Source organism: Streptomyces sp. 7N604, from assembly GCF_052245475.1.
In the GTDB taxonomy this organism is placed as follows: domain Bacteria; phylum Actinomycetota; class Actinomycetes; order Streptomycetales; family Streptomycetaceae; genus Streptomyces.
The window spans coordinates 1-57,024 of the sequence record NZ_JBQQBX010000031.1 but is presented as its reverse complement, the minus strand read 5'-3'; the positions used below and the strand labels follow the sequence as shown (position 1 = coordinate 57,024).

Sequence of the window (57,024 nt, the reverse complement as noted above, 5' to 3'; positions counted from 1 at the left end):
TCTCAACTTCGGTGTCGGGGACCTTGTTTTGCTCGTATGCGAGTTGGGCAAGCATCTTGGTGTCGATGGCTTGAGGTTCGGCCGGGGCCCTTCCGTTGTCAACCCAGAATGCCGGCTTGTTGCACGACCTCGATTTTGGATCATCCTTCATTTCCGGGTTCACGACACCTATCCACCACCTCCCCTTGCCCTGCTTGCTTACGTTGAAGTCCTTGTAGGGCTTTCCGTTCTTGTAGCGATCTTTCGTCTTGCTGTAGTCAGGGGCGTCAAGCCCCGCGATCTTTGCGTTCGACTCGGCTATCGACCATTGAGCTTCAGTGACCGACTTGAAGTCTTTCGCGGTCCAGTACGGTTCGTACCAGCAAGGCGGCGGAGACCAATTGGTGTCGACTGGGGCGATGGGGCCACTAGAAGAGGGCTTGCCGCCTTTGACCTTGAACGCAACTCGGGAGCTCAGCGTTGGGCCACTGGCGTCACCTGAGGGTTTGCCTGCTCCAGCATCAGCTGCCGGCTCCTCAAAGGCGACAGCTGCGTGCGCCGACACAAGAGTCGCGTATGCGGCAAGTGAGGCCACAAGGAAGGAACGGAACTTCACGCCCTGCACTCCTTGGCGCCGACCGTGACCGAGACGTCCGAGACTTTCCAGACGCCCTTCGGATCCTTGCGCAGCCCCAGGTTGTAGAGGACAAAATTACGCTCATCCTTGGGGTCGGTCTTCTCAACCTTGCCGGATTCCGTGTTCTTACTGTAAAGCTTGCTTTGGTCGCGGCAGGTCACAAGACCAGCCGAGCCCTTCTCAAAGACGGCCACTTTCCCATTGAAATAGCGATCGGTACCAGTCGGAGCCAGGCCACCTTCGATGTTCAATTTGATTTGCTTAATGGCGTACGACAGCCCCTCGTCACCGGAGTAGAACGAGTACGCGGGGTCCTTGAGGTCGTGGTTTACGCTGGCGCGCTTCAGCCCGCGAAAGTACTGCTCGGTGTCGGCGAAGACGGCATCCGCTGCAGGCTTTCCAGTTTTGTTCCACTCAAAGTCCATGCGCAGGTCCTCGGGCAACTCCGTATTTGGTCGCGCGCCATCCGCAGTCGGAGATGCGCTCGGAGTGCTGGATGTATCAGAGCTTTCGGCTCCAGCGATCTTGTCGTCCTTTGGCTTGTCCTCGCCACCGCTGCAGGCGGCCAGCATCATGGCGGCCGCAACGGCGCAGGCCGCAGCGGTGATGGGCAGGCTTCGGGCAGACACGGGGTTCCCCCTCCAGTACGCGAGACACGAAGCGTTCACGCTACTGCAGCGGCCTGTCAGTTCAGCAAAGAGGTCAGCACAGTCCGTAGTCGTCTCTGGTCAGTTGGGCTCGCTGATCTGTCCAAACGGCACGTAGCAGCGGACAACCTCGGCGGTTCGCAGGCATTATGGGCAAACAGGAAAGCCCCGGCGCGCTCGGGATGAGCGCACCGGGGCTCCGGCGGGTTGACGGGGCGGGCGGGCGGCGGGCGCGGGCTGCCCCCCGCGCAGCCCGCGCCCCTGGTCCCCCGCCCCTCCCCCTACTCCGTCGCGATCGCGTTCAGGACGTTCATCCGGCCCGCCCTGAACGCCGGGACCAGGGCCGCGATCAGGCCCACCAGGGCCGAGCCCACGAAGACCGTGGTGATCGTCGGCCACGGGATGTCCAGGACTCCCAGGCCCTCCAGGGCCAGCAGCTTCTGTGCGGCCGAGCCCCAGCCCATGCCCAGGCCGAGGCCCAGCAGTGCGCCGAACAGGGCGATGACCACGGACTCCAGGCGGATCATCCGCCGCAGCTGACGGCGGGAGAGGCCGATGGCCCGCATCAGGCCGATCTCCCGGGTGCGCTCGACCACCGACAGGGCCAGGGTGTTCACGACGCCCAGCACCGCCACGATGATCGCCAGCGCCAGCAGCCCGTAGACCATGTTGAGCAGCTGCCCGACCTGGTCCTTCAGGTTCTGCTTGAAGTCGGTCTGGTCCCGCACCGTGTACTGCGGGTAGTCCTTCATGGAGTCCTTGAGGGCGGCGTAGGCGGCCTTCTCCTTGCCCTCCTCCGCCTTCGCGAACATGATCATGTTCAGCGGCATCCGGTCGGCCGGCACGTACCGCTCGGCGGTCGTGATGTTGGTGTACATCGCGCCCTTGTCGACCGAGGTGTCGTCCGAGGTAATGGCCGCGACCTTCAGCCGGGCCGTTTCACCGTGCTTGAAGGCCACCGTCATCTCGTCGCCGACCTGGACGCCGTGGTCCTTGGCGAAGGCGTCGCCGACCGACATGGCGTCCTTGCCGTACGCGGCGGACAGCTCGCCCGAGGTCGTCTCCCGCCGCAGGTCCTGCGCGTACGTGGGGTCGGCCGCGGACAGTTCGGTGTCCAGGGACTTCCCGTCCGGTGCGGTCAGCTTCGCCTCGACGCCCTTGTAGTTGGTGATGTGCGCGATGCCCTGGGCCGACTCGAGGGCCTTGGCGGCCTGCGGCTGGATCAGCTGGCCGGTGTCGGACTGGACGATGAAGTCCGCGCCGACCGACTTGTCGAGCTGGTCGGTCGCGGAGGCCACCATCGAGGAGCCGACGACCGACAGGCACGCGACCAGCGCGAGGCCGATCATCAGGGCCGCGCCCGTGGCGCCCGTACGCCGCGGGTTGCGCAGCGCGTTGCGCTCGGCCATCCGCCCGACCGGGCCGAACACCCGCAGCACGACCGCGCTGAGCACGCGCACCACGAAGCCCGCGAGCACCGGGCCGATGAGGACGAAGCCGATGAGGGTGAGGAGCACGCCGAGGCCGAGGAACACCGATCCGTCGCCCGCCTTGTCGGCGTTCGCCGCGAGGTAGAGCCCCGCGCCGCCCGCGCCCGTGAGTACGAGGCCCACGGCGGCCCGTATCCAGCCGGACTTGCCGTCCGCCGGGGTCCCGGAGTCGCGCAGCGCGGCCATCGGGGAGACCTTGCCGGCCCGTCGCGCGGGCAGGTACGCGGCGAGGACGGTGACGACGACGCCGAGCACCAGGCCCACGACCGGGGTCGTCCACCGCACCGTCAGGTCGGCGGTGGAGAGCTCCATGCCCATGGTGCTCATGAGCTCCATCAGGCCGACGGCGAGGCCGACTCCGGCGCCGACACCGATCACCGAGCCGAAGAGCCCGAGCAGCAGCGCCTCGGTCAGCACCGAGCGGTTGACCTGCTTGCGGCCGGCCCCGATGGCGCGCATCAGGCCGATCTCGCGGGTGCGCTGGGCGACCAGCATCGAGAAGGTGTTGATGATGAGGAAGATGCCGACGAGGACGGCGATTCCGGCGAAGCCGAGCATCGCGTACTTCATGACGTCCAGGAAGTCGCCCACGTCCTCGCGGTTGGCGTCGGCGGCCTCCTTCTGCGTCTGCAGCTGGTACGTGCCGCCGCCGAGCCCGGCCGCGAGGTTCTTCTTCAGCTGCTCGTCGCTGACGCCCTGGTCCGCGGTGACGGCGATGCTGGTGAACGCATCGCGGGCGCCGAGCAGTTGCTTCTGCGCGGTCGCGGTGTCGAAGTGGACCACCGCGGCACCGGGGTTGGTGACCTTGAAGGCGGCGATACCGGAGATCTTCGCCCTGAAGTCGCCGGTCACGGCGATGGTGCGCAGCTCGTCGCCGAGCTTCAGGCCGTGCTTTTCGGCGGTGTCGGCGTCGACCATGACCTCGGTGGGCCCGCGCGGGGCGTGGCCTTGGGCGATCTCCATCGAACGGAGCTCGTTGCTGGTCCAGTTGCCCGCGATCGTCGGGGCTCCGGTGGTGGAGCCCATGTTCTTGTTGTCCGCGTTGACGACGGTGACACTCATGCTGGTGACGGCGCCCTCGGCGGACTTCACGCCGTCGGCCTTCCGCACCTCGGCGACCGTCGAGGCCGGCAGCGACTCGGGCCTGCCGTTCTGCGGCCTCTCGTCGCCTCCCTTGGCGCTCTTCGGGCTGACGGTGACGTCGGCCGAGGTGGCGGCGAAGAGCTTGTCGAAGGTGGTGTTCATGGTGTCGGAGAAGACGAGCGTGCCGCACACGAACGCCACCGACAGCAGGACGGCGATGGCCGACAGCGCCATCCGCCCCTTGTGCGCGAAGAAGTTGCGCATCGACGTCCTGAAGACGGTCACGACACCCTCCCGCGGGCGTCGAAGTCCTCGGGGGTCCGGCTCGCGGCGCCAGCCGCCGGTGTCGCAGTGCCCCCAGGCGAAGAAAGATGCAGCATGCGGTCGAGGACCTGCTCGGCCGTGGGGCTGTACATCTCGTCGACGATCCGGCCGTCGGCGAGGTACAGCACACGGTCCGCGTACGAGGCGGCGACCGGGTCGTGGGTGACCATCACGATGGTCTGGCCGAGCTCGTCGACGGAGCGCCGCAGGAAGCCGAGGACCTCCGCGCCCGCGCGCGAGTCGAGGTTTCCGGTCGGCTCGTCGCCGAAGATGATCTCGGGGCGGGAGGCGAGCGCGCGGGCCACGGCCACGCGCTGCTGCTGACCGCCGGACAGCTCGGTCGGGCGGTGCTTGAGGCGGTCCGCCAGGCCGACCGTCTCCACGACCCGGCCGAGCCAGGCGCGGTCGGGCTTGCGGCCCGCGATGTCCATCGGCAGCGTGATGTTCTCGATCGCGCTGAGCGTCGGCAGCAGGTTGAAGGCCTGGAAGATGAAGCCGATACGGTCCCGGCGCAGCTGAGTGAGCTTCTTGTCCCTGAGCCTGGTGATCTCGGTCTCGTCGACGAAGATCTGACCCGAGGTCACGGTGTCGAGACCGGCCAGGCAGTGCATCAGCGTCGACTTGCCGGAGCCCGAAGGGCCCATGATCGCGGTGAACTGGCCCCGGGCGATGTCCACATCGACGTGGTCGAGGGCGACGACGCGCGTCTCGCCGGACCCGTACGCCTTGACGACCTGTCGCGCCCGCGCGGCGACGGCCGTACGCCCTCCACTGCCCCCGGCCCTGGGAATGGTCACAGCCGTAGTCACGGTAAGTCTCCTATGTCGTATACATGAAGGAAGTCGGATCCTGCTTCGGTACGGGTCCGAGTCTGCTGCTGGGATGCGGTACGGCGCGCTGGTGCCCAGCGCCGTATTCAGCGGGGGGTAAGCCCCACCCCCCGGTTCCCGCGGGCCCCTCCAGGGGCCGTACGAGAAGGCTAGGGTCCGCACGTCATCCCGCTCCTCCTCCAGCGGGACGAACCACGACTGCCCAGAAGTACGGAACTCCCCCTAAGGGAGTCCGCCTTGTGGCCGAGCTCGTGCCGGGGTCGAGACTGCACCCTCCCCCGACGAGAGGATCAAGCGCAGCCGTCTCACCGGCCGGGATGCGTGGTTCCGTACCCTGAGGCCGGCATGGAAGGGTGCGTAGTACATGGACTTGTGGAGGGGGGCACGATGAGCGGCACCGCGAGACGTACCGGCCGGGACGCCGCCGCGCCCGGGACGGGCCGTGCGCCCGCCGCCCGCCGCGGCCCCGTGGCCGCGGCCCTCATGCTCGCCATGGCCCTGGCCGCCCTCGACGGCACCATCGTCTCGACCGCCGTTCCGCAGATCGTCGGTGACCTCGGCGGCTTCTCCGTCTTCTCCTGGCTCTTCTCCGGCTATCTGCTCGCCGTGACCGTCACCCTCCCCGTCTACGGCAAGCTCTCCGACACCTTCGGCCGCAAGCCGGTCCTCATCTGCGGGATCGCTCTCTTCCTGCTCGGCTCCCTGCTGTGCGCGGGGGCCTGGAGCATGGCGAGCCTGATCGCCTTCCGCGTCGTCCAGGGCCTGGGCGGCGGTGCGATCCAGGGCACGGTCCAGACGGTCGCCGCCGACCTCTATCCCCTGAAGGAACGGCCGAAGATCCAGTCCAAGCTCTCCACGGTCTGGGCGGTGTCGGCGGTGGCGGGTCCGGCGATCGGCGGGCTCCTCACCGCCTACGCCCACTGGCGCTGGATCTTCCTCATCAACCTGCCCGTCGGGGCGGTCGCCGTCTGGCTGATCGCCCGTAACCTCCGCGAGCCGGCGGCCCACAGCAGCCGCCTCCCCCGGGTCGACTGGGCCGGAGCCCTGGCCGTCTTCGTCTGCGGCGGGCTGCTGCTCACCGCCCTGGTCCAGGGCGGGGTGGCCTGGCCCTGGCTCTCCGCGCCCTCGCTCGGCCTGTTCGCCGCCAGCGCGCTGTGCGCCGCCGCGACCGTCGTCATCGAGCGCCGGGCGGCCGAGCCGGTCATCCCCGGCTGGGTCTGGAAGCGCCGTACGATCGCCGCCGTCAACCTCGCACTCGGGGCGCTCGGCCTGCTGATGGTCGCGCCGACCGTCTTCCTGCCCACCTACGCGCAGTCGGTCCTGGGCCTCGGCCCCACCGCCGCCGGGTTCGTCCTCTCCGTCATGACCCTCAGCTGGCCCGTCTCGGCAGCGCTGAGCAGCCACGTCTACAACCGGATCGGCTTCCGGCGGACCGCGCTCACCGGCATCGGCCTCGCGGCGCTGATCCTCCTCGCCTTCCCGCTGCTGCCCTTCCCCGGCGAACCCTGGCAGCCCGCCCTGATCATGCTGCTGCTCGGGGCGGCGCTCGGCCTCTTCCAACTGCCCCTGATCGTCGGCGTCCAGTCGACCGTGCCGTGGGCGGAGCGCGGTACGGCCACGGCATCCGTCCTCTTCAACCGGCAGATCGGGCAGAGCGTGGGCGCGGCGCTCTTCGGCGCCGTCGCGAACGCCACTCTCGCCGGGCGCCTGGCGGACGCGCCCGCCGCGATACGGCCGGGTCTGCCGGGCGACCTCGACTCGGTCTCGCAGGCCCTGGAGCACCCCGGTGCGCTCACGGACGCGGCGGCGGACTATCTGCGGCGGGCGGTCGCCACGGCCGTGGACCACGTGTACATCGGCGCGGCGGTCGCGGCCGCACTCGCGTTCCTGGTCTTGTTGCTGCTGGCCCCGCGCCGCTTCCCGGTCCTGCCGGACGGAGAAACGGACTGAGCCGCGCTCCCCTCCCTTTGAGGCGGGCGCGGCCCAAGTGCGGTGCGGATCCGGTCAGTCCTCCGCGCTCGGTGCCGGGCCCGGCACCGGCTGCGCGTCCCCGAGGTCCGCGACGCCCTCCACGTTCCCCATATCCCCCGCATCCCCCGCGTCCGCTTCCCCGAGCCCGAGCCCGATCCCGGCCCCGGCCCCGGCCGACAGCGCCGTCAGGCTCCCGCGTACGTGCTCCAGGTGCCTGCGGACCTCTTCCCTCCGCTCCGCGTGCTCCCGCAGCACCCGCTCCGTCTCCCCCGCGACCCGCTCCTCCCACGCGTGCGCCCGCGCCAGCAGCTCCGCGGCCTGCGCGTCCGCGGCCTGCCTGCCGTAGCGCGCCGCCTGCTCCGTCTCCGCGTACTCCCGCTGCGCCTGCGCGAGACCGCTCTCCGCGCGCTCCACGAGCTCCTCGACCCGCGCGTCGAACCCGGCCTCCTGCTCGGCCTGCTCCCGACCGGCCTCCTCCCAGCGGGCGGCGTGCTCCTTCTCGGTCGGTGAGGAGCTCCGCGGTCCGCTGCCGCATGTCCTTCAGCGCCGCCACCGCCTCGGTCCGCCACGCCTTGGCGTCCTGCCGGGCCGTCAGCCGTACGTCGTCGGCCACGCGCTGCGCCGCCACCCGGCGCTGCTCGGCCCACGCCTCCGCCTCGCCCCGCACCTCGGCCGCGTAGCCGCGCGCGGCGTCCCGTACGGCCCGGGCGAACTCGTCCGCCTGGCCCCGGAGATCGTGGGCCGCGGCCTCGGCGGCGTCCCGCAGGTCCACGGCCTCGGCCTCGGCCGTGGCCAGCAGCTCCTGCGCCCGCGGGCCCAGGGCCTCGTACGTCTGCGGAGGCAGCGCCACGACCTGGTCGCGCAGTTGCCGCGCCTTCTCCTCCATCTCCTCGACGACGAGGGTGAGCCGCGCCGCGCGCTCCCACGTCTCGTCACGGGATGCCGCAAGCCCGCCGACGATGCGGTCGACCTGCTCGGGCCGGTAACCGCGGTCGCGGCCGCGTACCGCAGCGAAACCGTACGGTGACACAGACGCACTCATCCTGAAGCCCCTTTTATCCGTCATGGTGGTCATGCAACGCTCTGCGGCGCACATCTTTCTGGATCAGAGCGAATCCCCCATAACGCGACACTCCGCGCGGTCCGGCGTGCAGAGGTCGTGCAGGGGTGCAAACCCGGCGGAAAATGCGCGGGCCACGCCCGTACGCTGGTCGGTATGACCACAACGGGGGCAACGGTGGCAAACACGGAAGCCGGGGCGCGGGGCGCGCCAGCGGGGGCGTGGTGGTGGGCACGGCGGCGGAGCATGGTGCTCGACGTCCTTCTCGCCGCCGCATCCATGGCGGAGTGCGCGACCGAGGGCATCCCCTTCGCGCGCGAGGCGCAGGTCCCGGTGGCGGCCGGTGTCGTGCTGGGAGTGGTGGCCGGAGGGACGCTGATCCTGCGGCGGCGCTGGCCGATAGCCGTCGTCCTCGTCTCGATCGCGGTCACCCCGGCCGAGATGGGCTTCCTCCTCGGCATCGTCGGCCTCTACTCGCTCGCCGCCTCCGACGTGCCGCGCCGGATCACGGTCGTGCTGGCCGGGATGGCCATGGCCGGGACGCTGCTGATCACCTTCATCAACTTCCACCAGGACATGGGGAGGAGCGGCTACTCCCCGCCGTTCTGGGTCACGCTGCTCGTCTCGGTGCTCATGGCCCTCGGCCTCACCGCGCCCTCCCTGCTGCTCGGCCTGTACGTCGGGGCGCGGCGGCGGTTGGTGGAGAGCCTGCGGGAGCGGGCGGACGGCCTCGAGCGCGAGCTGTCGCTGCTCGCCGAGCGGGCCGAGGAGCGGGCCGAGTGGGCGCGCAACGAGGAGCGGACGCGGATCGCGCGGGAGATGCACGACGTGGTCGCCCACCGGGTGTCGCTGATGGTGGTGCACGCCGCGGCCCTCCAGGCGGTGGCGCAGAAGGACCCGGAGCGGGCGGCCAGGAACGCCGCCCTGGTGGGTGACATGGGGCGGCAGGCGTTGACCGAACTGCGGGAGATGCTGGGGGTGCTGCGTACGGCGGAGGGTTCGGCGACGGCGGAGGGTTCGGCGACGGCGGGCCGCTCCGGGGCCGGGGCCTCCGGGACCGGCGGCCCCGGAGGCTCCCGCGGCTCCGTCTCCCGCTCCGGCTCCGCGGGCGGGGTGCGGGCCGACGGCCTCGCCGCCCAGGCCCGGCTCGCGGAATTCGCGGCGAGCGGCAGCCCGGGGGGCACCGGCAGCGCGGGCAGCACTGGCATCACCGGCAGCGGCACAACAGGCGATACGCGCCCCGCCGCGGCCTCGGCGCACGACGCTGCCTCGGCGCCCAACGGGGACGGACCGGTGGAGGGCCCCTCCCTGAGCGAGCTGGAGACGCTCATCGGGGAGTCGCGGGCAGCGGGCATGGCCGTCGAGCTGTCCGTAGAAGGCGAAGAGCGGTCGTACGCGCGGCAGGTCGAGCAGACCGCCTACCGCGTGGTGCAGGAGGCCCTCACCAACGTCCACAAGCACGCCGCGGGCGCCAAGGCGCAAGTGCGGCTGGCCCACAGGGACGCCGAGGTAGCGGTGCTCGTGGAGAACGGCCCCGCGGCCGAGGGCGTCTCGAGCGCGGGGCTGCCGAGCGGCGGCAACGGCCTGATCGGCATGCGGGAGCGGGTTACCGCCCTCGGCGGCGGGTTCGTGTCCGGGCCGACGGAGGCGGGCGGCTTCCGCGTCTCGGCCGTGCTCCCGGACCGCACCGCCGGTGCGAGCGGGGCCGCCTGACCGTACGGGACGAGCGGGGCCGCCTGACCGTACGGCGCGCGGCGAGGGCGGGCCCGGACGCGTGAGGACCGTACGGCCGGTCAGTCGCTCGTGCTGAGCCTTGCCGGGCGCGTCCCGGTGATCAGCCTGGCGAGGGCCTGGTCGATGTTCTGGCCCAGGTACCAGTCGCCCGTGTGGTCCAGGCTGTAGACCCGGCCCCCGGAGTCGATCGCGAGGACCGCGCCCGCGCCGCCGGTCTCGGCGCCCAGCGGGCAGATCTCCGTCTCCAGCGCGCGCCCGAGGTCGGCGAGCGTACGGGCCAGGTGCAGCCCGTGCATCGGGTCGACGAGGAGCGGCGTGGGTGCGATGTGGCGCCCGGGCCCCGGTCCTTTGATGTGCAGGCCGCCGAACTCCGCCCACGCCTCGACCGCCGCGGGGAAGACCGTGTGCCGGTGCCCGGCGGGCGAGGCGTAGGCGCGCAGCGCATCGGCCCATATCTCGGCCTGCTTTATGTCCCAGCGGCCGGGGAGCCATCCCGCCTCGCGCAGGGCCGCGTCGACGGCCACGGGGAAGCGGGTCGCCACGGTGCGTTCAAAGGCGCGCACGTCAGCCCCCGTCGGTCGCCGGGTCGACCGCGCGCACCCCGAAGTGGGCCAGCAGCGGCTCGCACGAGCGGCAGGGCGGGGCATACGCACCGTGCCGCGGGTCGCCGTCCTCCCGGATGTGCCGGGCCGTGACCTTGGAGTGCTTCAGCGCCCGCCGTGCCTCGCCCTGGGTCAGCGGCTTGCGGGAGGCCCGCTTGCTGCGCGCCGCCTCCGCGCCGGTGAGGTAGCGGGAGAGGAGGACGGCCTCGGGGCAGCGGCCGGTGAAGCGTTCCCGCCGGTCGCTGGTGAGCGTGTCGAGAAAGTCCTGGACGAGCGGGTGGAGGGCGGGCGGCCGGCCGCCCTTGGTCGCCGTGGCGGTGAGGGTCTCGCCGCGTACGGAGAGCGCGGCGGCGACCGCGGGCAGGATGCCGTCGCGGCGGTGGCGGAGCACGGGCGGGGTGCCGGCGTCGTCGGCGCTCCAGCTGAGCCGGGGATCGCCCGGCGGTTTCGCTGTGACGTCCGGCGCGCCGGCTGCGTCGGACGCTTCGATCTGTGGTGCGGCGCTCATGGTGGTGCTCTTTCCCTCCCGTGCAATCCCCCGAGTTGCGGGGACAGCCTGCCAAATGTGCAGGCAGATGGGGAAGTCGGCGACACGGAACGCGCGTCGCGCGGGTGGGGGGTTGCGGGCGGGGCGCGGAGGCGGAAGGGTGCCCGGCATGCGCACCCGGACCCGTACTCGTATGCGCCGCGCCCTCGCGGGCCTCCTCGCCGCGCCCCTGCTCGCGCTGTCCGCGGTCGCCTGCACGGGGGACGGCGGGGACTCCGCGGAGGGGAAGAAGGAGGACGGCGGGAAGGGCGGCCAGGCACGCGACGGCGGTACGGAACCGGGGTCGGGGCCGGGTTCTGGCGTACGGCCTTTGACCAAGGCGGAGTTGGAGTCCGCGCTGCTGAGGAAGGGTGACATCTCCGGGTACGACGTGCAGCGCGCGAAAGCCGACGATATCGCTTCCGAGGACCCGGCGGAGGTGGACCGGAAGGAGTGCCGGCCCATCGCCGAGGCGCTCGCGTCCAAGTCCTCGTACGCGCGCACGGCGACCGCGAACGGCACGCTCGCGAAGGGCGGCTTCGGCGACGGCGCCGTCTTCCAGGCGCTGCTGCTGTCCGCGTACGACGACGGCGACGCGCGCCGGTGGCTCGGGGAGCTGAAGAAGGCGGTCGGCACCTGCGAGGCGTTCACCGGAACCGAAAGCGGCGGTGACGCGACGGACTTCACGGTCGGCAGCGCGCCGGGAGCGACGGCCGGAGACGAGTCCGTGACCTTCTCCCTGACGCAGAAGGGGGACGAGGCGGCGGTCGTGGTGACGGTCGTCCGCACCGGCGCCAACACGGCGACATATCTGTCGATCCCGCTGTCAGGGAAGGCGACCGCGGTGGAGCGGAGCGTCGCGGCCAAACAGCACGAGAAGCTCGTCGCCGCGGCCGGGAGCTGAGCCGGAAACCGGTCGGGAGCCGAGCCGGAAGCAGGGTCGGAAGCCGAGCCGGAACCAAGTCCGAAGCAGGTCAGGAAGTTGAGCCCGAGCTGAGCCCGAGCTGAGTCCGCCCCCGCGTGAGGCGGCGCGGGACCGGGGAGACACCCCCTGTGGCGGCAACGCATAGGCTGTGCGGGAACAGTCGTACGCAGCAGGGGGCAACCGCCATGACGACAGGTCGGCTCGGGCAGGCCGCGCCACCGAACTCGGCCTACGCCGGGCAGGTCGTACATTTTCCGGACCCGGTCCGGGCCGCCCGCCACACCAGAGGCGTACGGGTGGACGAACGCGGATTCCCGGACTTCTCGCTCTATGCGCGGGCGGCGGCCGAGATCGCCGAGCCTCCCGAGGGGTTCGGCGTCGACGAGCTGCGGCTGACCGACTACGTGTCGGCGAACGCCGCGCTGCACGCCGGGGGACACGAGCTGTGGGCCAGCCTCCCGCCGGTCGCGACCCCGCACGGCTGGACCTGGCACCACGTCCCCGGCACCCGCCGTGTGGAGCTCGTCCCCGCCGAGGTCAAGGCGCTGCTGCGACACCACGGCGGCCTCGCGACGGCCGCCGTCGACCACGACAAGCGCGGTACGCGGCCGCTCCAGGAGACCCGGCCCGTGCACTTCGGGCTGCCCAGCAAGGCGCTTTCGGTCAGCGAGGACCAGATCCTCGGCGTCGAGGAGGACCTCGGCTACCGGCTGCCGGGCGCGTACCGCTCCTTCCTCAAGGCTGCGGGCGGCTGCGCGCCCGTGGGCGTCGCGCTCGACGCGCAGCTGGGGCTCCTGGTCGACCAGCCGTTCTTCACGGTGCGCGACGAGGCGGCGGTCAACGACCTCGTCTACGTCAACAAGTGCCTGCGCGACCACTTCAGCAAGGACTACCTGGGCGTGGCCTTCGTCCAGGGCGGCGTGCTCGCGGTGAAGGTGAGGGGACAGGCGATCGGGTCGGTGTGGTTCTGCGCGTACGACGACGCGCGCGACCGCGACGGCTCCACGGTCCAGGAGCGGGTGGAGCGGCTGCTGCTGCCCTGCGGCGACGACTTCGACGACTTCCTGCAGCGGCTGGCGGGCAACCCGCCGGAGCTGGAGACCGTGGCGAACCTGATGGTGGACGGCGGCTTCGCGCACGCCGTCCCGGTGGAGGGGTGAGGCGCGATGGTGACATTCGCGCAGGCGCAGGAGCGCGCAGAGCGCTGGGTCAACGGCGACGTGCCCGCGTACCAGCACCGCGAGGTGCGGGTACGGGAGTTCGACCTGGGCTTCGTGGCCTGGGCCGAGGACCGCGAGGACGGACCGATCTCGGACGGCGGCCGCACCCGGCTGGTGATCGCCCGGGACAGCGGCGAGTCCACGCTGTGGCCGGGGCTGCCGGTGGGCGAGATCATCCGGCGGTACGAGGAGGAGTACGGCGCTCCGTCCGACGACGGCGTCGTTCCGGCGGCCGACGCGCCGCCTCAGCGGATCGACCTCGAGGCGACGTCCTTCCTGCTGACGCCGCCACAGTGGCTCCAGGAAGCAGCCGACCAACTCGGCATGCCGGACCACCGCTCGTCCGGCCACGGCCGCTCGGCGGCACCGGGCCCTGCCGGCGCGGGCGGGGAGCCTGGCACGGGCGGGACGATTGGCGCGGGAACGCCCGGCGCCGGGCAGTCGGACACGGCGAACGCCGGCGCGGGGCCAGCCGGTCCCGGGGGGCCCGGCGTGGCAACGCCTGACGCAGCGGCAGCAGGTGCCGGGGCACCTGGCGCAGGGATGCCCGGAGCCGGGGCGCCCGGTGTCGGGGCCACCGGCGCTGCGGATCCCAACTCCGGGGCACACAGCGCCGGATCACCCGGCGCAGCGGTGTCCGGTGCCGGGGCAGTCGGGCCCGGGACGCCCGGTGGTGGCTCCGGATCGCCTGCGGCAGGGGCTGCGTGGCCGGAGGCTGGTTCCGGGGCCGTGCCGTATGAGCCCACCACAGGGGCCTCCGCGTCGCAGCCGGGCGGCGGCCCGTCCCGGCCCGGTGGTTCCACCGGTAGCGGCGGCAGTCCCGGCGCGCCCCTGGGGGGCACGCCGTGGGCCGACGCCAACACGCCCAGCGATGACGACGACCGGTCGGTCGGCCTGCCCGCCACGGTCTTCGCACCGCCGCTCGTCGGCTCCGACGACGATGACGCTCCGCCTCCGCCCGGCGTAAGCGCGGACGCCAAGACCGAGCTGATGTCGAGCGGCAGCCGGCTGCCCCGTACGACCGTCGCTCCTGCCCTCGACGACCCGGGCTTCCCGGGTCAGGCGGGACCCGGAGTACCCGGTGCCCCGGGCACGCCCGGCGCCCGCGGCGGCAACCCCGGTACCCCGCCGCCTCCGGGCGCCCCCGGCACCCCGGGCGCCGGAGCGCCCCCGGCCTCGCGCCCAGGCGCGCCCGGCGCGCCCGCAGCCGCCGCACCCCCCGGACCCGGGGTCCCCGGCGCGCCGCCGCAGCCGCCGGGTGCGCCCGGCGCCCCTGGGGCACCGGGCGTGCCGCCGGGTCAGAGCGCGGGCGACATCGCGGACGCGGCCACGGCCAAGGCGCCCCGCGGCCCGAGCCGCGGCGGCGCGGGCGCACCCCCGCCCCCTGGCGCCCCGGGCACGCCCGGCGCCCGCGGCGGCAACCCCGGTACCCCGCCGCCTCCGGGCGCCCCCGGCACCCCGGGGGCCGGAGCGCCCCCGGCCTCGGGCCCCGGCGCTCCCGGCGCACCGGCCGGTGGCTACATCCCGACCCAACTGGTCTCGGCCCTTTCCCCCGACGGCAGTCCGGGTACGCCTCCGCCCGCTCCCGGCCAGCCCGGTGCGCCCGGATCCGGCGGCCCTGGCGGTCCCGGCGGAGTGCACGCCGCCGCCACGATGCTCGCCGACTCCTCCGGCCCCGGACACCCCGGCACCCCCGGCGCCCACGGACCCGCCGGACCCGGTGCACCCCAGCCCCCCGGCCCGCCCGGAACCCCTGGCGCCGGTGTCCCCAACCCGCCCGGCCCGCCCGGAAGTCCCGGCGTCCCGGGGCAGCCGGGCGCTAGCGACCCGAACGCGCCCGGTACCGGCGGCCCCTCGGGTCCGCAGCCTCCGGGTACTCCCGGCGGCCCTGGCGGCCCTGGCGGTCCCGGCGGAGTGCACGCCGCAGCGACGGTGCTCGCCGACTCCTCCGGCCCCGGACACCCCGGCACCCCCGGCGCCCACGGACCCGCCGGACCCCAACCCCCCGGCCCACCCGGCACCCCAGGCCAACCCGGCACGCCCCATCCGCCCGTCCCCGGCCAGCCCGGCGTCCCCGCCGGACCCGCCGGACCCGCCGGACCCGCCGGACCCGGTGGCGTACATGCGGCCGCCACCATGCTCGCCGGTGACCCCGGCGCCCCACCGGCGCCCGGGCCGGGAGCCCCGGGGATGCCGCCCGGTGCCCCGGGCGCCCCCGGAATGCCAGGCGCGCCCGGAATGCCCGGCACGCCCGGCGCCGCCGGCATGCCCCCCGGCGCCCCCAACGCGTACGGCTACCCGCAGCCCCCCGTCGGCCAGCCGATGGTCGGCCCCGGCTACATGGCCGTACTGCGCTACCGCGCTCAGGACGGCTCCGAACAGCAGCTGATCCGACGCTCCGCGCCCGGCACCCCGCACCCCGAGTGGCAGATCCTGCACGAGCTGCGCGCCATGGGCGTCCCGCCCCAGCAGGTGCTGGAGCTGCACACCGAGCTGGAGTCCTGCGATCTGCCGGGCGGCTACTGCGCCCGCATGATCCGCGAGACGTGGCCGCAGGTACGGATCAGCAACACCGCCCCGTACGGCCGTGACCACGCCACGCGCCAGCAGGGCGTACGGCACCTGATCGAGCACCAGGGCGAGCTGCACCAGGTCGCGGACGGCCCGGCGCGGCCCGCCCCGAACCGGGTTCCGCTGCCGCACCCGAACCAGGTGCCGCCGGCCCCGCCGGTCCCGCCCCAGGCGCTGGCGCAGGAGCTGCTGCAGTCGTTCGGCCCGCAGGGCGTCTTCCGTTTCGACCAGCGGGCGGTGTCCCGGCAGGGCGTGCCCGAGGTGGTCGCGCAGACGCTGGTCTGGGCGGGTCTGCCGGTGGACTTCGGCCCGTTCTTCTGGGCGCAGGCCCAGCCGGGCCGCCCGGTGCCGACGCTGGCCGAGCTCGCCGCGGAGCGGGGCGTTCAGCCCGCGCCCGATGCGGGGTCGTACCTCGTCATGGGCAACGACTTCGGGCGCCAGCTCTGCGTCCAGTACGGCACGGCGCACATCGTCGCCGTACCGGTCGAGGCCGGGCCCGGCGGCCAGCCGGCACCGCCGCAGTTCGCCAACTCCGGGCTCCCGGAGTTCGTCCGCTGCCTGGCGCTGCTGGGCCGGATGTGGCGCCTGCGCTTCGGACTGACGCCCGAGCAGGCGGGCCGCTGGACCGTCGACTTCCAGGCCCAGCTGGCCTCCCTGGACCCGGCCGCCCTCTCCAACCCGGAGAACTGGTGGTCGGTCCTGCTCGAGCAGATGTGGGACGGTCTCCTGTAAGCCGCCAACCACGCCCGCCCCAGGGCACCCGCGACCCCGTACACCTACGGGACGGCACCGCCGTATACCGTCGCATCGAAGGCCGCTGGTACGGCATAGTGGTGGGGGCTCATTCGGCGATCTAGCTAGGCGTCCGGATTGGCCCAATTAGCTATCCGCTGTGGTGTAATTGGCAACACTGTGGGTTTTGGTCCCATCATTCCAGGTTCGAGTCCTGGCAGCGGAGCTCATGGGGAGCTCACAGCTCTTCGCGCAGCTCATCGTTCACTTCAGCGGGTCCTGACTCCTAGGTCAGGACCCGCTGCATTTCCGGTGCAAAACGCCCCGGTATCCTGCGAGTGTCCACCACCCGAAGCCGAAGGGCACACCCGTGAGCGCCAACCGCCCGGCAGCCGTCGTCGTCCTCGCAGCGGGTGAGGGCACCCGTATGAAGTCGGCGACACCCAAGGTCCTGCACAGCATCTGCGGCCGGTCCCTCGTCGGCCATGTGGTGGCCGCCGCGCGCGAGCTCGGCCCCGAGGAGCTCGTCGTGGTCGTCGGGCACGCCCGTGAGCAGGTCACCGCGCACCTCTCCGAGATCGATCCGGGCGTCCGCACCGCCGTGCAGCACGACCAGAACGGCACAGGTCACGCCGTACGGATGGCTCTCGAGGAGCTCGCGAAGAAGGCGGGCGGCGAGCCCGTCGACGGGACCGTGGTCGTCGTCTGCGGCGACACCCCGCTCCTCACCGGCGACACCCTCCGCGGCCTCACGGACGCGCACACCGCCGACGGCAACGCCGTCACCGTTCTGACCGCCGTCGTCCCCGACTCCACCGGCTACGGCCGCATCGTGCGCGACCCGGCGGGCGGCGCCGTCACCGCGATCGTCGAGCACAAGGACGCCACCGACGCACAGCGCGCGATCAACGAGATCAACTCCGGGGTCTTCGCGTTCGACGGGCGGCTGCTCGCGGACGCGCTCGGCAAGGTGCGTACGGACAACAGCCAGGGCGAGGAGTACCTCACCGATGTGCTCGGCATCCTGCGCGAGTCGGGCCACCGGGTGGGCGCGGCCGTGGCGGACGACCACCGGGAGATCCTGGGGATCAACAACCGCGTGCAGCTCGCCGAGGCGCGCAGGCTGCTGAACGAGCGGCTGCTGCGCACGGCGATGCTGAGCGGTGTGACGGTCGTCGACCCGGCGACGACGTGGGTGGACGTGACGGTGACGTTCGAGCCCGACGCGCTGATCCACCCCGGCACCCAGCTGCACGGCGCCACGCACCTCGCGGCGAACGCGGAGGTCGGCCCGAACTGCACGCTGACCGACACCGCGGTGGGCGAAGGTGCGCGGGTCAGCAACGCGGTCGCGGACGGCGCGCAGGTCGGCGCGGGGGCGAGTGTCGGCCCGTTCGCGTATCTGCGGCCCGGGACGAAGCTCGGCCGGAAGGCGAAGGCCGGGACGTACGTGGAGATGAAGAACGCCGACATCGGCGAGGGTACGAAGGTGCCGCACCTCTCCTACGTGGGTGACGCGACGATCGGCGACCAGACCAACATCGGCGCGGCCAGCGTGTTCGTGAACTACGACGGGGTGGCCAAGCACCACACCACGGTCGGCTCCCACTGCCGGACCGGTTCCGACAACATGTTCGTGGCTCCCGTCACGGTCGGGGACGGCGCGTACACCGCCGCCGGCTCGGTCATCACCAAGGATGTGCCCCCGGGTTCGCTCGCGGTCGCCCGCGGCCAGCAGCGCAACATCGAGGGCTGGGTCGCCCGTAAGCGCCCCGGGAGCGCGGCCGCCCGGGCCGCGCAGGCTGCTCGCGAAGCACCGGAGGACGAGCAGTGAGGCGAGCGTCGGCCGACCGCGGGCACATGCGCCCGGGGCGTACCGTGAGAACAGGTGCCCCCACCAACCCCACACCCATTTCTGCTGGCAAGGAGATTGTTCTGTGACCGGGATCAAGACGACCGGCGAGAAGAAGCTGATGCTCTTCTCCGGCCGCGCTCACCCCGAGCTGGCGGAGGAGGTCGCGCATCAGCTGGGCGTGGGCCTGGTCCCGACCAAGGTGTTCGACTTCGCCAACGGCGAGATCTACGTCCGTTACCAGGAGTCGGCGAGAGGCGCGGACTGTTTCGTGATCCAGAGCCACACGGCTCCGATCAACAAATGGATCATGGAGCAACTGATCATGATCGATGCTCTGAAGCGGGCCTCCGCGCGGAGCATCACCGTGATCCTCCCCTTCTTCGGCTACGCCCGGCAGGACAAGAAGCACCGCGGCCGCGAGCCGATCTCGGCCCGGCTGATCGCGGACCTGCTGAAGACGGCGGGCGCCGACCGGATCCTCACGGTCGATCTGCACACCGACCAGATCCAGGGCTTCTTCGACGGCCCGGTGGACCACCTGTTCGCGCTGCCGGTGCTGGCGGACTACGTGGGCGCGAAGGCCGACAGCGAGAAGCTGACGGTCGTGTCGCCGGACGCCGGCCGGGTACGGGTGGCCGACCGCTGGTGCGACCGGCTGGGCGCGCCGCTGGCAATCGTGCACAAGCGGCGGGACAAGGACGTCGCGAACCAGGTGACCGTGCACGAGGTCGTCGGTGATGTGAAGGGCCGGGTGTGCGTCCTGGTCGACGACATGATCGACACGGGTGGCACGATCTGCGCTGCGGCGGACGCGCTGTTCGCCAACGGCGCGGAGGACGTGATCGTGGCGGCGACGCACGGCGTGCTGTCGGGCCCGGCCGGGGACCGGCTGAAGAACTCGAAGGTGAGCGAGTTCATCTTCACGAACACGCTGCCGACGCCCGGCGAGCAGGAGCTCGACAAGATCACGGTGCTGTCGATGGCGCCGACGATCGCGCGCGCGGTGCGCGAGGTGTTCGAGGACGGCTCGGTGACCAGCCTCTTCGACGAGCAGGCCTGATCACAGACGCCGAAGGGGCGTCTGCTGATCGATCGATTTCTGAGGCGGCCTCCCCGCCGGGTAGACTCATGGAGTTGCTCGGCGAGGGAGGCCGTACGCGTGTCGTACGGCGGTCCGTAATCGACGCGCTCTTCGTAGCAGGTCTGTCGTGGGCCGGGTGACGGCCGTCGAATCGAAGTCTTCTACGAGGAGTGCAGCATGGCTGAGGTCAAGATCTCCGGTGAGATCCGCAAGGAGTTCGGCAAGGGCGCTGCCCGCCGGATCCGTCGTGACAGCAAGGTTCCCGCCGTCGTCTACGGGCACGGGGGCGACCCGGTCCACGTGACCCTGCCGGGCCACGACCTCTTCCTCGCGCTCAAGACCCCGAACGTTCTCATCTCCCTGAACGCGGACGGCTTCAAGGAGCTCGTGATCCCGAAGGCCGTGCAGCGCGACCCGCTGAAGGGGTTCATCGAGCACGTCGACCTGCTGCTGGTGAAGCGCGGCGAGAAGGTCAACGTCGAGGTGCCGATCCACACCGAGGGCGAGCTGGCCCCGGGCGGCAACCTGCTGGAGCACGTGCTGAACGCGCTGCCGGTCGAGGCCGAGGCGACGCACATCCCGGAGTCCGTCTCCGTCTCCGTCGAGGGCCTTGAGGCCGGCGACTCCGTCCTGGCGAAGGACATCCAGCTGCCGAAGGGCACCACGCTGGGCGTCGAGGAGGACGCGGTGGTGCTGCAGGTCCTGGCCGCGCAGGCCGAGGAGCCGACGGCCGAGGAGGAGGCCGAGGAGGCCGAGGCCGCCGCAGAGGCCGCCGAGTCCTGAGCCCTCCGGCAAGGGCACCGAAGCCGGACCGCCCAGCCGGGCACGATGGCCGGACCGCCCCGTCGGAGGCACACTCCAGGCGTGGCGATCCGCTGGGCACGCGACCCGGACCACCCCGGCCAGGGGCCCCGAGCCGGGGCAACCGGACCGCCCCGCTGAGGCACACCCGAGGCGTGGCGACTTTCCGGCTCGTCGGCTGCTGAGGCTCTGCCTCAGCGTCGGTGGGGGCCGGGGCCTCGCCCCGGGGAACCCTTTCCAACCGCTGTCTCGCGTCGCAGGCGCGAGACAGCGGTTGAGCCGTTGTTCCGCGCCGGAGGCGCCGGGCCGCTGAGCCGTCAAGGAGACAGGCAGATGAGCGATGTGGACAGCCCCTGGCTGATCGTGGGTCTGGGCAACCCCGGCCCCGAATACGCGGCAAACCGCCACAACGTGGGCTACATGGTGGCCGACCTGCTCGCAGAGCGGATCGGCGGCCGGTTCAAGGCGCACAAGGCCCGCGCGCAGGTCGTCGAAGGGCGGCTGGGCGCCCCGGGCCCGACGAGCCGCCGGGTGGTGATCGCCAAGCCCATGTCGTACATGAATCTGTCCGGCGGCCCGGTGAACGCCCTGCGCGACTTCTACAAGGTGCCGGTCGGCAACATCGTCGCCATCCACGACGAACTGGACATCGACTACGGGGCGCTGCGCCTGAAGAAGGGCGGCGGGGACAACGGGCACAACGGCCTGAAGTCGATCACGAAGGCGATGGGCCCGGACTACCACCGGGTGCGCTTCGGCATTGGCCGTCCGCCGGGCCGGATGGATGTGGCCGCGTTCGTGCTGAAGGACTTCTCCTCGACAGAGCGCAAGGAGCTGGACTACTTCGTGGACCGGGCGGCGGACGCCGTGGAGACGCTGATCGTGGACGGCCTGGAGCGGGCGCAAGGCACGTATAACTCCTAACGGGGCCACGAAACGCCTAACGGGACAGCCCCTCCCAAGGCGCGGTCCGACGGTTGACCGAGTGCTTCCGGATGGCCAAGGATCGCCGCCATGGCCAAAACCACCAGCATCCGACGCAACCCTGTCCGCCGTGCCAGCGAGAGCGCTTACGGCCTGCTGCTGGTCGGCAAGAACGTGGCGATGGCGAGCGTGGCGCTGCTGCTGCTCGCCGCCGGGGTGTGGACCTCGTGGGGGACGGCGCAGCACTCGATGCTGACCAAGGGCCGGGAGCGGGGAACCGTCACGATCACCCGGTGCGGTTCCGACACGTGCACGGGGCCGTTCGTCCCGGCGGACGCGGCGGGGACGGACCGGCCGATGGTGTCGATCGACAAGTCGGTCACGCACAAGACGGGCGAGCGGCTGCTGGTCGCGGTGAAGCCGGGCACGAACGAGGTCGTACGAACGGGGTGGGGCGGAGCCCTGTACGCGTGGGTGCCGTTCGGGGGCGCGCTGCTGCTTGCGGCGCTCGTGGTCGCGGGCGGCCTGCGGATGCGCCGTACGGCATGGGCCATCGGCCTGCTGGGCGCGGCCCTGCTGGTCGCATCGTTCGCGACGCTATGAGACCCGCCCCGCGGCCGCGCACCGCCCTCGCGCGCCGAGGACCGTGCCGCCCCGGCCCGACGGGCACCACCCCGCCACCCGCAGCTGACGGCCCGCTGCCACCCCGACGGCCAAAACCCGGCCACAGCCGACGCCCCCCGCCCACCCCGACGGCCAAAAACCCGCGCCCACGACCCGACGGCCAAGACCTTGCCACGCACGGGGCGACGGCCTGGACCCGCCACCCGCAGGGCGATGGGCGGGGCTGATCCTGGGCGACGGGCGAGGCTCCGCCTCGCCGTTATCGCGGGCACGGGCTTGCGCGCGAGTCCTTTCAACAACGGCTGCCCCGCGCCGTAGGCGCGGGGCAGCCGTTGTTCCCTGTGTGCGGAGCAGGTCACCCCGTGTTGCGCAGGCCCGCGGCCACACCGTTGACCGTGAGCAGCAGGGCACGCCCCAGCAGCGGGTCCGGCGCTTCGCCGCGCGCGGCGGCCTTCCGCTGCCGGTCCAGCAGCGTGACCTGCAGGTACGAGATCGGGTCGAGGTAGGCGTCGCGGACCCGGAAGGTCTGCTGGAGCACCGGGTTGTGGTCCAGCAGCGCGCGCTCGCCGGTGATCCGCAGCACCTCCTGGACCGTGAGTTCGTGCTCGGCCTCGATCGCCGCGAAGACGTGCTTCAGCTCGTCGGGCACGAGCGTGTCCACGTAGTGGCGCGCGATCCGCAGATCGGTCTTCGTGAGCGTCATCTCGACGTTCGACAGGAAGTTGCGGAAGAAGTGCCACTCCCGGTGCATCTCGCCGATGACCCCGTCGAGCCCGGCCTCGCGCGCGGCCTTGAGTCCGGAGCCGACCCCGAACCAGCCGGGCACGATCTGCCGCGACTGCGTCCAGCCGAAGACCCACGGGATGGCCCGGAGCCCGTCGAGCCCGGCGCCGGAGTCGGGCCGCCGGGAGGGCCGGGAGCCCAGGTGCAGCTCGGCGAGCTGGTCCACGGGCGTGGACGCGAAGAAGTACGCGGGCAGGTCCGGGTCCTCGACCAGCCTGCGGTACGCGGTGTGGGCAGCCTCCGAGACCGTGTCCATGGCCGCGTCCCAGCGGGCCAGGGCCTCGTCGGACTGGCGGGGCGCGGTGTGCAGGGCCGAGGCCTGGAGGGTCGCGGCGACGGTCAGCTCGAGGTTCTCCCGGGCCAGGGACGGCACGAGGTACTTGTCGGAGATGACCTCGCCCTGCTCTGTGACCTTGATCTCGCCTTCGAGGGTGCCGTAGGGCTGGGCGAGGATCGCGTCGTGGGTGGGGCCGCCGCCGCGGCCGACGGTGCCGCCGCGGCCGTGGAAGAGCCGCAGCCGTACGCCGTAGCGGTGGGCGACGTCACGCAGCCGCCGCTGCGCCCGGTGGATCTCCCACTGGCTCGTGGTGATGCCGCCGAACTTGGAGGAGTCGGAGTAGCCGAGCATGACCTCCTGGACGTCGCCGCGGAGGGCGACCAGGCGCCGGTAGGAGGGGTCGGCGAGCATGTCGTCGAGGATGACGTCAGCGGCGCGCAGCTCGTCCGTGGTCTCCAGCAGCGGGACGATGCCGATCTTGGCCCAGCCGGCGTGCAGGTCGATGAGGCCCGCTTCGCGCGCCAGCACGGCGGCGGCGAAGACGTCGTCGGCGCCCTGGCACATGGAGATGATGTAGGACTCGATGACCTCGGGGCCGAAGCGCCGCAGGGCCTTGCCGATGGTCTCGAAGACGCCGAGGGTCTTCTCGCCGGCGGCGTCCAGAGGCGCCGGGGTGGGGGCGAGCGGGCGGCGGGAGCGGAGCTCCTTGGCGAGGAGCTTGGTCCGGTAGTCCCGGGGCATGTCGGCGTACCGCCAGGACTCCTCGCCGAGCCGGTCGAAGAGCTGCCCGAGGGCGTGGTGGTGGGCGTCGGCGTGCTCCCGTACGTCCATGGTGGCCAGCTGGAGGCCGAAGGCGGCGAGCGTGCGGATCGTACGGTCCAGGCGGCCGTCGGCGAAGAGGCCGCCGCGGTGGGCACGCAGGGAATCCTGTATCAGGACGAGGTCCTGGATCAGCTCGGCGGTGCCGAGGTAGTCGCGCCCGGGCTCGTGCGCGATGCCCCGGGCGAGCCGCTCGCGGGTGTTGACCAGCTTCTGCCGGATGCAGGTGGCCTTGAGGCGGTAGGGCTCCTCGGCATTCAGGCGCTTGTAGCGGGGGCTGATCTCGGGCAGCAGCTCCAGGTCGGTCTGGAGGGAGGAGAGGAGCTCCTCGGTGGCGCCGGTGTAGCGGATGGAGTTCGAGAGCAGGCCGCGGAGGCTGTCGACGGCCTCGAGGGCGTCGGTGATGCCGTGCTCGTGCTGGAGGATCAGCACCTCCCAGGTGACCTCGGGGGTCACGTTGGGGTTGCCGTCGCGGTCGCCGCCGATCCAGGTGCCGAAGGTGAGGGGCCGGGTGCCGCCGGGGAGCTCGACGCCGACCCGCTCGAGCTCGGCGGCGAGGTCCTCGAGGACGTCGCCGACGGCGCCCTGGTGGAGCTCGTCGAGGTAGTAGATGGCGTTACGGGCCTCGTCGGCGGGCTCGGGACGGACCACGCGCAGCTCGTCGGTCTGCCAGATGAGATCGATGTTCTCGGCGAGGCGCAGGTCGGCGCGGCGCCGGTCGCCGCCGTCGACGGGCGTGTCGAGCAGGGCGGCGATACGGCGGAGCTTGTTGAGAACGCTGCGACGGGCGGCCTCGGTGGGGTGGGCCGTGAAGACGGGCCGGACGCCGAGGTGCTCGACCGTGCGGCGCAGGTGCTCCGGGTCGGCGTCCTTCAGCCGGTCCGCGGTACGGGCCAGGAGTCCGCCCTCGGCGGCGCGCCGGGTGCGCAGCTCCTTCCCGCGGTGCACCTGCTCGGTGATGTTCGCCAGGTGGAAGTACGTGGAGAAGGCGCGGACGAGCTTGGCCGCGGTCTCCAGATCGGTGTCACGGAGCAGGTTGGCCGCAGCCTCGCCGTCCGTACGGGTGAGGGCGCGGACACGCTCGACGAGGTCGAGGAGATCGGGCCCTTCCTGACGGACGAGGGTCTCTCCCAGCAGGTCGCCGAGCCTGCGGATGTCGGCACGCAGCGCTGCGTTGTCCGAGGTCTCAGGGGTGATGTCGGCACTGCTCACAGGTGCGGCTCCTTGCAGTGGATTGCACGATGGGCGGGGTGCGGACCGCGCTGTCCGACGCCACCAGGATAGGTCGCGGTCACCACGCCGTTATCCACAGCCTCTTGCCCGGACACCAAGCCCTGCCATACTTACGATGCCGTAGGTTACGGAACCGTAGCCATGCCCAGCCCGATGAGGGACGCCCCCATGACCACAAGCCCCGATGTGATCGAAGACGCCCCGAAGGCGACCGACACCACTCCCCTGCCGTCCGCCACGCTGAGCGGGGACAGCAAGGGGTCGCTCGAGCAGATCACTCTGCTGCTGTTCATCACCGTTCCGTTCGTCGCGCTGGTCGCGGCGGTGCCTTTGGCGTGGGGCTGGGGGGTGAGCTGGCTGGACCTGGGGCTGATGACCTTCATGTACTTCCTGGGCTGCCATGGCGTCACCGTCGGTTACCACCGCTATTTCACGCACGGCTCCTTCAAGGCGAAGCGCCCGCTGCGGATCGCGCTCGCGCTGGCCGGTTCGCTGGCGGTCGAGGGGCCGCTGGTGCGCTGGGTGGCCGATCACCGCAAGCACCACAAGTTCTCGGACGCCGAGGGCGACCCGCACTCGCCGTGGCGGTACGGCGAGACCGTACCGGCCCTGATCAAGGGCCTGTGGTGGGCCCACGTCGGCTGGATGTTCGACGAGGAGCGTACGCCGCAGCACAAGTACGCGCCCGACCTGATCAAGGACGCGACGATCCGCGCGATCTCCCGGCAGTTCGTCGTGTGGACGGTCATCTCGATGGCCTTCCCGGCGCTGGTGGGCGGTCTGGTGACGTGGTCCTGGACGGGTGCCGCGACGGCGTTCTTCTGGGGCTCGCTCGTCCGGGTCGCCCTGCTGCACCACGTCACGTGGTCGATCAACTCGATCTGCCACGCGGTCGGCAAGCGCCCCTTCAAGTCGCGTGACCGCTCGGGGAACGTGTGGTGGCTGGCGGTGCTGTCGTGCGGCGAGTCCTGGCACAACCTGCACCACGCCGACCCCACCTGCGCGCGGCACGGCGTGATGAGGGGCCAGGTGGACTCTAGCGCCCGGATCATCCGCTGGTTCGAGCAGCTCGGCTGGGCGCACGACGTGCGGTGGCCGGACGCCTCGCGGATCGAGGCCCGGCGCAAGGGCGGTATCTCGGATGAGAGCGACGCCGCGAAGGCGGCATGATTGACGGCGTGGCGATCGACAGCAGCAGCGACAAGACCCGGCCCTCCTCGCCGGGAGCCCGGCGCGCCCGCCGGGTGCGGATGACCGGCAAGGAGCGCCGGGAGCAGCTGCTGGACATCGGTCGCACGCTGTTCGCCGAGAAGGGTTTCGAGGGCACGTCGGTGGAGGAGATCGCGGCGAAAGCCGGGGTCTCGAAGCCGGTGGTCTACGAGCACTTCGGCGGCAAGGAGGGGCTCTACGCGGTCGTGGTGGACCGGGAGATGCGGCAACTGCTGGAGATGGTGACGGGCGCGCTGACCGCGGGGCATCCGCGGGAGCTGCTGGAGCAGGCGGCGTTCGCGCTGCTGGACTACATCGAGTCGTACACGGACGGGTTCCGCATCCTCGTACGGGACTCCCCCGTCGCCCAGTCGACGGGCACCTTCGCCTCGCTGATCAGCGATATCGCCACGCAGGTGGAGGACATTCTGGGCCTGGAGTTCAAGGCCAGGGGCTTCGATCCGAAGCTGGCGCCGCTGTACGCGCAGGCGCTGGTGGGGATGGTGGCGCTGACCGGCCAGTGGTGGCTGGACGTGCGGAAGCCGAAGAAGGCGGAAGTGGCGGCGCACCTGGTGAATCTGGCCTGGCACGGGCTCGACGGCCTGGAGCCGAAGCCCCGGCTGATAGGCCACCGCCGGAGCTAAGCGGCCCCGGGGAAGTAGGCGTGACGTCCCGCGTCGTCTGGTGCAGGGGGCACCTCCCAGCGGTAGCTGGGGGAGCATCGCAAGCGGCGGTGGGGGTACCCCCGGACGGAGTCCGGGGGAGATCGTCCTCCGGCGGCCGGCCCTTCCGGGGTTCTGCCCCGCGCCGCCGCGAGCCGGACGTGGCCGGTGGCACCGGCGATTCAGGCGACCCTTCGCGCCACGGCGAAGATCCGCCGGAACGGGAAGACCGTGCCGTGCGGGCCTGGCGGATAGGCCTTGCGCAGCAGGTCGCGGTACTGGGCGAGGAACTCCTCGCAGGCCGGCTCGTCGTCCGCCAGGGCGGTCAGGACGGGCCGCAGGGCGGTGCCCTTGACCCAGTCGAGGACCGGGTCCTCGCCCTGGAGGAGCTGGATGTAGGTGGTCTCCCAGGCGTCGGCCTCGCAGCCGAGGTCGGTGAGCCGGGTCAGGTACTCCCACGGTTCGAGGACGTGGACGAAGCGCCGCCCGTGGCTGCCGAGCCGCTCCCGCCACTGCGGGCTGTCGCACAGCTCGCCGAGCAGGGCATGGCTGGGGGAGACGAAGTTGCCCGGGACCTGGAAGGCGAGGATGCCGCCGGGGGCGAGCGCCTCGGTCCAGGCCGGGAAGGACTCGGCGTGGCCTGGCACCCACTGGAGCGCGGCGTTGGAGACGATCAGGTCGTACGGCTCGTCGGGGACCCAGCCGGCGGCGTCCGCGGAGCGGAAGTCGAGGCTGCCGCCGCCCTCGGTGGGCCCGGCGTGCTCGGCGGCCTTGGCGAGCATCTCCGGCGAGTTGTCGAAGCCGGTGATACGGGCTCGGGGCCAGCGGTCGGCGAGGAGCGCGGTGACGTTGCCGGGGCCGCAGCCGATGTCGGCGATGCGGGCCGGATGGCCTCCCGTGGGGAGGTCGGGTATTCGGGCGAGCAGGTCGTGGAAGGGGCGGGTCCGGTGGCTCGAGTGGCGAAGGTACTGTTGCGGGTCCCATGTGGGAGCTGGCATGTCTGTCCCCCTTGTTCTGGCGCGTGAGCGGAAGTGGAAATTCACTTCCTCGCGCCGACATTGCCCATCCGTTGACCAGACTATCTCTCGACGTCAAGAGACTTCATGTCGACAGACCTACTACACTGATCGCCATGGAGGACGAGGTCGATCGGCTGGTCGCAGCGTGGCGGAGGGAGCGCCCTGACCTCGACGTGGAGCCGCTCGAAGTGCTCAGCCGCGTGAGCCGTCTGGCGCGCCATCTCGACCGGGCCCGCCGGCTCGCCTTCTCCGAGCACGGGCTGGAGTCCTGGGAGTTCGACGTCCTGACGTCACTGCGCCGCGCCGGGGCCCCGTACCAGCTCTCGCCCGGGCAGCTGCTGACCCAGACCCTGGTGACCTCGGGGACCATGACCAACCGCATCGACAGGCTTGCCAAGAAGGGCCTGGTCGAGCGGCTGCCGGACCCCAGCGACCGGCGCGGCGTGCTGGTCCGGCTCACCGCCGAGGGCCGCGACCGGGCCGACCAGGCGCTGGCCGGGCTGCTCGAGCAGGAGCGGGCCATCCTCGGCGAGCTGTCGCGCGCCCAGCGCGCCGAACTCGCGGGACTGCTACGCCAGCTGACCGCCCCGTTCGACAACGTCCCCGGCTAAGCGGTCCGGGGGACGCAGGCACAACGCCCCACGCCGCGCCCCTGGCCTTCGGCATGGGGAACCCCAGAGGACGATCTCCCCCGGACTCCGTCCGGGGGGAACCCACCCGCCCTGCGATGCTCCCCCAGCTACCGCTCGTTGGGGTACCCCAGCCGTAGCTGGGGGAGTGCCCCCTGCGTCAGACGACGCGGGACGTCGCACCCACTTCCCCAGGACCGCTCAGGTCCACCGGTCCGACGCCCGCCCTGCGGGCCAGGGCGACCGCGGCGAGGGTGGAGTGGACGCCGAGCTTGCCCAGCACGTTCTGCATGTGCGTACGGACCGTGTGCGGGGAGAGGTAGAGCCGTTCCGCGACCGCCTTGCGGCCGAGGCCCGCCACCATGCAGCACAGCACCTCGCGCTCCCGCGGGGTCAGCGACTCCACGAGCCGCTCGCTCTCGGTGCGGTGCTTACGGGCCGCGGTCAGCTCCCGGAGCACGCCGGTGAGCAGCGCGGGCGGCAGGTGCGTCTCGTCGCGCAGCACTCCGCGGATCACCACCAGCAGCCGGGACAGCGAACAGTCCTTGGCGACCCAGCCGGAGGCGCCGGCCTGGAGGGCCGCGGCGGCGCGGCGCGGATCATCGCGCTCGGCGAGGACGACCGTACGCGCGCCCTGATGGGCGGAACGGACCGTGGTCACCAGGGAGATGCCGTCGGCCGTGCCGTTCGGGGACGGCTGCCCGGGCACTCCCGGCAGCGGGCCGGGCACGCCTGCCACACCGCGGACGGCGGCGGGGCCGTGGTTGCCGGCGGTCCCTGCGGGGCCGGGCACGCCCGCGGTGCCGGTGTCGTGCCCGCCCAGGTCGGCGTCGACCAGCAGGACGTCGAAGCGGCGGCCGTCGGCGGCTGCGCGCTCCATGGAGCGCAGGGCCGCGGGCGCGCTCCCGGCGGCCGCCACGTCCACGTCCGGCTCGGCCGCGAGGGCGGCTGCCAGCGATTCGGCGAAGATGCGGTGGTCATCCACCACCAGGACCCGGATACGACTCACGAACGACCCCCCAAGTCTCGGGGAACGGGCAGTTGGGGTACGGCGCCGGGAGGGGCACCACGCAGTCGCGCGGCCGCCGCCACGCCGTGACTGCTACCCCACCCAGAGCGCCGTACCCGACTGTCTCGCCCCCTGATCAGCACCGGCCCCCACCGGTGCTGTGCATCAGCGTACGGCCGCCCTCTGACATCGGAAGAGGATTGGGAAAAGTGTTCGTCCTGGTCGCTCACGTCGGTCCCCATGCTCCATAAAAGGACACAAGTCGACAAGGAGCGCCAGGACTTGATCACACGCCAAGCGCAGGACCTGGGCGGGGAGTTGCCCGCAGTCCGCAACGCGGGGATGCGGAGCCCTCCGTCAGGCCAGGCGCCGGGCGCCGGCCGACGGCACCGCCGTGAAGACCCGCGGCGCGCGGTGACCGGCCTCCGCGAAAGCCTCCGTCACCGACTTCGCGACACCCTCCGCCCGGGCCTCCTCGACCAGCACGATCGCCGAGCCGCCGAAGCCGCCGCCCGTCATCCGGGCGCCGAGCGCCCCGGACGCGTTCGCCGACTCGACCACCAGGTCGAGCTCCGCACAGGACACCTCGAAGTCGTCGCGCAGCGAGGCGTGTCCGGCGGTGAGGACGGGTCCGATGGCGCGCGTCTCCCCGCGGTCCAGAAGCCCGATGACCTGCTCCACGCGCGCGTTCTCCGTCACCACATGGCGGACGTAGCGGCGTACGGCCGGGTCTTCGAGGGCGGCCAGTACCTCGTCAAGCTGCTCCAACGCGACGTCCCGCAGGGCCTGTACGCCCAGCGCACGCGCGCCCTCTTCGCACCCCGCGCGCCGACGCGCGTAGGCCCCTTCGCCGAGCTCGTGCTTGACACGGGTGTCGACGACCAGCAGCCGCAGCCCTTCGGCCGCGAGGTCGAAGGGGACCTGGCGCTGCGCGAGGTCCCGGGTGTCCAGGTGCAGGACGTGGCCCGCGGTGCAGCAGGCCGCGGCGGTCTGGTCCATGATCCCGCAGGGAACGCCGACGAAGACGTTCTCCGCGCGCTGGCTCAGCCTCGCCAGCTGCCAGGGGCGCAGGTCGAGGCCGAACAGGTCGTTGCAGGCGAGCGCGGTGACGACCTCCAGGGCCGCGGACGACGACAGGCCCGCGCCGGTCGGCACGGCGGACCGGACGTGGACGTCCGCGCCCGTCACCGTATGCCCGGCGTCGCGCAGCGCCCACACCACACCTGCCGGATACGCGGCCCAGCTCCCGCCCGCGCCCGGCTCCAGCCGCTCGGCGCGCAGCTCGACGACCCCGCCGTCCACGTCCCCCGAGTGCAGCCGCAGGATGCCGTCGTCGCGGCGGGCGACGGCGGCGAGTGCGGTGTGCGGCAGGGCCAGCGGCATCACGAAGCCGTCGTTGTAGTCGGTGTGTTCGCCGATCAGGTTGACCCGGCCGGGGGCGGCCCACACGCCGTCGGGCCCGGAGCCGTACAGCTCCCGGAACGCGGCGGTGACCTCCGCGACCCGCCGTTCGCTCACGCTCGCTTCTCCGGACTCTCCAGCCGCTGCGCGAAGTCCCAGGCGTCGGCGACGATTCCGGCGAGGTCGGCGCGGCTCGGCCGCCAGCCAAGACGCGTACGGGCCTGCTCGGCGGAGGCGACGAGCACGGCCGGGTCGCCGCCGCGGCGCGGGGCCGGGACCTCGGGGACCGGATGCCCCGTGACCTGGCGGACGGTCTCGATGACCTCGCGGACGGAGAAGCCGTTGCCGTTGCCGAGGTTGCAGATCAGGTGCTCGTCGCTCTGCGCAGCGTCCAGCGCCAGCAGGTGGGCCTCGGCCAGGTCGGCGACGTGGATGTAGTCGCGGATGCAGGTGCCGTCGGGGGTCCGGTAGTCGTCGCCGAAGACGGAGATGGCCTCGCGCCTGCCCTGCGCGACCTGGAGGACCAGCGGGATGAGGTGCGACTCGGGGTCGTGCCGCTCGCCGTACGCGACGCCGTCGGTCCCCTGGTACGCCCCCGCGACGTTGAAGTAGCGCAGGGAGACGGCGGCCAGGCCGTGGGCCGCGCACTCGCCACTGATCATGTGGTCGACGGCGAGCTTGGAGGCGCCGTACGGGTTGGTGGGTGCGGTGGCGGCGTCCTCGGTGATGGGGACCTCGGACGGCTCTCCGTAGGTGGCGGCGGTGGAGGAGAAGACGAGGGTGCGTACGCCCGCGTCGCGCATGGCGGCCAGCAGCTCGGTGGTGCCGCCGACGTTGTTCCGCCAGTACTTCTCCGGGTTCACCACCGACTCGCCGACCTGTGAGAAGGCCGCGAAGTGCAGCACGCCGTCGTAGCTGCGGTCCAGCCACTTGGCCGCGTCCTGGATGCGTCCCTCGATGAAGTCGGCGCCCCCGGGGACCCCTTCGCGGTGGCCCGTGGAGAGGTCGTCGAGCACGGTCACGGCGTGCCCGGCCTCGAGCAGATGCGCGGCGACCACGCTGCCGACATAGCCCGCCCCGCCGGTGACCAGGTACTTCTTCTGCCCGTTGCTCACTTGCTCGCTACCTCTCGCAGTCGCTCGGCCGCGGCCTCCGGCGGCACGTCATTGATGAACACGCTCATGCCGGATTCGGAACCCGCGAGAAACTTCAGCTTGCCGGAAGTGCGGCGAATGGTGAAAAGCTCGAGGTGAAGCGCGAAATCACCGCGGTCCTGCGCGCTCAGGGGCGCCTGGTGCCAGGCCGAAATGTACGGCGTCGGCGGCTCCCCCTCCCCGAAGATCCGGTCGAAGCGCCGCAAGAGTTCCAGATAGAGCTGTGGGAACTCTGTGCGCGCCGCGTCGTCCAGCGCCGGCAGGTCCGGAACGCGCCGGTTCGGGTAGAGATGCACCTCGTACGGCCAGTGGGCGGCGTACGGCACGAAGGCCGTCCAGTGGTCACCCGCCAGGACGAGCCGCCGCCCGTCGGCGAGTTCGCCGTCGACGACGTCGTCGAAGAGGTTGCGGCCGCCCGTGCGTTCGCGGTGCGCGGCGAGCGAGCGGAGCATCACGGCCGTACGCGGAGTGGCGAAGGGATACGCGTAGATCTGGCCGTGCGGGTGGCCGAGCGTGACCCCGATCTCCCTGCCGCGGTTCTCGAAACAGAACACCTGCTCAACGCCGGGGTGCTGGGCGAGTTCAGCGGAGCGGTCGGTCCAGGCGTCGAGGACGAGCGCGGCCTGCCCCTCGGTGAGGTCGGCGAAGGAGGCGTCGTGGTCGGAGGTGAAGCAGACGACCTCGCAGCGGCCGGCGTCGCCGGTGAGCGAGGGGAAGCGGTTCTCGAAGACCACCACGTCGTAGTCGTCGGCCGGGATCTCGGTGTGCCGGCCGTCGCGGGACGGGCAGAGGGGGCACTCGTCCGGGGGCGGGTGGTATGTGCGGTCCTGGCGGTGGGAGGCGACGATCACGGAGTCGCCGAGCAGCCGGTCGGGGCGGATCTCGGCCGCGGTCGAGACGGTGGGCAGGGGGCGCTTGTCCGCCGCGTCGCGCACGGCGTCGTCGCGGCGGTCGTAATAGAGGAGCTCGCGGCCGTCCGCGAGCCGGGTCGATGTCTTCTTCACCCTGGCGCTCCTCGCCATTACCATCATCCCCCGAACAGAAGCGAACACAACAAACCACAAGCCAACAGCGCCAGTCAATAGTGGCCGTCATAGAGGCCCGCCTCCTGGACAACTGCGCACAAAAGGCAGAGGTTCTTGGGCGATCGGATCGAAAAAATGCGGCGATTCTGGGGAATCGTCCTCAGACTCTCGAAGAGAGGTGATCCATGGCACAAGAAGGGCTGCGACTCCCCACCAACGCGCTCGACTACACCATCCTGTGGCTGCCGAACGGGGTTCTGGGCCTCGCCGTGACCGGGCTGCTCGCTGCCTTCATGGCCGGTATGGCCGCGAACATCTCGGCCTTCAACACGGTCTTCACGAACGACATCTGGGGCGCGTACATCCGTAGGGGCCGCCGGGACGAGCACTACCTGCTCGTCGGGCGCATCGTGACGGCGATCGGCCTGCTGGGCGGCATGGGGACCGCGTTCATCGCCGAACTCAGGGCCCCGCGGCCGCCCGGTCCAGCAGCCCCGTCCGGGCGGCCAGCGCCGCCGCCTCGAGCCGCGACCCGACGCCCAGCTTCATCAGCACGCGCTGCACATGCGTACGGGCCGTGCTCGACGCTATGCCCATCCCGGCCGCGATCAGCCGGGTGTCCTCGCCCTCCGCGACCCGTACGAGCACCTCGGCCTCGCGCGGGGTGAGCATCTGCAGCAGCCGGGCGGCCTCGTCGTCCGGCTGGGCGGCCGGGTTGAGCAGCTCGGCGAACGCACCCTGCAGCAGCTGCGGCGCCACCGCCGCCTCCCCCGCCCTCGCCTTGACCATCGCCCGCTCGACGCCTTCGATGCGCTCGTCGTGCCGTACGTACCCGGACGCCCCGGCCGCGAAGGCCGCGGCGATGCCGCGCGGGCTGGGCACGGGGCCGAGCACCACCACCGCGACCTGTGGCCGGTCCCGCTTGATCCGCACGACCGGGTCGAAGGCGCCCGGCTCGGCGGGCGCGGCCGTGCCCAGCAGGCACACCTCCGGCGCCCTGCTGACCACCAGCTCGGCGGCCCCGGCGCTGGGGGCAGCCGCGGCGAGCACCCGGTGGCCGCGCAGTTTGAGCGCGGAGGCGAGCGCCTCGGCGAGCAGACGGTGGTCGTCGACCACCATGAGCCGGACGCCCATGAGCTTCCCCCCAATCCCCCGACGCCCCGGGCCTCGTGTTCCCCGGAAGCTACACGCTCGATCGACATCGCGCGCCCCTTACCGGGAAGAAGCCTCACGGAAGGCAGAAATCCCCGCCATTCGGGGCCAGTTCCGGCGTGAGACCCGGCACGCGGGTGCGTGCCGGGTCTCACGAGCCGGGTCCCGAGGTGCTATTCGGCGCCGAAGACGACCGCCAGGTACTCCTCCTCACCGGCGATCGGCTCGCGGTCCGTGACGTAGTGCTGCCCCATGTAGAGGCGACTGTTCTCGAAGACGACGTCCGTGTTGAACTCAGGCCGGAAGTTGCTCTCCGTACGGGCCGAGGAGTCGTCGTTCCTCAGCAGCACCGACTGCTTGAGGGTCTTGGGATCGATGCTGACGATCTCGCCACCCTTGTCGTACGTCGGGTACTTGTACGCGATGATGTCGCCGCCCTCCAGCCGCAGCGGCACCATCGTGCGCTTCTCGCCCGCGTCGGCCTTGCCCTTGGACTTGCCGCCGTCGAGGCCGAACGCCATGATCTCGTTCGTCCGCGCGTACTCCGCCTTGCTCTGGTGCTCCTTGGTGGGCAGGTAGAGGGTGTCCTGGGTGACCGCGAGCAGCTTGCAGCCCTCGACCTCGGTCGAGCCGCACTCCGGCGTGTACTGGCCCTGCTGCGTCGCGATCCTGCCGCGCAGCCGGCCCGACTTACCGCTGTCGTCGACCGCCAGGAAGTCCGAGACACCGCTGCCGGTGTCGTCGCTGGCGTCGATGGCGACGACGAGCGGGTCGGTGGAGGCGACGTGTGCGTACTCGACGCCGCTGGGCACCTTGAAGACCGACTTCGGGGCGCCGGTGGCCGGGTTCAGCGTCTGGACCTCGAGCGACGGCTTGTCGTAGGCGCCGCAGCGCCGCACGGCCACCAGTTTCGTGCCGCCCGCGTAACCATCGTCCTGGCACTCGTCGTTGGCCTGCGGCTTCCACAGCTCCTTGCCGCCGGCGAGCTTCCAGGCCGCGCCGCCGCTCGTGCCGCCAGCGGCCACGGTGCCGCCGCCGAGCGTCACCTCGTCGAAGCGGACCTTCTCGTCCCCGTCGGTGGCGTTCTTCTGCCAGAGCTTCTTGCCCGCGTTGATGTCGATCACCGCGACCTCGGTGCAGCCCTGGTGCTGCTTCTCCGCGGTGGCCTTGGCGCCCTGGAAGAGCACCGCGGTCTTGCCGTCCTCGGTGACGTGGCGGGAGGACCAGCAGATCGAACCGTCCAGCGGGAGCGTCCACTTCTGCTGCTTGCCGGTCACGTCATAGCCGACGATCTTGTCGACGCCGGCCTTGGCGAAGACGGTGTCGGTCACCCACAGGCCTTCGGCCGTCACCTGCTCCGTGACCTTGGGCCGCGGGATCTTCGCGATCAGCTGCCCGTCGACGGTCTCGGTCCTGCCGGCCGTACCGCCGCCGTTGTCACCGCCCTCGCTGCTGCCGCCCGAGGAGTTCCCGGCCTCGTCCTTCTTGTCGTCGTCACCGCTCGTGGCGAACCAGATGCCACCGCCGACGATCAGCAGCACGGCGACGACCGCGCTGATGATGACCAGCATGCGCTGACGGGACTGGCCGCTTCCGGGCGGCGGCGTGGCGCCGGGGTACTGGGCGGGCGGCGGGTACATGCCGTACTGCTGCTGGCCGTACTGCGGCTGACCGTACCCCTGCTGGCCGTACCCCTGCTGGCCGTACTGCGGCTGACCGAACTGCGGCTGCTGGGGCGGCTGCTGGCCCGGGTAGCCGTACGAGGGCTGCGAGGTCTGCGGCGGAGGCGGCGTCTGGGGCGGCCCCTGCGGCGGAGGCGGAGCCTGCGGCGGCTGGCCCGGAGGCGGAGGGGTTTGGGGCGGGGCCTGCGGTGGGGTCTGCGGAGAGCCGTACGAGGGCTGGCCCGGCGGCTGCTGCGGATACCCGTACGACGGGTCCTGCGGCGCGCCGAAGCCGCCCTGCGGAGGCTGATTCGGCGGCTGGGGCGGCTGTGACATCAGCTTTCCTCTTCACGCGGGTCCATGTCCCGACCGGCCTCCCCCGCGCTCCCGGCGGCATCAAATCCCGCCGGGATGGAGCGAATCGGGCATGCGATCCCGCCAGTCAACAACAGTCGAGCGGGAGTTCTTTGTATCACTCGACACTGTCGAACGAGGGGCCGGTCTCAGACCTCTCGGGCAGCTGAGACCGGCCCGTGACGCCTCCGTTGCACAGCCATATGCGTGGTCGCGCGCGACCGGCGGTGGCCGGGCGAGGACCGGCGAAGCAGGTCCGCGGCCGGACCGCAGGGTCAGGCCTCCTCAGCCGTCAGACCTCCCCAGGCGTCAGACGTCCTCAACCGTCAGACGTCCTCGGCCAGTTCCAGCCAGCGCATCTCCAGCTCGTCCCGCTCCGCCGCCAGCTCCCGCAGCTCCGCGTCCAGCTTCGCCACCCGCTCGAAGTCCGTGGCGTCCTCCGCGATCTGCCCGTGCAGCTTCGACTCCTGGTCGCCGATGCGGTCCAGACGGCGCTCGATGCGCTGGAGTTCCTTCTGCGCGGCGCGCGAATCGGCCGCGGGCTTCCGCGCCTTCTCGGGGGCGGCCGCCGCGAGCACCTTGGCCGCTGCCGCCTCCTCCATACGGTGGCGGCGCTCCAGGTACTCGTCCACGCCGCGCGGCAGCATCCGCAAGGTCGCATCGCCGAGCAGCGCGAACACCCGGTCCGTGGTCCGCTCGATGAAGTAACGGTCGTGGCTGATGACGACCAGCGAGCCCGGCCAGCCGTCGAGGAGGTCCTCCAGCTGCGTGAGGGTCTCGATGTCGAGGTCGTTCGTCGGCTCGTCGAGGAAGAGGACGTTCGGCTCGTCCATCAGCAGGCGCAGGATCTGCAGCCGACGCCGCTCACCACCGGAGAGGTCGCCCACCGGCGTCCACTGCTTCTCCTTCGTGAAGCCGAACTTCTCGCACAGCTGCGAGGCCGTCATCTCCCGTCCCTTGCCGAGGTCGACCCGCTGCCGCACCTGCTCCACGGCCTCCAGGACCCTCCCCCTAGCTTCGCTGGGGGGACTCCCACCCGCGTCCAGTTCGGCGACTTCCTGCGAGAGATACGCGAGCTTGACGGTCCTGCCGACGACGACCCGGCCGCCCGCCGGCTGCGCCTCGCCGTCCGTACGGGCCGCCTCCGTCATCACCCTCAGGAGAGAGGTCTTGCCCGCGCCGTTCACGCCGACCAGGCCGATGCGGTCGCCGGGCCCCAACTGCCAGGTCAGGTGCTTCAGCAGCACCTTGGGCCCGGCCTGGACCGTCACGTCCTCCAGATCGAAGACCGTCTTGCCGAGCCGGGAGTTCGCGAACCGCATCAGCTCCGCGCTGTCGCGGGGCGGTGGCACGTCCGCGATGAGCTCGTTGGCCGCCTCGATACGGAACCGCGGCTTGCTCGTACGGGCCGGAGCGCCGCGCCGCAGCCAGGCGAGCTCCTTGCGCACCAGGTTCTGCCGCTTGGCCTCCTCGGAGGCGGCGATGCGCTCCCGCTCGGCGCGCGCGAACACGTAGTCGGAGTAGCCGCCCTCGTACTCGTGGACCGCGCCGCGCTGCACGTCCCACATGCGCGTACACACCTGGTCGAGGAACCAGCGGTCGTGGGTGACGACCACCAGCGCCGACCGCCGCGCCCGCAGGTGCCCGGCCAGCCAGGCGATGCCCTCCACGTCGAGGTGGTTCGTGGGCTCGTCGAGGACGATCAGGTCCTGCTCGGCGATCAGCAGCTTGGCGAGCGCGATACGGCGGCGCTCGCCGCCGGACAGCGGGCCGATGACCGTGTCGAGGCCCTCGCCGAAGCCGGGCAGGTCCAGGCCGCCGAAGAGACCGGTGAGAATGTCGCGGATCCGGGCGTCGCCCGCCCACTCATGGTCGGCGAGGTCACCGACGACCTCGTGGCGGACAGTGGCGGCCGGGTCGAGCGAGTCGTGCTGGGTCAGCACGCCGAGCCGCAGACCGCCGGAGTGGGTGACCCGGCCTGCGTCGGTGGGCTCCAGCTTGGCCAGGATGCGGATGAGGGTCGTCTTGCCGTCGCCATTCCGGCCGACGACGCCGATCCGGTCGCCCTCGCTGACGCCGAGGGAGACGCCGTCGAGCAGGGCCCGCGTGCCGTACACCTTGCCGACGGCCTCGACATTGACCAGATTGACGGCCATTTCACTCCTGATCCTGCGTCGCTACTGCTGACGCTGCGGTTGATCGACCTTCCAGGGTAGTCGCCGCCGATGGCGCCCGGTCACGCCTGGTAGCGCCCCACGCTCGGACCAGGCGGAACTGCGGGAACAGCCGTAACAGCCGCAACAGGCGGTTCTACGAGCCGGGGGCTGCGGTGCGGCGGACGGCAAAGCTCAGGAGCGGTGGCGATACGGACCGGGCCTGCGCCCACCAGGCGGGTGTCGCGGCCGCGGGAAGGGGCACGTCGAGCGCGAGCAGCGTCCCGTACACGCCGAGCATCGCGGTGAGGTGCCAGAGGAACGCGGTCATCGCCACGCCGTTCGCGGCGACCACCCCGCGCCAAACGCGTGGCCGCGCGAGGAGGCGTGCGGCGGGGGCGCCGCGGGACCGCGCAACCACGATCTCGCCCGCCCGGGCGCGTGGTGTCCGTGGCTGGCGCGGTTAGAGAAGTGTCGCGCCTGGGGCCGGGCTTGGGGCGGCGACCGCTGTGCGGCAGGTGCCCGAGGCGAGCAGGGCCTCGGCTAGGGCCGCCGCCCCCCGCGCGTCCTGCGCGAGGAAGGCACAGGTCGGCCCCGAGCCCGAGACGATCGAGGCGAGGGCGCCCGCCTTCGCGCCCGCCGCCAGCGTGTCCGCGAGTGACGGCCGCAGTGAAACCGCCGCCGCCTGAAGGTCGTTGCTGGAGCCCCCAGCCATCAGCGCCGACGCCAGTCCGACGACGTCCCCCTCGCCGAGCGCGTCCAGCAGCGCAGGCGACGGCTCCGGGTCCGGGACACGGTCGGCCGTCGCGCCCGCCCCCGACTCGGCGCGCAGCCGGTCGCACTCCCGGTACACCGCCGGTGTCGAGAGACCGCCGTCCGCGACCGCGAAGACCCAGTGGAAGGTCCCGCCGACGTCGAGAGGGGTCAGGCGCTCGCCCCGCCCCCGCCCCAGCGCCGCCCCGCCGACCAGGCTGAAGGGGACATCGCTGCCCAACCCGGCGCAGATCTCCAGGAGTTCCGTCCTCCCGGCACCCGTTCCCCACAGCGCGTCGCACGCCACCAGCGCCCCCGCCGCGTCCGCGCTGCCGCCCGCCATGCCCCCGGCGACGGGGATGTCCTTGGCGATGTGGATGTGCACGTCCGGCGACCCGATCCCGTACCGCGCGGCCAGCAGCTCCGCGGCGCGCGCCGCGAGGTTCGTACGGTCGGCCGGCACCTGGTCCGCGTCCGGGCCCGACACCGTAATGCGCAGCTTGTCGGCCGGGCTCACCCGCACCTCGTCGTAGAGGCCGACGGCCAGGAAGACATTCGCCAGGTCATGGAAGCCGTCCGGGCGCAGGCCGCCCACCGCCAGCTGGACGTTGACCTTGGCCGCGACCCGTACCGATACCGAGCTCACAGCGACGTCCCCTTCTTCTCCGCGATACGGGCGAACTCCTCCACGGTCAGCGACTCCCCGCGGGCCTGCGGCGAGACGCCCGCCGCCACCAGTGCCGCCTCGGCCTCCGCCGCCGAGCCCGCCCATCCGGCGAGCGCCGCCCGCAGTGTCTTGCGCCGCTGCGCGAACGCCGCGTCGACGACCGCGAAGACCTCGTCCTTGGTGGCGCCGGTCTTCAGCGGCTCGGCGCGCCGTACGAGCGAGACGAGGCCGGAGTCGACGTTGGGCGCGGGCCAGAAGACGTTGCGCCCGATGGCCCCGGCCCGCTTCACGTGCGCGTACCACGCCGCTTTGACGGAGGGGACGCCGTAAACCTTCGAACCGGGTGGCGCCGCGAGCCGGTCGGCGACCTCCGACTGCACCATCACCAGCGTCCGCTCGATCGTCGGGAAGACGGCGAGCATGTGCAGCAGCACGGGCACGGCGACGTTGTACGGCAGGTTGGCGACGAGCGCGGTCGGCGCCGGCCCCGGCAGTTCGGTGATGTGCAGTGCGTCGGAGTGCACCAGCGCGAAGCGGTCCGCGCGCTCGGGCAGCCGTGCCGCGACGGTGGCCGGGAGCGCGGTGGCCAGCACGTCGTCGATCTCGACGGCCGTCACCCGGTCCGCGGCCTCCAGCAGCGCGAGGGTCAGCGAGCCGAGCCCCGGGCCGACCTCGACGACCACGTCGTCGGAGCGCACATCCGCGGTCCGCACGATCCGCCGGACCGTGTTGGCGTCGATGACGAAGTTCTGGCCGCGCTGTTTGGTCGGGCGTACGCCAAGCGCCGCGGCGAGTTCGCGGATGTCGCTGGGGCCCAGGAGGGGACCGTGCTCGGGGCCTTGCTCGGTGCCCTGCTCAGGGCCTCGCTCGGGACCGTGCTCGTCGTAGGTGGGGCTGGTGCTCACTGGTGAAGCTTACGGCCGCAGTGCGGCCACGGACTCGCCCCCCGCTGCACGTAGAGCTTCTTGGCCCGGTAGGTCTGCTCGGCGGGCGGGGCGTCCTGCGGCCGGCCGCGCCCGCCGAGCTGCTGCCAGGTGCGGCTGTCGAACTGGTAGAGGCCCCCGTACGTCCCCGACGCGTCCACCGCGTTCGCCCGCCCGCCCGACTCGCAGCGCGCCATCGCCGTCCAGTTCAGCCGGTCAGCGCCCGCGACCGACCGCGGCGGAGGCTTGGTGCCGACGTGGACGACCTGGTCCCGCGGCCGCCGCGCCACCTCGGACCGCAGCTTCCGCGGCTTCTGCCGGACCCCGTTGACCGTCTTCAGCGCGTACGTGACGCGCTCGGCGCCCTGCTGCCCCTGCTGGACGACGACCTCGGTGCCCTGGAAGAGCGTGGGGTCGAGATGCCTGACCGTACGGAAGGGGATCGGCTCCTCGCGCACCTCCTTCGTGCCCGTGATCCGCATGACCGAGATCGTCTGGCCGTCGCGCGGGAAGCTGTCCTGCGGCACGGAGGTGGTGTCCTGGCCGCGCAGCACGATGCCCGCCTGTGCGACGGCCTCCCGGACGGTGGAGGCGTTCGTACGGATCCTGCGCTCGCGCCCGTCGGCCATGAAGGTCACGGTCCGCTCGGTCCACACATCCAGGGCCAGGCCTTGGCGCGAGATCCCGGAGCCGCGCGAGGCGGAGAGGTCCGCGCCCTCTGCGCGCACCCCGAGCTGCCGGAGCGCGCCGTCGACCGTGCCCGCGGTGGTCCAGACGCGGCGGGGGGTGCCGTCGAGGGTGAGGGTGACGGGGCGGGCGTGGCGGACGACGATCTCGTCCGCCGTGGCGAGGGCCTCCTCGGGCGCGGGGGCCACCAGGTCGTGCGGGCCGACCTCCACGCCCTCGTCCTCCAGCAGCTCCTGGACGTCGTCGGCGAAGGTGTGGAGCGTGCGCGACGTGCCGTCGACGCTGAGTCTGACGGACTTGTCGTGGGCGACGAACGCCGAGGTGCCGCCCGCGAGGAAGGCCACGACGAGCGCCTGCGGAACGAGGCGGCGCAGCGCCTCGGGCCGCTCGGCGGCCTTGCGGCGCCGGGCGGCGCGGCGCGCGGCGGCCCGGCCGCCGGCGGCGGGGAGGGTGGGCGGTGGCGGGGGTGGTGGGGGCGGCACGAGTGGCGCGCCGACGGCGGGCGGGTACTGGCGGGGCACCCGTCCGGGCCGCTCCCCCGCGCCGTATGGGACGGGGGCTCCGTACGGTCCGCGCCCCCCGTACTCGTAGGCCTCGTACGGGGTGTACGGCTCGTACGGTCGGGCGTGGCGCTTCGGGTTCTGGGCGCGGCTTCGGCGGGTGCTGCGCGCAGCGCGGTGGCTGCCCTGAGATCTGCTCACGACGCTCCCACTGGTCCGGCGGTCGGCCCGGCCCGGGACTGTATCGAAGGGGGCCGTCACTCTCCAAAGCGGACTCGCTACGCTGTGTTGTCACAATGCGGGCATTCGTTCTGCAAGGCGGAACGCACGCCCACACCCGGCGGGGTCAGTACGCGAACGCGCGAGCCGTGTTCGCGGCCACGGCCGCCGCGAGGGCGTCCTCGTCGAGGCCCTTGACCTCGGCCATGGCGCGCAGCGTGACCGGAATGAGATACGGGGCATTGGGCCGTCCGCGGTACGGCGCGGGCGTGAGGAAGGGCGCGTCGGTCTCCACGAGCAGCAGGTCGAGCGGGGCGACGGCGAGGGCGTCGCGCAGCGGCTGTGCGTTCTTGAAGGTGACGTTGCCCGCGAAGGACATCAGGTACCCGCTCTCGGCGCAGACCTTGGCCATCTCGGCGTCGCCCGAGTAGCAGTGGAAGACGACGGTCTCGGGCGCACCTTCCTCCTCCAGGACGCGGAGCACGTCGGCGTGGGCCTCGCGGTCGTGGATGACGAGGGCCTTGCCGTGCCGCTTGGCGATGTCGATGTGGCGGCGGAAGGACCGCTCCTGCGCGGCGATGCCGTCTGGCCCGGTGCGGAAGTAGTCCAGGCCGGTCTCGCCGACGCCCTTCACGTGCGGCAGCGCGGCGAGGGCGTCGATCTCGTCGAGGGCGGCGTCGAGGGCGGTGTCCCCGCCGGGCTCGCGCGCGCCCTGGCGCGACCAGCCATCGGGGTCGCCGAGAACGATGCGGGGTGCCTCGTTGGGGTGCAGGGCGGCGGTCGCCCAGATGCCGTCGTGGCGGGCCGCGGTCTCGGCCGCCCAGTGCGATCCGGCCACGTCGCAACCGACCTGGATCAGGGTCGTGACCCCGACGGAGGCGGCCTTCGCGAGGGCGTCCTCGACCGTGCCGGACTGCATGTCGAGGTGGGTGTGCGAGTCGGCGACGGGGACCCGCAGGGGCTGCGGCGGCGGGGGCGCGGCCTTGCCGTCCGCGCCGCCGTTCTTGTCCCTGCCGTTGCTGTTGCCGGGTGCCGTTGCCGCCATGGCGGCGATCCTATGCGGGCGGTGCGGCCGGTCCGCAGCCGCCCGCACAGCTCACCTGGCCGGGGTAGCTCACTTGCGGTGGAAGACGTTGAACAGGTCGGAGAGGTGCCCGCGGTGGGTGGTCACCTCGCCCGAGGGCTCCTCGGCGCGGGTCGTGACGGGCGGCTCCATCGGTGCTCCCGCGGCGCCCGCGGAACCCGCCGACGGCCGGCCGGGGCTCTCCTCGGAGGCGAGCAGCGGCCCGGCGATACCCTGCTGCGCCAGCCCCGCCGCCGCGGAGGGAATCTGGCCCGACCGCATGATGCGCACCACATGACCGTCGCAGTTCCGGCAGGTGGGGCGGGTCAGCGGGGACGGTACGCGCCGGCCGTTCGCGTGGTAGGTGACGAAGGCGCGGCCCTGCGGGTCCACGTGGTGCCGAATCTCGTACTCCTGCTCCCAGCCGTGTCCGCACCGCATGCAGGCGAAGGAGTACGCCTCGTGTGCGGGTGGCTCCGCGGCTGCGCCCCGCGGCATCTGGGGAACACCGCGCGAGGTGTCTGCGATCTCACTCATGCCAGCTCCTCTTGTCCAGCGGACAAGCCCTCCGGGACCGGACGTCCCACCTCCAGTGGACGCCCTTATCGGCGGGAACGCAGCAGCCCCGGCCACCTGTTGGTGCAGCTTTTGGGAGTTGGTTGTGGAAGAACCCTTCTGCGCGGCCAGGGCTTTGCCTTTCAGATTATCCCTTTACCTTCCGGTGGTCCCCTGTCGTGCGGCCGGAGCACCGGGCGCGGTTTCCCGGGGCCCGTTCCCCGGGGACAGGCGTTCCTCCGCTACGCGTTCTTCGCGGCCACGACCGCGTCGAAGACCTGCCGCTTGGGCAGCCCGGCGTCGGCGGCCACGGCCGCGATGGCCTCCTTGCGGCGCTCCCCGGCCTCCTCCCGTACGGCGACGCGCCGCGCGAGCTCGGCGGGGTCCAGCTCCTGCGGCCCCGGCGGCGCGGCGCCCTCGACGACGACCGTGATCTCGCCGCGTACGCCCTCCGCCGCCCACGCGGCCAGGTCCTTCAGCGGGCCGCGCCTGACTTCCTCGTACGTCTTGGTGAGCTCCCGGCACACGGCGGCGCGGCGCTCGGGGCCGAACACCTCGGCCATGGCGGCGAGGGTGTCGTCGAGGCGGTGCGGCGCCTCGAAGTAGACGAGGGTGCGGCGCTCGGCCTCGACCTCGCGGAGGCGGCCGAGCCGCTCGCCCGCCTTGCGCGGCAGGAAGCCCTCGAAACAGAACCGGTCGACGGGCAGCCCGGACAGCGCGAGCGCGGTGAGTACGGCGGACGGGCCGGGGACCGCCGTCACCTTGATGCCGTGCTCGACGGCGGCGGCGACGAGCCGGTATCCGGGGTCGGACACCGACGGCATTCCCGCGTCGGTGACCAGCATCACCCGCGCCCCGCCGGCCAGCGCCTCGACCAGCTCGGGCGTGCGGGCCGACTCGTTCCCCTCGAAGTACGACACGACTCGCCCCGCGGGCTGCACGCCGAGGGCCTGCGCGAGGCGGCGCAGCCGCCGGGTGTCCTCGGCGGCCACCACGTCGGCTGCCGCCAGCTCGGTGGCGAGCCGCGGCGGGGCGTCGGCGACGTCCCCGATGGGAGTCCCTGCGAGTACGAGCGTTCCAGTCACGCCCCCCATCCTCCCAGCCGCGGCGTGCAGGGCCGTGCCGCGCCTCCCAGCCGCATGGTTGCGGCTTCGTCGGCGGCCGCGGCCCGGTGGCCGGTTTGTGCCCACCCGTTCCGCCTTGCGGAACGACTGCCCACAAACCGGCGGTCGCGGACGGCGGGGAGGGGGCGTGCCCCCGCAACCAGGCCCCCACGGAGCGCTTGGCACGACCACAACGGTGCAGCGCGAGTCGCCCCCCGAGCCGGGAGCCCCACTCACACAGCCGCGTTCCCTACGATGGCGCGGTGACCAGTGACACCGCGACAGGAGCCCGGCCGGTGGTCGGCGACCACCAGGGCAGCGCGGCCGCGGCGGCCCGCGGGGCCGCGCCGACCGCCTGGCAACTGCGGCTGCGCCGCTTCGGGCACGTGGACCGGCCGCGGACGCCCGTACGGGACCGGCTCGTCCCCCCGTTCCCCGCCCCTGCCCCCCGTCCGTGGACCATGCTCGGCCTGAGCCCGCGGGCCGCCGACCGGCTGGCCCGCTGGTCCGGCTGGGGCGGCCCGGTCCTCGTCGCCCTGGTCGCGGGCCTGCTCCGGTTCTGGCACCTGGACCGCCCGAGGGCAGTGATATTCGACGAGACGTACTACGCGAAGGACGCCTGGTCCCTGCTCCGGTACGGCTACGAGGGCACCTGGCCGAAGAACGCCAACGACCTGATCCTGGCCGACCCGCAGCGCATCCCGCTCAGCCCCGAGCACAGCTATGTCGTCCACCCGCCCGTCGGCAAATGGACGATCGCGCTCGGCGAGCAGCTCTTCGGCCTGAACCCCTTCGGCTGGCGCTTCATGGTGGCGCTCCTCGGCACGCTGTCCGTGCTGATGCTGTGCCGGATCGGCCGCCGCCTGTTCCGCTCCACCGCGCTCGGCTGCATCGCGGGCGCCCTGCTCGCGGTGGACGGTCTGCACTTCGTGATGAGCCGCACCGCGCTGCTCGACCTGGTGCTGATGTTCTGGGTGCTGGCCGCCTTCGGCTGCCTGCTCATCGACCGGGACCGTACGCGGGCCCGGCTGGCGGCGGCGCTGCCCGAGGACGACAGCGGCACGGTACGGCCTGACGCCCGCGTCGGGGACCGGCTGCGGCTCGGCTGGCGGCCGTGGCGGCTCGCCGCGGGCCTGTGCCTGGGCCTGGGTTTCGCCACGAAATGGAACGGCCTGTACATCCTGGCGGCCTTCGGCATCCTCACGATCCTCTGGGACGCGGGCGCGCGCCGTACGGCCGGGGCCACGCGCGCGTACCGCTCGACGGCGTGGAGGGACGCGCTGCCCGCCTTCCTCTCCCTCGTACCGGTCGCGGTGCTCACATACATCGCGTCCTGGACCGGCTGGTTCGTCACCAAGGGCGGCTACTTCCGCGACTGGGCGTCGACCGAGCCGCACCAGGGCGGCGCCTGGAGCTGGCTGCCTGCCGGCCTGCGCAGCCTGTGGCACTACCAGTCCGAGGTCTACAACTTCCACGTCGGCCTGACCTCGCCGCACACCTACCAGTCCAACCCCTGGAGCTGGATCGTCCTCGGCCGCCCCGTTTCGTACTTCTACGAGTCGCCGCGCGCCGGCCAGGACGGCTGCCCGGTGGACACGGCCGGGAAGTGCGCGCGCGAGGTGCTGGCGATCGGTACGCCGGTGCTGTGGTGGGCGGCCTGCTTCGCCGTGCTGTACGCGCTCTACCGGTGGGCGTTCCGGCGGGACTGGCGGGCTGGCGCGATCCTGTGCGGGATCGCGGCGGGCTGGCTGCCCTGGTTCATGTACCAGGAGCGGACGATCTTCCTCTTCTACGCGGTCGTGTTCGTGCCATTCCTCTGCCTGGCGCTGGCGATGATGCTCGGGGCGATGCTCGGTCCGCGCGGGTCGAGCGAGCGGCGCAGGGCGCTGGGCGCGGTCGGCATGGGCGTTCTCGTCCTGCTGATTGTGTGGAACTTCATCTACTTCTTTCCGATTTACACCGGTCAGCCCCTGCCGATGGAGGAGTGGCGCAATCGCATGTGGCTCGACACCTGGGTGTGATGTCGTCCTGATGACGTAGAGTTCGCCGCGGTCGAAGCCTTAATCGGGTGGTTAAGAGCTCGAGGTCGTCCGTGGGTCACCGGAACTGTGGGGGTTCTGTAATGCGGAGTGGCGGGAAGATCGCCGCCGACATCCGCGGCGTGTTCGCCGCGCGGAGCGGCGGGAATATCGCCGTCATCGGCGGCGTGTTCGCCGCGATGGTGGCGGCCGCGGGATTTGGGGCGTACAGCCTTCTGAGCAGTGACGACTCGGGTGATCCGCTGAGCGCAGCCGCGGATGCCAAGCCGTCGCCGATCAAAACGGGCCCGCCCAGCGCGACCGAGGTCCAAACGACCGCGCGGAAGTTCCTCGCCGCGTGGGCGAAGGGCGATGCCGCACGGGCGGCCGCCTTCACCGACAGCCGCGAGGACGCGGCGGCCGCGCTGACCGGCTACCGCAAGGAAGCGCGCATCTCCGGCGTATCACTCAAACCGGGCCAACGCACCGGCCAGACAGTGCCGTTCGACGTCAGCGCCGTGATCTCGTACGGCGGCAAGAAGGCCACCTGGACGTACGACTCCGAGCTCACGGTGACCCGCGGGCAGCTGGGGCAGGCCCTGGTCGACTGGAAGCCCTCGGTCGTCCACCCGGGCCTGCGCCGCGGCGACACCCTCAAGACGGGCGAGGCCGAGGCCCCGCCCATCAAGGCCATGGACCGCAACGGCAAAGAGCTGACCGAGAAGGAGCACCCGACGCTGCACGGCGTGCTCGCGGGCCTGCGCGAGCGGTACGGCGACAAGTCCGGCGGCGTGGCGGGCGTGGAGCTGTGGATCGCGCGCGCGAAGGCGAACGCCGCAGGGGCCGGTGACGCGAAGGAGCGCCCGAACGAGACCCTGAAGGTGCTGTCCAAGGGCAGGCCCGGCACGCTCCGCACGACACTCGACGCGGGCCTGCAGTCGGCGACCGAGCGGGCGGTGAGCAAGCACGGCAAGGCGTCGGCGGTGGCCCTCAAGCCGAGCACCGGCGAGATCCTGGCCGTCGCCAACTCTCCGGCCGACGGCTTCAACACCGCGTTCCAGGGCTCCTACGCCCCCGGTTCGACGATGAAGGTCATCACCTCGTCGCTGCTGCTGGAGAAGGGCCTGGCGAGCTACGACAGGCGGCACCCGTGTCCCAAGTACGCGACGTACGGCGGCTGGAAGTTCCAGAACGACGACAAGTTCGAGATCAAGAACGGCACGTTCGCGCAGGCCTTCGCCCGCTCCTGCAACACGGCCTTCATCACCCAGGCCGAGAAGCTCGACGACAGCTCGCTGAGCCAGCAGGCGCGGGACGTCTTCGGCATCGGCCTCAACTGGCAGACCGGCGTCCCGACGTTCGACGGGTCGGTGCCGGTGCAGAGCAACGCGCAGATGGCCGCCTCCCTGATCGGGCAGGGCGCAGTCCGGATGAACCCGCTGAACATGGCGTCGGTCGCGGCCACGGTTCGTACGGGCACCTTCAAGCAGCCCTACGTCGTCGCCCCGTCGGTCGACAACCGGCAGCTGGCGAAGGCCTCCCGCTCGCTTCCGCCGGACGTGTTGAAGCAGCTCCAGTCCCTGATGCGGCTGACCGCGTCGGCGGGGACGGCGGCGGAGGCCATGGCCGGGCTGGGCGGGGACGTCGGTGCGAAGACGGGCTCCGCGGAGGTCGACGGACAGAAGAAGCCGAACGGCTGGTTCACGGCGTACCGGGGTGACCTGGCCGCGGCGGCGGTGGTCCCGGAGGGCGGGCACGGCGGCGATTCGGCGGGTCCGGTGGTCGCGCAGGTGCTGCGGGCGGGCGGCTGACGGATCGCGCGGGCACGGGCGGCTGAGGGGTCGCACGGGGGCGCGGGCGGCTGAGGAGCGAGACGACGGCGCGGACATCCGGGGCGTCCGGGAAGTCCCCAAATCCCACTCGCGTGGCCATTGCACGTACCGCTAGCGTCGCCCCATGCCCACAACTCCAGAGTCCAGCACGGACACGGCCCACCCCCCATGCGCGGCAGCGCTGCGCGAGCCCGGCCTCGAGGTCGAGGTGCGCCTGATCGCCGTACGGGAGCGCGGGGCATGACGCTGCTGGTCACGGCGGCGGTGCTCGTGGCCGCGGTCACGCACGCCAGCTGGAACGCGATCGCCCACAACATCAAGGACCAACTGGTCGCCTTCTCACTGATCGGCGCGGCGGACGTGGTCTGCGGCCTGGCGATGGCGGCGTTCGTACCGCTCCCGCAGGCCGCCGCCTGGCCGTGGCTGATCGCGTCCATCGTGCTGCACCTCGTCTACCAGGCGCTCCTCATGCGGTCGTTCCGGCTGGGCGACTTCGGCCAGATGTACCCGATCGCGCGGGGCACGGCGCCCCTGGTCGTCACCGTCCTGGCCGCGGCCTTCATCGGCGAGGTGCCGGACGGGTGGGCATCGGCGGGCGTCGTGGTCGCCTCGGCGGGCCTGGTCGGCGTCGCGCTGTGGGGCATCCGCGAGAGCGGGACGCGGCCGCACTGGCCGGCCCTGACGGCGGCCGTCGCGACCGGGCTCGCGATCGCCTCGTACACGGTGGTCGACGGCGTCGGCGTTCGCTCGTCGGGCACGGCCCTCGGCTACACCGCCTGGCTCGTCTCGCTCCAGGGCCTGGCGATCCCGGCGTACGCGCTCGCCACCCGCGGCCGCGAACTGCTCACCCAACTGCGCCCGGTGGCCACTCGCGGCCTGCTCGGCGGAGCCCTCTCCATATCCGCCTACGCCCTGATTCTCTGGGCCCAGACCCGCGCCCCGCTCGCCCCGATCGCTGCGTTGCGCGAGTCATCGATCATTGTGGGCGCGGCGATCGGCGCGATCTTCTTCAAGGAACGCTTCGGCGGCCCACGAATCGCGGCAGCGGGCCTGATGGTCCTGGGCATCGGCCTGATGCTGCACGCGAGTTGACGCGGGTTGACGCGCGAAGTGCGAAGTGGGGTCGACGCCCCGCGCGGCCCCGGAAGGTGCGAGTCTCAATCGAGCCATCGATCGAGGGTGGCGTGGAACTTGACGATCCGGCGTTTCACATCAGGGGATGCGTTGCGCTTCATCGAGCCGGCCGTCTTTGCAAGGCCCCGCAAGGGGAGAGAGGACGTCAGGGGGCCGATCCTGTGCAGGGATGATTCCAGTTCATCGACGGCTTCTTCCGTCCGCCCCACATCCCTCAGCACACTTGCACGCTGGTTGATGCTCCTCAGCGCGGACTCGGACAGGCCCACCCGGTCGGAGATCGTTATCGCCTCCGCCAGTTCATCGAGGACATCTGGCAGGACGGCGCGCGCCGATGCGCTGTCGGCCGCCTTGCCGTCGACACCTGCGGCGAGCAGCCACGCCGCCCTTGCGTACTGGGTCAGCGTATAAATGCGATAGGCCTCGTCGCGCATGAGGCGCGCCTGCGCGCGGTTCACGTCCGCCAGTTCTTGCGCCCGGCGGAGGTGATTCCGCGCCGCTGTGAGCTTACCTCCGCCATTCATCTTGTTCGCCTGAGAGAAATGTGCGCTGACGAGCGAGTTTCGAGCCATGATCTCATTCTCGCGCAGCCCGAGTTGCTCACTCACCTGAATACTCTTGTTCAGTTTCTCGATTCGCGACGCAGCGTCACCCGCGCACATCGCATGCAAATGCAGGGCGATCGCCTGGTAGAGATCGGTGATGTCATCCTGGATGACCGTGGAGAAGTGCAGAGCGGCCTCATCCCTTCGCCCCGCCACGTACGCGCGAAAGCCTTGAAAGAATTCGATCACTCGAGCATGCTCTTCAAGCAGTGGCGCTTGCCGCAAGGCAAGAGTTGACAGCCACATCCGTGCGGCACTCAGATCCCGGTAGGGAGCCGATTCAAAGGCTTCGCCGAATTTCTGCGCAGACTCCCCGGCATGCACTCCGGCCAGATAGAAGGCCAGCCGGCTCTGTACGAACCACCGCTCCATCTGGGCGAATGTGTCGTCGTCCTGCTGATCCAGGAGCTCAAGCTCGCTGATCGCTCTCGTCTCGCGCTCGGCAAGGATTCTGTGCGCCCGGCGAAAGACATCCTCGTCGTCCCGCATGAAACGAGCCGCAAGGCGGGGAGCGAGAGACTCATTGATACGCCACCCGGAAGCCGTCTCTTCCACGAAGGGTGCCTTCAGGAGACTGTCCACCGCAGCTTCGAGCTCTTCCGGCTCTTCCGGCTCCGAGTTCTCCCCGCTCCAGAGTTCACCGGCAAGCTCAAGTAAGTCTTCCCTGTCGGCGGACAGGCAAATTCCGAGCACCATGGCGACTTTGCCGTAGACAGCGCCTCCCATACCCAGCACCACGTCGGCGAGAGCTTCCCACTCATCCGGAACGGTCGCGTTGAAGTCCGCCGTCACAGCAGCTCACCATGGTTCTCGAGAGGAACGTAGGTCAGCAGCTCGAGGTGCGTGTAGGCATACACGGGAGAAATCTTTCCCTGGGCCGGATCAAAATTCTTCGCCACGTACTCTGCCACCCCGGCCGGGTTACCGCCCCGTTGCTGGATGATACTGCGAAGGGTGCCTGCCACCTCCTGCTTCGTAAAGCTTCGCAGCTTTATCGTCCTGCTCGCAGGGAACGCGCGCCACGACTTGCCGTCCTCCCCGATCACGACCCAGCAGCCCCCGACGGTTTCGCCCAGTCTGGCGAGGTAGGAGAGGTCCTGGGTATCGGGAGCGGCATCCTGGCCGAGCGCCGTGACAATGACGGCAAGGCCTGGCGATTCCGCTATCGGCCGCAGAGCTTTGGTGACGCGGTCAAAGAAACTCTCGAACGAAGTATTCGCGTTGCTCGCCTGGAGACTAAGTCCCGAGTACTGAAGTCCACTCTGCTCTATTGTCCAGCGAGCGAGATCTTCGAGGACGTAACGGACTGTATTCAGTCGGCTGTACCCCGCATCTCGCACATGGCGCGTACGCAAACCCGCGTTCTCAAAAACCGATTTCGCTATGTGCGCAGCGTGGGTCGGCCCCTTGGAGTTGTCGCCGAGAACAGCAAGCAGACCGCCTTGAGATGCCATGGCGGCACACTCCGAACGCAACTCCTCGCGATCAATTCCGAGCCAGATTCCCTCTATGGAATTCATACCGCACTCCCCCCGGGCGTACCACCGGCCACCGCTGCCTGAATCCGGAGCACCCGCCGCGCCTCTGGCAAGGCGGACTTCACTTTGTCGAGCGGCGCCATCAGCAGCCGTAGTGTTTCTTCGCGATAGACATCTCTGGTTGCCTCATCCGGAGCCAGTTGGCTGATCTGGAGGGCAGTCGGCACCAGATCGAGATGGTGATTCGCATGGCCCACCTCGCGATACAGGTGGCTGACCGCCTTCCGGCGCTTCTCGTTCATGTATCGACGATTCGGTGATTCGACCAGCGCTTCCCACGCTGTGGTGGGCAATGACGGATACAAGGGAACGGCAAGGTGAGGGTGGTTCAAGCGTTCCTCTATGGCCTTCGCAATGTCGGCTACCTCCTCCCGCAACAAGCCGAGCAGGAAGCGGTAGCCCCGGTAGTTACGGATGGCTCCGGTGACGAGCTGGGCAAGTACCGCAAGTACGGCCCCGCTCACCGCACCGACGAAGACCGCGATCGGGATCTCGGCTCCCCCGAGATGGACAACTCCCGCTGGAGCGTTCGGGGCCGGGCTGGACGTAGCCGTGAGAGCGAAGGATTCACACACGCCACCATGGGCCGCGGACAGGCATGCTGACGCCTTGAGCACTAAAGACAAGCCGCTGCAATCCTCTCCGGCCTCTCTGTGAGGCTCCTCACGTTTGTCGATGCTACTGGCCGCCCGAGCCCTGTGTCAGTGGAACGTCACTCGTCGTCAGCTGCCGCGGAATGCCCCGCGGCGCAGCGGTACGTACGCGGTCAGTGACCAGCGCAGATGTGCCGTGTGACGGCCGCAGCTCGCAGAGGCGGAAGCGGGCGCGCGAACCTACCGTGGTCTGTGAGAGTCATTGAGCGGAGCAGTCGGCCCGAGGAGGCCGTGATGGAGGAGCACTTCGTCTGGATGACAACGCGCCGCATCAAGCCGGGGAGGCTGGAGGACTTCGAGAAGGCGTGGCAGCCTGCGCCTTACCCCGAGGGGCTGCGTCACGCCTACGCGTACTGGTCCGAGGACGGACTGGAGATCATCGGGGTCTCGTTCTGGGATTCCAGGGAGTCGTGCGACGCCTGGCGGACCTCCAAGGCGGAGGCGCAGCGGCGTGCGGCGATGGCCCCGTTCGTCGTCGAGGAGCGGGAGGCGTTCTACCGCGGCCGCGAGCTCGCCGTCCCCGCGCGGCGGTAGCGCGCGCCCGCGCCCCGGATCCGGCGTCAGCCCAGGGTTGCGCCCGGCTCGACGGAGGCCGCGGCGGCCGCAGGCGCGGGCTTCCGCTGGGGCGCGCCGTGTTCGGGCCTGCGGGCCGCGGGCGGGTGCGGCTGCGGCGTGCCCGAGTGCCGCCGGCCCGGAGCGGCCATCAGACGGCGCTGCGGCAGTGCGGCCATCAGACGGCGCTGCCGCCGGCCCAGCCTCGGAGCCAGCCGGTACGCGGTGCCGAGCACCAGCAGGCCCGCGGCACCGGCGACGTACCCGGCCCTGCGCCGATACGGAGACCAGCGCGAGCAGCGCGACCGCCCGCCAGGACTCGGGCTGCGAGCGGCGGAGCCCGACGATCAGGTAGGAGCCGGCGACGGCGGTCAGCAGTCCGCGCAGCGGAGCGGTGGGGTGCCCGCCGGCGTACGTGGTCCCGAAGGCCGCGAGCAGGAGCAGCCCGATCGAGAGATCCAGCCAGGTGCGGAACGTGCCCGGCCGTGGGGCGCGTATCAGCACCGCGGCCAGCCCGGCCAGCCCGGCCAGCCCGGCCAGCCCGGCCAGTATGGCCAGGCGCGGTGGCGTGACGACACCGGTCAGCTGGTCGTCAGGGAGGCAGTCGGTCGCGGAGTCCAGCAGGACGACGGCCGTCGCCGCGAGGGGCACGACCTGGGCAACAGCTACAACAACCGCCGGTCGGAGCCCACCGACATGGTCCGCATCGATGCCATGTCGCCCAAGCGTGGCCCGGCAGCGGGTACGCCGAATGTCATGCACACGAATTGGCAGAGAGCGGGTACGCGACGACCGGTTCAGGTCAGGACCGGTTTCGGCCGCCTGATGCCGGGGGCGGGGGCGGCGGTGGGGTCCAAGGGTCCGCCGCGACCGTGGCGACGGGCCACCGCGGGTCGGGAGTCGCTCGTGGATCACGCTTCCGCAGCCGTTCGGCCCACTCCGCCGACCACCTGACCTGCTCGGTGTGCAGGGCGGGCCGCGAGAGCTTCCCGATGTGCGGATAACAGGCCGCGATGACCTGGGCGAGGACGAGGACGGTTTCGGCGTCGGATGCCGGGTGGCCAGGGCGGTCGTACGGAATGCCGTACCAGTCGGCGACCGCGTCACGTGCCCGGCCCCCGCTGCGGAATTGGTCCGCGTGCCGGTCCAGGACGAGGGGATCGGCGATGGGGGCGAGGCCCTCCGGGCAGCGGGCGGCCAGCGAGGGCAGGCCGTGGCGGAGCAGTTCGCTCTCCAGCAGGCTCAGCACCCAGGGGGCGTGCCACACCACAAGCGGGTTCTTCGTCGCGAGGTGCGCGGCGAGGGTGTCGGCGAGCCGGTCGAGCGCCTCCGCGGCCGGGGCGCCGCCGGTGCGGGCCATTTCAGCGGTGATGCCGTGGCGCTCCCCGACGGGGTCGAGCTGGACCTCGGGGCCGGGGTCGATGAGCAGGTCGAGGCCGGTGCTGCCGTCGGTGGACCGTACGGCGGCCGCGACGACGCGGTCGACCGTAGGGCGGTTGCCGGTGGCCGCGATGTCGAACGCCATCAGGGTGCGGCTGTGCCATCCCTTGTGGCGGCGGCGAGGTGGCGGGGCTTCCTCGGGGAGGCAGGAGCGGTGGTACGTGGACCAGTGGCCGTCGTGGCCGGAGCTGCGGTCCCGTTGCCTGAGTCCTTGTCCTGCGGGGACGGTGCGCAGGCAGACGGGGCAGGTGTCCTCGTACCGGTTGACGAATTCCGGCCGGTCGGCTTCAGGTCGGCCGACTTCCGCTCGGCCGCCTCCCGGCCGGTCGGCTTCAGGTCGGCTGGCTGCGCTGTACTGCCGCATGTCTCCAGGATGCGGCTTCCGCTCGCCCTCAGGGCGTCCAACGCCCGGTCGCGGCCGGGCACCCGCCTGCGGCCCGTTGGCTGACGGCCGTTGTCAGTGGCCTCGCCTAGCCTGCGGGAACGGGTGGTGGTGCTCGTTTTCCGCTCTGCTTCCGGCGGAGCCGACGGGAGGAATCATGGCGACGGCATTCCAGGTGACGATCGACTGCGCGGATCCGGCGCGGCTCGTGCGGTTCTGGGCCGAGGCGCTGGGGTACGAGCCCGAGCCTCCGCCGGAAGCGTTCGCGAGCTGGCGGTCGTACTGGCTCGACATGGGCGTGCCGGCGGAGGAGTTGGGGGATGAGAGCGCGGGCGAGGGGGCGGATTCGATCGTCGATCCGGACGGGGTCGGGCCCCGCCTGTGGTTCCAGCCGGTGCCGGAGGGCAAGGTGGTCAAGAACCGGGTGCACCTCGACCTGAAGGTGAGCGGCGGTCGCGAGGTTCCGCTGGAGACCCGAAGACAGCGGGTCGACGCCGAGGTGGAGCGGCTGGTGGCCGCGGGTGCGACCCGGCAGCGGGTCCTGGGGTATGCGGGGGTGGACTATTACGCGGTGGTGATGCAGGACCCGGAGGAGAACGAGTTCTGCGTCGCCTGAACCGCTGTCAGTCGGCGGGGGCCACGGGGCGCGCAACCCGCGTGCTGAGCCGCCGCGTTCACCCCTTTCGCCTCAACGGCCTTGCGCCGCATGGCAGTCACGGAGCGCCCGCACCAGGGCCTGGGCCCGGGGGTCCGCAGTGACGTTTTGCTGCATGCCGTTCGTGACGTACGCGAAGGCGGTGCCCGTCTCCGGGTCGGCGAAGGCCAGGGAGCCGCCGCGGCCCGGGTGGCCGAAGGAGGCCGGGGAAAGCAGCGGGGATGCGGGGCCGTGCAGCATGTAGCCGAGGCCGAAACGGGTGTTGACGACGAGGACGCGGTCCGGGCCCGCGGACTCCTCCGTACGCGCGAGGGTGAGCGTCGCGGGCGCGAAGAGCCGGCGCCCGCTGTTCGCATCGGGGCCGATCAGCGCCGCGTAGAAGCGGGCGAGGGAGCGGGCCGTCGCAACGCCGTTGGAGGCGGGCAGTTCGGCAGCCCGGTAGGCGGGGTCGTTCTCGTCCGGGAGGGGGTCGATGGCGCCGAAGGCGCGGCGGGTGAGGGAGGCCGGGTCGCGGTACGCGTCGGAGACCGAGCGCTTGGCGCGGACACGCAGGCCCTGGGCGGCGGGCGGGGTCGGCGTCTCGACGGCGGCCAGCCGACCGACTCGTGCCCGCTCGGCCTCCGGGAGGCCGATCCAGAGGTCGATTCCGAGCGGTCCCGCTATCTCCTCGGCGACCCAGCGGCCGATGCTGCGTCCGGTGACCCGGCGGACGATCTCGCCGAGCAGCCAGCTGTAGGTCTGGGCGTGGTAGCCGTGCGCGGTGCCGGGCTCCCATACGGGCGCCTGGGCGGCTACGGCCTCGGGCCCGGAGACCCCGTCGCCCGCCTCGGCCGGGGTCAGCGGGGTGTCGAGGACGGGCACTCCGGCACGGTGGGAGAGCAGGTGCCGTACAAGCACCCGGTCCTTGCCGTTCGCCTTGAACTCGGGCCAGTACGTGCCGACGGGCGCGTCCAGGTCGAGCTGGCCGCGCTGGTGGAGCAGGAGGGGGACGGCGGCCGCGACGCCCTTGGTGGCGGACCGTACGACCTGGGCGGTGTCCTGGGCCCAGGGCGCCGGACGGTCGGCGCCGGGGCCTGCGTCGGCGTCCGCCGTGCCCGCCCACAGGTCGACGACCTTCCTGCGGCCCACGTACACGGCGACGGCCGCTCCGCGGTCCCCGCGCTGCTCGAAGTTGCGGACGAAGGCCTTCCGGACCGGCTCGAAGCCGTCGGCCACCATGCCCTGGACGTCCACCACTGCTCTCGTACTCCCGCCACGAATGTCTTTGCACCGACCTCCCATGGTGCATGGCGGACGGCCGCGCCCCGCACGCGGGTCCGTCCGCGCCTCCGGCGCGGTCCTCCCCACCCACCCACCCATTGAGGGGCTCCGCCCCTCAACCCCACCCCCGCGACGCCGGGCGGGCGCAGCCGCCCCACCCGGGCGCCCCCAAACCGACGCTTCGCGCCGGGATTTCCCACCCCCTGCCCTTTCAAGGGCGGGTGGGGGATGCCCCGCCGCGGGCGCGGGCCCACCGCCTCTGTCGTGTGCGCGCCCGGTCGGCCCGCGGACGCGGGCCCGCCGCTGCCACGCGGAAAGCCATGCCCGCC

47 protein-coding genes, 1 tRNA gene and 2 pseudogenes (1 of these 50 only partly in view) are annotated in these 57,024 nt (G+C 71.8%); 21 read left to right on the top strand and 29 right to left on the bottom strand.

Annotation, left to right across the window (positions count from 1 at the left end):
- The 4 genes from ACTWP8_RS29780 to ACTWP8_RS29765 form a co-directional block, all read right to left on the bottom strand.
- A protein-coding gene (locus ACTWP8_RS29780; protein ID WP_443325185.1) for a hypothetical protein crosses the window boundary here: on the bottom strand, positions 1–595 show its 5' portion. The gene continues 437 nt to the left of window position 1, outside the view; the window shows 595 of its 1,032 coding nt (coding positions 1–595); its start codon is at positions 593–595; its stop codon lies beyond the left edge, outside the window.
- Positions 592–1,245 (bottom strand): hypothetical protein, encoded by a 654-nt coding sequence (locus tag ACTWP8_RS29775; RefSeq protein WP_443325184.1) that lies wholly within the window; start codon positions 1,243–1,245, stop codon positions 592–594. The genes ACTWP8_RS29780 and ACTWP8_RS29775 overlap by 4 nt, the downstream gene beginning before the upstream one ends.
- 299 nt (positions 1,246–1,544) lie before the next feature.
- Entirely contained in the window at positions 1,545–4,121 is a 2,577-nt protein-coding gene (locus ACTWP8_RS29770) for an ABC transporter permease (RefSeq protein ID WP_443325183.1), read from the bottom strand.
- A complete protein-coding gene (locus ACTWP8_RS29765; protein ID WP_443325182.1) occupies positions 4,118–4,969 on the bottom strand; it encodes an ABC transporter ATP-binding protein in 852 nt (283 codons plus the stop codon). Before ACTWP8_RS29765 ends, ACTWP8_RS29770 begins: the two co-directional genes overlap by 4 nt.
- Before the next feature lie 408 nt (positions 4,970–5,377).
- On the opposite strand from ACTWP8_RS29765, the gene ACTWP8_RS29760 reads away from it, so the two are divergent.
- Positions 5,378–6,940, top strand: a complete 1,563-nt coding sequence (locus tag ACTWP8_RS29760; RefSeq protein WP_443325181.1) for an MFS transporter — start codon at positions 5,378–5,380, stop codon at positions 6,938–6,940.
- Positions 6,941–6,994: 54 nt separating this feature from the next.
- On the opposite strand, the gene ACTWP8_RS29755 is transcribed toward ACTWP8_RS29760, so the two are convergent.
- Entirely contained in the window at positions 6,995–7,375 is a 381-nt protein-coding gene (locus ACTWP8_RS29755) for a hypothetical protein (RefSeq protein WP_443325180.1), read from the bottom strand.
- 322 nt (positions 7,376–7,697) lie between these two features.
- Between ACTWP8_RS29755 and ACTWP8_RS29750 the strand changes: the two genes are divergently transcribed.
- Both ACTWP8_RS29750 and ACTWP8_RS29745 read left to right on the top strand, forming a co-directional pair.
- On the top strand, positions 7,698–7,988 hold the full coding sequence (locus tag ACTWP8_RS29750) for a hypothetical protein (protein ID WP_443325179.1): 291 nt from the start codon (positions 7,698–7,700) through the stop codon (positions 7,986–7,988).
- Positions 7,989–8,177: 189 nt separating this feature from the next.
- A complete protein-coding gene (locus ACTWP8_RS29745) occupies positions 8,178–9,734 on the top strand; it encodes a sensor histidine kinase (protein ID WP_443325178.1) in 1,557 nt (518 codons plus the stop codon).
- Between the two features lie 80 nt (positions 9,735–9,814).
- Here ACTWP8_RS29745 and ACTWP8_RS29740 read toward each other — a convergent pair whose 3' ends face one another.
- A complete protein-coding gene (locus ACTWP8_RS29740) occupies positions 9,815–10,318 on the bottom strand; it encodes an SUKH-3 domain-containing protein (protein ID WP_443325177.1) in 504 nt (167 codons plus the stop codon).
- 1 nt (position 10,319) lies between these two features.
- Complete coding sequence (locus ACTWP8_RS29735; protein WP_443325176.1) at positions 10,320–10,865, bottom strand: YwqJ-related putative deaminase; 546 nt, start codon at positions 10,863–10,865, stop codon at positions 10,320–10,322.
- Between the two features lie 148 nt (positions 10,866–11,013).
- On the opposite strand from ACTWP8_RS29735, the gene ACTWP8_RS29730 reads away from it, so the two are divergent.
- The 9 genes from ACTWP8_RS29730 to ACTWP8_RS29690 all read left to right on the top strand — a co-directional run bounded on the left by ACTWP8_RS29730 (position 11,014) and on the right by ACTWP8_RS29690 (position 21,595).
- Positions 11,014–11,787 carry a sensor domain-containing protein gene (locus tag ACTWP8_RS29730; protein ID WP_443325175.1) on the top strand — a complete coding sequence of 258 codons (774 nt, stop codon included), beginning with the start codon at positions 11,014–11,016 and terminating at the stop codon, positions 11,785–11,787.
- 206 nt (positions 11,788–11,993) lie between these two features.
- Positions 11,994–12,968 (top strand): SMI1/KNR4 family protein, encoded by a 975-nt coding sequence (locus ACTWP8_RS29725; protein WP_443325174.1) that lies wholly within the window; start codon positions 11,994–11,996, stop codon positions 12,966–12,968.
- A gap of 6 nt (positions 12,969–12,974) precedes the next feature.
- Complete coding sequence (locus ACTWP8_RS29720; RefSeq protein ID WP_443325173.1) at positions 12,975–16,331, top strand: SUKH-4 family immunity protein; 3,357 nt, start codon at positions 12,975–12,977, stop codon at positions 16,329–16,331.
- Between the two features lie 154 nt (positions 16,332–16,485).
- A tRNA-Gln gene (locus ACTWP8_RS29715) sits at positions 16,486–16,557 on the top strand.
- Between the two features lie 144 nt (positions 16,558–16,701).
- Complete coding sequence (glmU, locus tag ACTWP8_RS29710; RefSeq protein WP_443325172.1) at positions 16,702–18,165, top strand: bifunctional UDP-N-acetylglucosamine diphosphorylase/glucosamine-1-phosphate N-acetyltransferase GlmU; 1,464 nt, start codon at positions 16,702–16,704, stop codon at positions 18,163–18,165.
- A 103-nt stretch (positions 18,166–18,268) separates the two neighbouring features.
- The gene (locus ACTWP8_RS29705) at positions 18,269–19,246 is read left to right on the top strand and encodes a ribose-phosphate diphosphokinase (RefSeq protein WP_443325171.1); all 978 of its coding nucleotides are present in this window, start codon (positions 18,269–18,271) and stop codon (positions 19,244–19,246) included.
- A gap of 198 nt (positions 19,247–19,444) precedes the next feature.
- Positions 19,445–20,050, top strand: coding sequence for a 50S ribosomal protein L25/general stress protein Ctc (locus ACTWP8_RS29700; RefSeq protein WP_443325170.1), 606 nt, complete (start codon positions 19,445–19,447; stop codon positions 20,048–20,050).
- Positions 20,051–20,401: 351 nt separating this feature from the next.
- Entirely contained in the window at positions 20,402–20,992 is a 591-nt protein-coding gene (pth, locus tag ACTWP8_RS29695) for an aminoacyl-tRNA hydrolase (RefSeq protein ID WP_443325169.1), read from the top strand.
- A 90-nt stretch (positions 20,993–21,082) separates the two neighbouring features.
- Positions 21,083–21,595, top strand: a complete 513-nt coding sequence (locus ACTWP8_RS29690; RefSeq protein WP_443325168.1) for a hypothetical protein — start codon at positions 21,083–21,085, stop codon at positions 21,593–21,595.
- A gap of 376 nt (positions 21,596–21,971) precedes the next feature.
- Here the strand turns inward: ACTWP8_RS29690 and ppc are convergent, their stop codons facing one another.
- Positions 21,972–24,707, bottom strand: a complete 2,736-nt coding sequence (gene ppc / locus ACTWP8_RS29685) for a phosphoenolpyruvate carboxylase (protein WP_443325167.1) — start codon at positions 24,705–24,707, stop codon at positions 21,972–21,974.
- 189 nt (positions 24,708–24,896) lie between these two features.
- Here ppc and ACTWP8_RS29680 point away from each other — a divergent pair, with 189 nt between their 5' ends.
- Positions 24,897–25,898 (top strand): acyl-CoA desaturase, encoded by a 1,002-nt coding sequence (locus ACTWP8_RS29680; RefSeq protein WP_443325166.1) that lies wholly within the window; start codon positions 24,897–24,899, stop codon positions 25,896–25,898.
- Positions 25,895–26,581, top strand: coding sequence for a TetR family transcriptional regulator (locus ACTWP8_RS29675; RefSeq protein ID WP_443314071.1), 687 nt, complete (start codon positions 25,895–25,897; stop codon positions 26,579–26,581). Before ACTWP8_RS29680 ends, ACTWP8_RS29675 begins: the two co-directional genes overlap by 4 nt.
- 200 nt (positions 26,582–26,781) lie before the next feature.
- Here ACTWP8_RS29675 and ACTWP8_RS29670 read toward each other — a convergent pair whose 3' ends face one another.
- Positions 26,782–27,597, bottom strand: a complete 816-nt coding sequence (locus ACTWP8_RS29670) for a trans-aconitate 2-methyltransferase (protein ID WP_443325165.1) — start codon at positions 27,595–27,597, stop codon at positions 26,782–26,784.
- 134 nt (positions 27,598–27,731) lie between these two features.
- On the opposite strand from ACTWP8_RS29670, the gene ACTWP8_RS29665 reads away from it, so the two are divergent.
- A complete protein-coding gene (locus ACTWP8_RS29665; RefSeq protein ID WP_443314073.1) occupies positions 27,732–28,229 on the top strand; it encodes a MarR family winged helix-turn-helix transcriptional regulator in 498 nt (165 codons plus the stop codon).
- A 178-nt stretch (positions 28,230–28,407) separates the two neighbouring features.
- Here the strand turns inward: ACTWP8_RS29665 and ACTWP8_RS29660 are convergent, their stop codons facing one another.
- The 4 genes from ACTWP8_RS29660 to galT form a co-directional block, all read right to left on the bottom strand.
- Entirely contained in the window at positions 28,408–29,256 is an 849-nt protein-coding gene (locus ACTWP8_RS29660; RefSeq protein ID WP_443325164.1) for a LuxR C-terminal-related transcriptional regulator, read from the bottom strand.
- A 357-nt stretch (positions 29,257–29,613) separates the two neighbouring features.
- A complete protein-coding gene (galK, locus tag ACTWP8_RS29655) occupies positions 29,614–30,774 on the bottom strand; it encodes a galactokinase (protein WP_443325163.1) in 1,161 nt (386 codons plus the stop codon).
- Entirely contained in the window at positions 30,771–31,772 is a 1,002-nt protein-coding gene (gene galE / locus ACTWP8_RS29650) for a UDP-glucose 4-epimerase GalE (protein ID WP_443325162.1), read from the bottom strand. Before galE ends, galK begins: the two co-directional genes overlap by 4 nt.
- The gene (galT, locus tag ACTWP8_RS29645; RefSeq protein ID WP_443325161.1) at positions 31,769–32,815 is read right to left on the bottom strand and encodes a galactose-1-phosphate uridylyltransferase; all 1,047 of its coding nucleotides are present in this window, start codon (positions 32,813–32,815) and stop codon (positions 31,769–31,771) included. The genes galE and galT overlap by 4 nt, the downstream gene beginning before the upstream one ends.
- A gap of 263 nt (positions 32,816–33,078) precedes the next feature.
- Here galT and ACTWP8_RS29640 point away from each other — a divergent pair.
- A pseudogene (locus tag ACTWP8_RS29640) lies at positions 33,079–33,294 on the top strand (Na+/galactose cotransporter); the annotation flags it as partial.
- Between the two features lie 4 nt (positions 33,295–33,298).
- On the opposite strand, the gene ACTWP8_RS29635 reads toward ACTWP8_RS29640, so the two are convergent.
- The 10 genes and pseudogenes from ACTWP8_RS29635 to rsmI all read right to left on the bottom strand — a co-directional run bounded on the left by ACTWP8_RS29635 (position 33,299) and on the right by rsmI (position 44,617).
- Entirely contained in the window at positions 33,299–33,970 is a 672-nt protein-coding gene (locus ACTWP8_RS29635; protein WP_443314080.1) for a helix-turn-helix transcriptional regulator, read from the bottom strand.
- Between the two features lie 191 nt (positions 33,971–34,161).
- Positions 34,162–35,985 (bottom strand): hypothetical protein, encoded by a 1,824-nt coding sequence (locus ACTWP8_RS29630; protein WP_443325160.1) that lies wholly within the window; start codon positions 35,983–35,985, stop codon positions 34,162–34,164.
- 344 nt (positions 35,986–36,329) lie between these two features.
- Entirely contained in the window at positions 36,330–38,159 is a 1,830-nt protein-coding gene (locus ACTWP8_RS29625; protein WP_443325159.1) for an ABC-F family ATP-binding cassette domain-containing protein, read from the bottom strand.
- Between the two features lie 104 nt (positions 38,160–38,263).
- Positions 38,264–38,556 (bottom strand): annotated as a pseudogene (locus tag ACTWP8_RS29620) (acyltransferase family protein); the annotation flags it as partial.
- 63 nt (positions 38,557–38,619) lie between these two features.
- On the bottom strand, positions 38,620–39,555 hold the full coding sequence (locus ACTWP8_RS29615) for a 4-(cytidine 5'-diphospho)-2-C-methyl-D-erythritol kinase (RefSeq protein WP_443325158.1): 936 nt from the start codon (positions 39,553–39,555) through the stop codon (positions 38,620–38,622).
- On the bottom strand, positions 39,552–40,394 hold the full coding sequence (gene rsmA, locus ACTWP8_RS29610) for a 16S rRNA (adenine(1518)-N(6)/adenine(1519)-N(6))-dimethyltransferase RsmA (RefSeq protein ID WP_443314201.1): 843 nt from the start codon (positions 40,392–40,394) through the stop codon (positions 39,552–39,554). The genes ACTWP8_RS29615 and rsmA overlap by 4 nt, the downstream gene beginning before the upstream one ends.
- Before the next feature lie 83 nt (positions 40,395–40,477).
- Positions 40,478–41,887 (bottom strand): ubiquitin-like domain-containing protein, encoded by a 1,410-nt coding sequence (locus ACTWP8_RS29605; RefSeq protein WP_443325157.1) that lies wholly within the window; start codon positions 41,885–41,887, stop codon positions 40,478–40,480.
- Positions 41,888–42,032: 145 nt separating this feature from the next.
- Positions 42,033–42,950: a TatD family hydrolase gene (locus ACTWP8_RS29600; protein WP_443325156.1), complete on the bottom strand. Its 918-nt coding sequence runs from the start codon at positions 42,948–42,950 to the stop codon at positions 42,033–42,035.
- A 69-nt stretch (positions 42,951–43,019) separates the two neighbouring features.
- Positions 43,020–43,505 (bottom strand): hypothetical protein, encoded by a 486-nt coding sequence (locus ACTWP8_RS29595; RefSeq protein ID WP_443325155.1) that lies wholly within the window; start codon positions 43,503–43,505, stop codon positions 43,020–43,022.
- A 260-nt stretch (positions 43,506–43,765) separates the two neighbouring features.
- Positions 43,766–44,617 carry a 16S rRNA (cytidine(1402)-2'-O)-methyltransferase gene (gene rsmI, locus ACTWP8_RS29590; RefSeq protein ID WP_443325154.1) on the bottom strand — a complete coding sequence of 284 codons (852 nt, stop codon included), beginning with the start codon at positions 44,615–44,617 and terminating at the stop codon, positions 43,766–43,768.
- A gap of 272 nt (positions 44,618–44,889) precedes the next feature.
- Between rsmI and ACTWP8_RS29585 the strand changes: the two genes are divergently transcribed.
- The 3 genes from ACTWP8_RS29585 to ACTWP8_RS29575 all read left to right on the top strand — a co-directional run bounded on the left by ACTWP8_RS29585 (position 44,890) and on the right by ACTWP8_RS29575 (position 49,568).
- The gene (locus ACTWP8_RS29585; protein WP_443325153.1) at positions 44,890–46,647 is read left to right on the top strand and encodes a dolichyl-phosphate-mannose--protein mannosyltransferase; all 1,758 of its coding nucleotides are present in this window, start codon (positions 44,890–44,892) and stop codon (positions 46,645–46,647) included.
- A 101-nt stretch (positions 46,648–46,748) separates the two neighbouring features.
- The gene (locus tag ACTWP8_RS29580; protein ID WP_443325152.1) at positions 46,749–48,455 is read left to right on the top strand and encodes a penicillin-binding transpeptidase domain-containing protein; all 1,707 of its coding nucleotides are present in this window, start codon (positions 46,749–46,751) and stop codon (positions 48,453–48,455) included.
- Positions 48,456–48,716: 261 nt separating this feature from the next.
- Positions 48,717–49,568 (top strand): EamA family transporter, encoded by an 852-nt coding sequence (locus tag ACTWP8_RS29575; protein WP_443325151.1) that lies wholly within the window; start codon positions 48,717–48,719, stop codon positions 49,566–49,568.
- A 65-nt stretch (positions 49,569–49,633) separates the two neighbouring features.
- Here ACTWP8_RS29575 and ACTWP8_RS29570 read toward each other — a convergent pair whose 3' ends face one another.
- From ACTWP8_RS29570 to ACTWP8_RS29560, 3 genes are read right to left on the bottom strand one after another with little or no spacing between them, the layout of a single operon-like run.
- Positions 49,634–51,007, bottom strand: a complete 1,374-nt coding sequence (locus ACTWP8_RS29570) for a hypothetical protein (RefSeq protein ID WP_443325150.1) — start codon at positions 51,005–51,007, stop codon at positions 49,634–49,636.
- The gene (locus ACTWP8_RS29565; protein WP_443325149.1) at positions 51,004–51,735 is read right to left on the bottom strand and encodes a hypothetical protein; all 732 of its coding nucleotides are present in this window, start codon (positions 51,733–51,735) and stop codon (positions 51,004–51,006) included. The genes ACTWP8_RS29570 and ACTWP8_RS29565 overlap by 4 nt, the downstream gene beginning before the upstream one ends.
- Positions 51,732–52,217 (bottom strand): hypothetical protein, encoded by a 486-nt coding sequence (locus tag ACTWP8_RS29560; protein ID WP_443325148.1) that lies wholly within the window; start codon positions 52,215–52,217, stop codon positions 51,732–51,734. Before ACTWP8_RS29560 ends, ACTWP8_RS29565 begins: the two co-directional genes overlap by 4 nt.
- 423 nt (positions 52,218–52,640) lie before the next feature.
- Between ACTWP8_RS29560 and ACTWP8_RS29555 the strand changes: the two genes are divergently transcribed.
- Entirely contained in the window at positions 52,641–52,940 is a 300-nt protein-coding gene (locus tag ACTWP8_RS29555; protein WP_443325147.1) for a hypothetical protein, read from the top strand.
- Positions 52,941–52,966: 26 nt separating this feature from the next.
- On the opposite strand, the gene ACTWP8_RS29550 is transcribed toward ACTWP8_RS29555, so the two are convergent.
- Both ACTWP8_RS29550 and ACTWP8_RS29545 read right to left on the bottom strand, forming a co-directional pair.
- Positions 52,967–53,137, bottom strand: coding sequence for a hypothetical protein (locus ACTWP8_RS29550; RefSeq protein WP_443325146.1), 171 nt, complete (start codon positions 53,135–53,137; stop codon positions 52,967–52,969).
- A gap of 623 nt (positions 53,138–53,760) precedes the next feature.
- On the bottom strand, positions 53,761–54,762 hold the full coding sequence (locus ACTWP8_RS29545) for a hypothetical protein (protein ID WP_443325145.1): 1,002 nt from the start codon (positions 54,760–54,762) through the stop codon (positions 53,761–53,763).
- Between the two features lie 175 nt (positions 54,763–54,937).
- Between ACTWP8_RS29545 and ACTWP8_RS29540 the strand changes: the two genes are divergently transcribed.
- Complete coding sequence (locus ACTWP8_RS29540; protein WP_443325144.1) at positions 54,938–55,396, top strand: VOC family protein; 459 nt, start codon at positions 54,938–54,940, stop codon at positions 55,394–55,396.
- Between the two features lie 72 nt (positions 55,397–55,468).
- On the opposite strand, the gene ACTWP8_RS29535 is transcribed toward ACTWP8_RS29540, so the two are convergent.
- Positions 55,469–56,668: a serine hydrolase domain-containing protein gene (locus tag ACTWP8_RS29535; protein ID WP_443325224.1), complete on the bottom strand. Its 1,200-nt coding sequence runs from the start codon at positions 56,666–56,668 to the stop codon at positions 55,469–55,471.
- Between the last annotated feature and the right edge of the window lie 356 nt (positions 56,669–57,024).

Excerpts from the sequence above, each read along its gene's own strand:
- ACTWP8_RS29625 (WP_443325159.1), bottom strand. The coding sequence starts at position 38,159 with ATGGCCGTCAATCTGGTCAATGTCGAGGCCGTCGGCAAGGTGTACGGC.
- ACTWP8_RS29595 (WP_443325155.1), bottom strand. The coding sequence starts at position 43,505 with ATGAGTGAGATCGCAGACACCTCGCGCGGTGTTCCCCAGATGCCGCGG.
- ACTWP8_RS29735 (WP_443325176.1), bottom strand. The coding sequence starts at position 10,865 with ATGAGCGCCGCACCACAGATCGAAGCGTCCGACGCAGCCGGCGCGCCG.
- ACTWP8_RS29700 (WP_443325170.1), top strand. The coding sequence starts at position 19,445 with ATGGCTGAGGTCAAGATCTCCGGTGAGATCCGCAAGGAGTTCGGCAAG.
- ACTWP8_RS29670 (WP_443325165.1), bottom strand. The coding sequence starts at position 27,597 with ATGCCAGCTCCCACATGGGACCCGCAACAGTACCTTCGCCACTCGAGC.
- ACTWP8_RS29540 (WP_443325144.1), top strand. The coding sequence starts at position 54,938 with ATGGCGACGGCATTCCAGGTGACGATCGACTGCGCGGATCCGGCGCGG.
- pth (WP_443325169.1), top strand. The coding sequence starts at position 20,402 with ATGAGCGATGTGGACAGCCCCTGGCTGATCGTGGGTCTGGGCAACCCC.
- ACTWP8_RS29600 (WP_443325156.1), bottom strand. The coding sequence starts at position 42,950 with ATGGCGGCAACGGCACCCGGCAACAGCAACGGCAGGGACAAGAACGGC.
- rsmI (WP_443325154.1), bottom strand. The coding sequence starts at position 44,617 with ATGGGGGGCGTGACTGGAACGCTCGTACTCGCAGGGACTCCCATCGGG.
- ACTWP8_RS29680 (WP_443325166.1), top strand. The coding sequence starts at position 24,897 with ATGACCACAAGCCCCGATGTGATCGAAGACGCCCCGAAGGCGACCGAC.
- ACTWP8_RS29545 (WP_443325145.1), bottom strand. The coding sequence starts at position 54,762 with ATGCGGCAGTACAGCGCAGCCAGCCGACCTGAAGCCGACCGGCCGGGA.
- ACTWP8_RS29665 (WP_443314073.1), top strand. The coding sequence starts at position 27,732 with ATGGAGGACGAGGTCGATCGGCTGGTCGCAGCGTGGCGGAGGGAGCGC.
- ACTWP8_RS29630 (WP_443325160.1), bottom strand. The coding sequence starts at position 35,985 with ATGTCACAGCCGCCCCAGCCGCCGAATCAGCCTCCGCAGGGCGGCTTC.
- ACTWP8_RS29725 (WP_443325174.1), top strand. The coding sequence starts at position 11,994 with ATGACGACAGGTCGGCTCGGGCAGGCCGCGCCACCGAACTCGGCCTAC.
- ACTWP8_RS29675 (WP_443314071.1), top strand. The coding sequence starts at position 25,895 with ATGATTGACGGCGTGGCGATCGACAGCAGCAGCGACAAGACCCGGCCC.
- ACTWP8_RS29760 (WP_443325181.1), top strand. The coding sequence starts at position 5,378 with ATGAGCGGCACCGCGAGACGTACCGGCCGGGACGCCGCCGCGCCCGGG.
- ACTWP8_RS29550 (WP_443325146.1), bottom strand. The coding sequence starts at position 53,137 with ATGGCCGCACTGCCGCAGCGCCGTCTGATGGCCGCTCCGGGCCGGCGG.
- ACTWP8_RS29565 (WP_443325149.1), bottom strand. The coding sequence starts at position 51,735 with ATGAATTCCATAGAGGGAATCTGGCTCGGAATTGATCGCGAGGAGTTG.
- ACTWP8_RS29720 (WP_443325173.1), top strand. The coding sequence starts at position 12,975 with ATGGTGACATTCGCGCAGGCGCAGGAGCGCGCAGAGCGCTGGGTCAAC.
- ACTWP8_RS29745 (WP_443325178.1), top strand. The coding sequence starts at position 8,178 with ATGACCACAACGGGGGCAACGGTGGCAAACACGGAAGCCGGGGCGCGG.
- ACTWP8_RS29690 (WP_443325168.1), top strand. The coding sequence starts at position 21,083 with ATGGCCAAAACCACCAGCATCCGACGCAACCCTGTCCGCCGTGCCAGC.
- ACTWP8_RS29555 (WP_443325147.1), top strand. The coding sequence starts at position 52,641 with ATGGAGGAGCACTTCGTCTGGATGACAACGCGCCGCATCAAGCCGGGG.
- ACTWP8_RS29730 (WP_443325175.1), top strand. The coding sequence starts at position 11,014 with ATGCGCACCCGGACCCGTACTCGTATGCGCCGCGCCCTCGCGGGCCTC.
- ACTWP8_RS29580 (WP_443325152.1), top strand. The coding sequence starts at position 46,749 with ATGCGGAGTGGCGGGAAGATCGCCGCCGACATCCGCGGCGTGTTCGCC.
- ACTWP8_RS29635 (WP_443314080.1), bottom strand. The coding sequence starts at position 33,970 with ATGGGCGTCCGGCTCATGGTGGTCGACGACCACCGTCTGCTCGCCGAG.
- ACTWP8_RS29575 (WP_443325151.1), top strand. The coding sequence starts at position 48,717 with ATGACGCTGCTGGTCACGGCGGCGGTGCTCGTGGCCGCGGTCACGCAC.